Source organism: Pseudarthrobacter sp. NPDC092424 (genome assembly GCF_044754925.1).
Taxonomy (GTDB): Bacteria; Actinomycetota; Actinomycetes; order Actinomycetales; family Micrococcaceae; genus Arthrobacter.
Genome location: NZ_JBIVQC010000012.1, coordinates 1 through 55602 on the forward strand (window position 1 = coordinate 1; position 55602 = coordinate 55602).

At 65.6% G+C, this 55602-nt stretch carries 55 protein-coding genes and 1 pseudogene (1 of these 56 only partly in view); 22 read left to right on the top strand and 34 right to left on the bottom strand.

Translation table 11 applies throughout. The features are described 5' to 3' along the window. A partial coding sequence (locus tag ACIQCN_RS14185) for a rhodanese-like domain-containing protein (protein ID WP_400611457.1) occupies positions 1–212 on the top strand: 212 nt, incomplete at its 5' end. 107 nt (positions 213–319) lie between these two features. Here the strand turns inward: ACIQCN_RS14185 and ACIQCN_RS14190 are convergent. Further along, positions 320–523: a cold-shock protein gene (locus tag ACIQCN_RS14190; RefSeq protein ID WP_015936345.1), complete on the bottom strand. Its 204-nt coding sequence runs from the start codon at positions 521–523 to the stop codon at positions 320–322. 270 nt (positions 524–793) lie between these two features. Here ACIQCN_RS14190 and ACIQCN_RS14195 point away from each other — a divergent pair, with 270 nt between their 5' ends. Then, on the top strand, positions 794–1183 hold the full coding sequence (locus tag ACIQCN_RS14195) for a TfoX/Sxy family protein (protein ID WP_400611459.1): 390 nt from the start codon (positions 794–796) through the stop codon (positions 1181–1183). A 130-nt stretch (positions 1184–1313) separates the two neighbouring features. Here ACIQCN_RS14195 and ACIQCN_RS14200 read toward each other — a convergent pair whose 3' ends face one another. After that, the gene (locus tag ACIQCN_RS14200) at positions 1314–1997 is read right to left on the bottom strand and encodes a hypothetical protein (RefSeq protein ID WP_400611461.1); all 684 of its coding nucleotides are present in this window, start codon (positions 1995–1997) and stop codon (positions 1314–1316) included. A 186-nt stretch (positions 1998–2183) separates the two neighbouring features. Here ACIQCN_RS14200 and ACIQCN_RS14205 point away from each other — a divergent pair, with 186 nt between their 5' ends. Then, positions 2184–2633 carry a DUF4383 domain-containing protein gene (locus ACIQCN_RS14205; RefSeq protein ID WP_400611463.1) on the top strand — a complete coding sequence of 150 codons (450 nt, stop codon included), beginning with the start codon at positions 2184–2186 and terminating at the stop codon, positions 2631–2633. Between the two features lie 90 nt (positions 2634–2723). Here the strand turns inward: ACIQCN_RS14205 and ACIQCN_RS14210 are convergent, their stop codons facing one another. Beyond that, positions 2724–4319, bottom strand: a complete 1596-nt coding sequence (locus ACIQCN_RS14210; protein ID WP_400611465.1) for a bifunctional metallophosphatase/5'-nucleotidase — start codon at positions 4317–4319, stop codon at positions 2724–2726. 173 nt (positions 4320–4492) lie between these two features. Here ACIQCN_RS14210 and ACIQCN_RS14215 point away from each other — a divergent pair, with 173 nt between their 5' ends. Next, positions 4493–6082, top strand: coding sequence for an alkaline phosphatase D family protein (locus tag ACIQCN_RS14215; protein WP_400605672.1), 1590 nt, complete (start codon positions 4493–4495; stop codon positions 6080–6082). A 58-nt stretch (positions 6083–6140) separates the two neighbouring features. On the opposite strand, the gene ACIQCN_RS14220 is transcribed toward ACIQCN_RS14215, so the two are convergent. Further along, positions 6141–6503, bottom strand: a complete 363-nt coding sequence (locus ACIQCN_RS14220) for a cupin domain-containing protein (protein WP_400605670.1) — start codon at positions 6501–6503, stop codon at positions 6141–6143. Between the two features lie 197 nt (positions 6504–6700). On the opposite strand from ACIQCN_RS14220, the gene ACIQCN_RS14225 reads away from it, so the two are divergent. Next, complete coding sequence (locus ACIQCN_RS14225) at positions 6701–7477, top strand: alpha/beta fold hydrolase (RefSeq protein WP_400611467.1); 777 nt, start codon at positions 6701–6703, stop codon at positions 7475–7477. Here the strand turns inward: ACIQCN_RS14225 and ACIQCN_RS14230 are convergent. Then, a complete protein-coding gene (locus ACIQCN_RS14230; RefSeq protein WP_400611469.1) occupies positions 7453–8715 on the bottom strand; it encodes a S8 family serine peptidase in 1263 nt (420 codons plus the stop codon). The two genes, ACIQCN_RS14225 and ACIQCN_RS14230, sit on opposite strands and share 25 nt — an antisense overlap. 332 nt (positions 8716–9047) lie before the next feature. Between ACIQCN_RS14230 and ACIQCN_RS14235 the strand changes: the two genes are divergently transcribed. The 5 genes from ACIQCN_RS14235 to ACIQCN_RS14255 all read left to right on the top strand — a co-directional run bounded on the left by ACIQCN_RS14235 (position 9048) and on the right by ACIQCN_RS14255 (position 13136). Then, positions 9048–10589, top strand: coding sequence for an alanine/glycine:cation symporter family protein (locus ACIQCN_RS14235; RefSeq protein WP_400605663.1), 1542 nt, complete (start codon positions 9048–9050; stop codon positions 10587–10589). A 156-nt stretch (positions 10590–10745) separates the two neighbouring features. Beyond that, positions 10746–11105: a lipopolysaccharide assembly LapA domain-containing protein gene (locus ACIQCN_RS14240; protein WP_400611471.1), complete on the top strand. Its 360-nt coding sequence runs from the start codon at positions 10746–10748 to the stop codon at positions 11103–11105. Positions 11106–11167: 62 nt separating this feature from the next. After that, positions 11168–11485 carry a zf-TFIIB domain-containing protein gene (locus ACIQCN_RS14245; protein WP_400611473.1) on the top strand — a complete coding sequence of 106 codons (318 nt, stop codon included), beginning with the start codon at positions 11168–11170 and terminating at the stop codon, positions 11483–11485. A gap of 155 nt (positions 11486–11640) precedes the next feature. Beyond that, positions 11641–12666 carry a DUF808 domain-containing protein gene (locus ACIQCN_RS14250; protein ID WP_400611475.1) on the top strand — a complete coding sequence of 342 codons (1026 nt, stop codon included), beginning with the start codon at positions 11641–11643 and terminating at the stop codon, positions 12664–12666. Positions 12667–12818: 152 nt separating this feature from the next. Next, the gene (locus ACIQCN_RS14255) at positions 12819–13136 is read left to right on the top strand and encodes a putative quinol monooxygenase (protein ID WP_400605654.1); all 318 of its coding nucleotides are present in this window, start codon (positions 12819–12821) and stop codon (positions 13134–13136) included. Positions 13137–13239: 103 nt separating this feature from the next. Here the strand turns inward: ACIQCN_RS14255 and ACIQCN_RS14260 are convergent, their stop codons facing one another. The 5 genes and pseudogenes from ACIQCN_RS14260 to ACIQCN_RS14280 all read right to left on the bottom strand — a co-directional run bounded on the left by ACIQCN_RS14260 (position 13240) and on the right by ACIQCN_RS14280 (position 19179). Next, on the bottom strand, positions 13240–14712 hold the full coding sequence (locus ACIQCN_RS14260) for a mannitol dehydrogenase family protein (RefSeq protein ID WP_400605652.1): 1473 nt from the start codon (positions 14710–14712) through the stop codon (positions 13240–13242). A 17-nt stretch (positions 14713–14729) separates the two neighbouring features. Continuing rightward, complete coding sequence (locus ACIQCN_RS14265; protein WP_400611477.1) at positions 14730–15803, bottom strand: NAD(P)-dependent alcohol dehydrogenase; 1074 nt, start codon at positions 15801–15803, stop codon at positions 14730–14732. Between the two features lie 32 nt (positions 15804–15835). Further along, a pseudogene (locus ACIQCN_RS14270) lies at positions 15836–16783 on the bottom strand (carbohydrate ABC transporter permease). After that, a complete protein-coding gene (locus ACIQCN_RS14275) occupies positions 16780–17748 on the bottom strand; it encodes a carbohydrate ABC transporter permease (protein ID WP_400611479.1) in 969 nt (322 codons plus the stop codon). The pseudogene ACIQCN_RS14270 and the gene ACIQCN_RS14275 overlap by 4 nt, the downstream one beginning before the upstream one ends. A gap of 81 nt (positions 17749–17829) precedes the next feature. Continuing rightward, a complete protein-coding gene (locus ACIQCN_RS14280) occupies positions 17830–19179 on the bottom strand; it encodes an ABC transporter substrate-binding protein (RefSeq protein WP_400605642.1) in 1350 nt (449 codons plus the stop codon). Positions 19180–19398: 219 nt separating this feature from the next. Here ACIQCN_RS14280 and ACIQCN_RS14285 point away from each other — a divergent pair, with 219 nt between their 5' ends. Then, positions 19399–20343, top strand: a complete 945-nt coding sequence (locus ACIQCN_RS14285) for a sugar-binding transcriptional regulator (RefSeq protein WP_400605640.1) — start codon at positions 19399–19401, stop codon at positions 20341–20343. A gap of 3 nt (positions 20344–20346) precedes the next feature. Beyond that, entirely contained in the window at positions 20347–21747 is a 1401-nt protein-coding gene (gene xylB / locus ACIQCN_RS14290; protein ID WP_400605639.1) for a xylulokinase, read from the top strand. A gap of 18 nt (positions 21748–21765) precedes the next feature. Here xylB and ACIQCN_RS14295 read toward each other — a convergent pair whose 3' ends face one another. Then, entirely contained in the window at positions 21766–22785 is a 1020-nt protein-coding gene (locus ACIQCN_RS14295; RefSeq protein ID WP_400611481.1) for a LacI family DNA-binding transcriptional regulator, read from the bottom strand. Between the two features lie 167 nt (positions 22786–22952). Between ACIQCN_RS14295 and ACIQCN_RS14300 the strand changes: the two genes are divergently transcribed. Next, positions 22953–23888, top strand: a complete 936-nt coding sequence (locus tag ACIQCN_RS14300; RefSeq protein ID WP_400605634.1) for a dihydrodipicolinate synthase family protein — start codon at positions 22953–22955, stop codon at positions 23886–23888. Between the two features lie 128 nt (positions 23889–24016). Next, a complete protein-coding gene (locus tag ACIQCN_RS14305; protein ID WP_400605632.1) occupies positions 24017–25315 on the top strand; it encodes an Nramp family divalent metal transporter in 1299 nt (432 codons plus the stop codon). A gap of 153 nt (positions 25316–25468) precedes the next feature. Here the strand turns inward: ACIQCN_RS14305 and ACIQCN_RS14310 are convergent, their stop codons facing one another. The 12 genes from ACIQCN_RS14310 to ACIQCN_RS14365 form a co-directional block, all read right to left on the bottom strand. Further along, positions 25469–26035, bottom strand: a complete 567-nt coding sequence (locus tag ACIQCN_RS14310; RefSeq protein WP_400611483.1) for a dihydrofolate reductase family protein — start codon at positions 26033–26035, stop codon at positions 25469–25471. 72 nt (positions 26036–26107) lie between these two features. Then, positions 26108–26611 carry an SRPBCC family protein gene (locus ACIQCN_RS14315; RefSeq protein ID WP_400611485.1) on the bottom strand — a complete coding sequence of 168 codons (504 nt, stop codon included), beginning with the start codon at positions 26609–26611 and terminating at the stop codon, positions 26108–26110. Between the two features lie 20 nt (positions 26612–26631). Next, positions 26632–27366: a DsbA family protein gene (locus ACIQCN_RS14320; RefSeq protein ID WP_400611487.1), complete on the bottom strand. Its 735-nt coding sequence runs from the start codon at positions 27364–27366 to the stop codon at positions 26632–26634. A 123-nt stretch (positions 27367–27489) separates the two neighbouring features. Next, complete coding sequence (locus ACIQCN_RS14325) at positions 27490–27720, bottom strand: hypothetical protein (protein ID WP_400605622.1); 231 nt, start codon at positions 27718–27720, stop codon at positions 27490–27492. A gap of 89 nt (positions 27721–27809) precedes the next feature. Further along, the gene (locus ACIQCN_RS14330) at positions 27810–28148 is read right to left on the bottom strand and encodes a putative quinol monooxygenase (protein WP_400611489.1); all 339 of its coding nucleotides are present in this window, start codon (positions 28146–28148) and stop codon (positions 27810–27812) included. Positions 28149–28212: 64 nt separating this feature from the next. Beyond that, positions 28213–29385 carry a Gfo/Idh/MocA family protein gene (locus ACIQCN_RS14335; protein ID WP_400611491.1) on the bottom strand — a complete coding sequence of 391 codons (1173 nt, stop codon included), beginning with the start codon at positions 29383–29385 and terminating at the stop codon, positions 28213–28215. Positions 29386–29450: 65 nt separating this feature from the next. Then, positions 29451–30272: a sugar phosphate isomerase/epimerase family protein gene (locus ACIQCN_RS14340; RefSeq protein ID WP_400611493.1), complete on the bottom strand. Its 822-nt coding sequence runs from the start codon at positions 30270–30272 to the stop codon at positions 29451–29453. Then, positions 30269–31423, bottom strand: a complete 1155-nt coding sequence (locus ACIQCN_RS14345) for a Gfo/Idh/MocA family protein (protein ID WP_400611495.1) — start codon at positions 31421–31423, stop codon at positions 30269–30271. The genes ACIQCN_RS14340 and ACIQCN_RS14345 overlap by 4 nt, the downstream gene beginning before the upstream one ends. Before the next feature lie 5 nt (positions 31424–31428). Then, positions 31429–32412, bottom strand: a complete 984-nt coding sequence (locus ACIQCN_RS14350; RefSeq protein WP_377215184.1) for an ABC transporter permease — start codon at positions 32410–32412, stop codon at positions 31429–31431. Positions 32413–32415: 3 nt separating this feature from the next. Continuing rightward, positions 32416–33924 carry a sugar ABC transporter ATP-binding protein gene (locus ACIQCN_RS14355; protein WP_377215183.1) on the bottom strand — a complete coding sequence of 503 codons (1509 nt, stop codon included), beginning with the start codon at positions 33922–33924 and terminating at the stop codon, positions 32416–32418. A 55-nt stretch (positions 33925–33979) separates the two neighbouring features. Next, positions 33980–35137 carry a substrate-binding domain-containing protein gene (locus ACIQCN_RS14360; protein WP_400611497.1) on the bottom strand — a complete coding sequence of 386 codons (1158 nt, stop codon included), beginning with the start codon at positions 35135–35137 and terminating at the stop codon, positions 33980–33982. 55 nt (positions 35138–35192) lie between these two features. Further along, positions 35193–35675 (bottom strand): hypothetical protein, encoded by a 483-nt coding sequence (locus ACIQCN_RS14365; RefSeq protein ID WP_400605612.1) that lies wholly within the window; start codon positions 35673–35675, stop codon positions 35193–35195. Positions 35676–35890: 215 nt separating this feature from the next. Between ACIQCN_RS14365 and ACIQCN_RS14370 the strand changes: the two genes are divergently transcribed. After that, entirely contained in the window at positions 35891–36961 is a 1071-nt protein-coding gene (locus ACIQCN_RS14370; RefSeq protein ID WP_400605610.1) for a LacI family DNA-binding transcriptional regulator, read from the top strand. A gap of 68 nt (positions 36962–37029) precedes the next feature. On the opposite strand, the gene ACIQCN_RS14375 is transcribed toward ACIQCN_RS14370, so the two are convergent. Both ACIQCN_RS14375 and ACIQCN_RS14380 read right to left on the bottom strand, forming a co-directional pair. Next, positions 37030–37893 carry a class I SAM-dependent methyltransferase gene (locus tag ACIQCN_RS14375; protein ID WP_400611499.1) on the bottom strand — a complete coding sequence of 288 codons (864 nt, stop codon included), beginning with the start codon at positions 37891–37893 and terminating at the stop codon, positions 37030–37032. A 1-nt stretch (position 37894) separates the two neighbouring features. Beyond that, positions 37895–38929, bottom strand: a complete 1035-nt coding sequence (locus ACIQCN_RS14380; RefSeq protein WP_400611500.1) for an AAA family ATPase — start codon at positions 38927–38929, stop codon at positions 37895–37897. A gap of 155 nt (positions 38930–39084) precedes the next feature. Between ACIQCN_RS14380 and ACIQCN_RS14385 the strand changes: the two genes are divergently transcribed. Next, positions 39085–39897 (top strand): haloacid dehalogenase type II, encoded by an 813-nt coding sequence (locus ACIQCN_RS14385; protein WP_400611502.1) that lies wholly within the window; start codon positions 39085–39087, stop codon positions 39895–39897. Here ACIQCN_RS14385 and ACIQCN_RS14390 read toward each other — a convergent pair. From ACIQCN_RS14390 to ACIQCN_RS14415, 6 genes are all read right to left on the bottom strand, one after another. Continuing rightward, positions 39840–40169, bottom strand: coding sequence for a hypothetical protein (locus ACIQCN_RS14390; RefSeq protein WP_400611504.1), 330 nt, complete (start codon positions 40167–40169; stop codon positions 39840–39842). The genes ACIQCN_RS14385 and ACIQCN_RS14390 overlap by 58 nt on opposite strands. 33 nt (positions 40170–40202) lie before the next feature. Further along, positions 40203–40886, bottom strand: a complete 684-nt coding sequence (locus ACIQCN_RS14395) for a hypothetical protein (protein WP_400611506.1) — start codon at positions 40884–40886, stop codon at positions 40203–40205. A gap of 178 nt (positions 40887–41064) precedes the next feature. After that, the gene (locus ACIQCN_RS14400; protein WP_400605583.1) at positions 41065–41685 is read right to left on the bottom strand and encodes a flavin reductase family protein; all 621 of its coding nucleotides are present in this window, start codon (positions 41683–41685) and stop codon (positions 41065–41067) included. Positions 41686–41691: 6 nt separating this feature from the next. Beyond that, positions 41692–42609, bottom strand: a complete 918-nt coding sequence (locus ACIQCN_RS14405; protein WP_400611508.1) for a hydroxymethylglutaryl-CoA lyase — start codon at positions 42607–42609, stop codon at positions 41692–41694. After that, on the bottom strand, positions 42609–43862 hold the full coding sequence (locus tag ACIQCN_RS14410; protein WP_400611510.1) for a CaiB/BaiF CoA transferase family protein: 1254 nt from the start codon (positions 43860–43862) through the stop codon (positions 42609–42611). Before ACIQCN_RS14410 ends, ACIQCN_RS14405 begins: the two co-directional genes overlap by 1 nt. Before the next feature lie 109 nt (positions 43863–43971). Further along, positions 43972–44763 (bottom strand): IclR family transcriptional regulator, encoded by a 792-nt coding sequence (locus ACIQCN_RS14415; protein WP_400611512.1) that lies wholly within the window; start codon positions 44761–44763, stop codon positions 43972–43974. 133 nt (positions 44764–44896) lie between these two features. On the opposite strand from ACIQCN_RS14415, the gene ACIQCN_RS14420 reads away from it, so the two are divergent. From ACIQCN_RS14420 to ACIQCN_RS14440, 5 genes are all read left to right on the top strand, one after another. Continuing rightward, complete coding sequence (locus ACIQCN_RS14420; RefSeq protein ID WP_400605573.1) at positions 44897–45742, top strand: ABC transporter ATP-binding protein; 846 nt, start codon at positions 44897–44899, stop codon at positions 45740–45742. A gap of 116 nt (positions 45743–45858) precedes the next feature. Beyond that, complete coding sequence (locus tag ACIQCN_RS14425; RefSeq protein ID WP_400611514.1) at positions 45859–46605, top strand: ABC transporter permease; 747 nt, start codon at positions 45859–45861, stop codon at positions 46603–46605. Between the two features lie 35 nt (positions 46606–46640). Next, positions 46641–47717, top strand: a complete 1077-nt coding sequence (locus ACIQCN_RS14430) for an ABC transporter substrate-binding protein (protein ID WP_400611516.1) — start codon at positions 46641–46643, stop codon at positions 47715–47717. Positions 47718–47789: 72 nt separating this feature from the next. Continuing rightward, positions 47790–49787, top strand: coding sequence for an aconitate hydratase (locus tag ACIQCN_RS14435; RefSeq protein WP_400611518.1), 1998 nt, complete (start codon positions 47790–47792; stop codon positions 49785–49787). Further along, positions 49784–50998: an MFS transporter gene (locus tag ACIQCN_RS14440; protein ID WP_400611520.1), complete on the top strand. Its 1215-nt coding sequence runs from the start codon at positions 49784–49786 to the stop codon at positions 50996–50998. The genes ACIQCN_RS14435 and ACIQCN_RS14440 overlap by 4 nt, the downstream gene beginning before the upstream one ends. Here ACIQCN_RS14440 and ACIQCN_RS14445 read toward each other — a convergent pair. Next, positions 50995–51624 carry a class I SAM-dependent methyltransferase gene (locus tag ACIQCN_RS14445; protein WP_400611522.1) on the bottom strand — a complete coding sequence of 210 codons (630 nt, stop codon included), beginning with the start codon at positions 51622–51624 and terminating at the stop codon, positions 50995–50997. The genes ACIQCN_RS14440 and ACIQCN_RS14445 overlap by 4 nt on opposite strands. Positions 51625–51759: 135 nt before the next feature. Here ACIQCN_RS14445 and ACIQCN_RS14450 point away from each other — a divergent pair, with 135 nt between their 5' ends. Further along, positions 51760–52626 carry a ribokinase gene (locus tag ACIQCN_RS14450; RefSeq protein WP_400532360.1) on the top strand — a complete coding sequence of 289 codons (867 nt, stop codon included), beginning with the start codon at positions 51760–51762 and terminating at the stop codon, positions 52624–52626. Positions 52627–52825: 199 nt separating this feature from the next. Here ACIQCN_RS14450 and ACIQCN_RS14455 read toward each other — a convergent pair whose 3' ends face one another. Then, positions 52826–55093 (bottom strand): DUF262 domain-containing protein, encoded by a 2268-nt coding sequence (locus ACIQCN_RS14455; protein ID WP_400532362.1) that lies wholly within the window; start codon positions 55091–55093, stop codon positions 52826–52828. Continuing rightward, positions 55090–55602 carry the end of a DUF262 domain-containing protein gene (locus ACIQCN_RS14460; protein ID WP_400532363.1) on the bottom strand. The gene runs 1185 nt beyond the window's last position, so only the last 513 of its 1698 coding nucleotides appear in the window; its start codon lies beyond the right edge, outside the window; its stop codon occupies positions 55090–55092. The genes ACIQCN_RS14455 and ACIQCN_RS14460 overlap by 4 nt, the downstream gene beginning before the upstream one ends.

Sequence of the window (55602 nt, forward strand, 5' to 3'; positions counted from 1 at the left end):
GGCATATCCCCGGCTCTGCCCAGCTAGGCGCCGGCCGCATCATGTGGCACCTGGACAAGCTCCCGGGCGAAGGGACCATCGTGACGTACTGCCAGAGCGGGGCGCGCAATTCAGTAGCGGCCAGCGCCCTGCGCCGGGCCGGGTACGACGTGGTCGAGCTCGACGGCAGCTACGCCGCCTGGAGCGCCTCCCGGCTCAGCCCGCGGCAGTAGTAGCGCCGGGCCTGGCCCAAGCAGGCGCAAAAAAAGCAGGACCCGCCGTTCAAAACGGCGGGCCCTGCTCTTAAGTGGAAACCTAACGGTCCCGGAACTCTAGGGAATTAGAGAGCCTGGATGTTGGTGGCCTGGGGACCCTTGGGGCCCTGCTCGGTGTCGAAGGAAACCTTCTGGTTCTCTTCGAGGGAGCGGAAGCCGGAGGAGTTGATCGCGGAGTAGTGCGCGAAAACGTCCTGCGAGGAGTCGTCCGGGGAGATGAAGCCGAAGCCCTTTTCAGCGTTAAACCATTTGACGGTACCAGTAGCCATTATTTTTGTCCTTCGTGAAGGTGGAGGGAAAGTCCCGACTTTCGGGCCCTCCGGTGTGGGGTGTTCAAAACCGCTACTTCAGAAGAACGCGGACTTTCGACCGCGCGTACTGCCTGAACTACCAACTGCATAAACACAACAACAGGTTCGAGACTACAGGAGTTTCCTGCTGTGCCCTAAACGGCGGCCACCGCGGGCCTCGACCGACCCCGGGATTGGGCATATCCTGCATCCGGATCCGAAGAAACCCAGTCACCGGGAGATGACGCCATGGACATGCCGAAAGCCTCCGATGCCGACAAGGACCATTTCCGTGCGGTGGTCCCGGACCGGCCGGATGTGATGGTCAAGCCGATGTTCGGGAACATGGGGGCGTTCGTGAACGGCAACATGTTTGCGGGACTGTTCGGGTCCACCATCGGAGTGAAGCTGTCCGACGAGGACCGCGGGGTGCTCGAATCCACCGAACGGACGGTCCCCTTCGGCCCGGCGGAACGCCCCATGGGCGGGTACACCGGGCTGCCGGAGGTGTGGAACGAAGAGGGCGACGGCGACGACGCCCGGGTGCGCGCATGGGTGGAGAAGGCGCTGGGCTACGTGTCCACCCTCCCGCCGAAGGCGCCCAAGGCCGGCCCCCGGAAAACCCCGCCGCAGAAGTAGTAGACCCGCCCCCTCCGCGAGATGGCATTTCACCGCAGTGTTTGGGCCGCCAACTGCCGCGAAGTGCCATCTCGCGGTGAAGGTGGCAACGGCGCAGAAGTATGGGCGGCCATCGACGCTTCCGGACCGGTCAGCCCGGGAATCCGAAGCAGGGGAAGAACCCCTCCACCCCGGGGCGCGCGACTTCAATGCACCGTGACTTCACCTGCTCCAGCACAGCGTTGGGATCCGTGCCCGCGGCCGTCATGCCGTCAACCGTGACCGATACGTCGGCCGTGGCGGCGCGGCGCAGGTTGTTGTCCGTTGCGTTGACGGTGCCTTCATCCGGGTAGTTGCTGTGGGTATGGACGGTATCGTGCTCCAGCGGACCGGAGGCGGTCCAGGTTGCCGAGAGGCTGATGGTCACGGGATTGCCCTCGCCATCCATGCCGGCCATGTCGGTGCTGATGGAGGCCACGCCCAGCCGCGGGTCAACCACCAGCGGCGCCATATTTTGGCCTTCGGCCTGGAACAGGACCGTACCGCCGCCGCCCGCAGCCGCAGTGACCACACCCGCCGGGGCGGCGCAGATGTCCGTGACGCGCACGAACACGGCGCTCAGTCCCTGCTTGTTCACGGGGCCCGGCTGGCTGGCATACATCGCCACGCTGGAGGAGACGAACACTTCGGTTTGCTCGCAGCCTGCAGTGCTGGCCACGGTTGCGGAGCCATGCGTCGACGAGATGGTGTGGTAAATGTTCGGGGCCGCTCCGGCCGGGGCCGCGGCCAAGGCCATCGAGGCTGCAGTGCAGAGAAGAACGGGCAAGCGCTTCATAACGACTCCTTTGTATGAGGTGAAGCTACTCCCGGCCGCAACCGACCGGCAGGGCCGAACGGCCCAAAAGTTTTTCCAAGCCACCCATCCGGACTGCGGCAGCGCCCGAATAGCTTGCATAACCCAATGGTTTGGCAGCAAGCATTCTGCTGATCCATGAATCCATATCGCATTCAGGAGAACATCATGGCTACACACACCAGCACCGGCACCGCAGTCCGCACCAACGTCCAGAAAGCGTCCATGGCCGTAGGCGCCGTGTTCCTGCTGGTGGGCGTCCTGGGCTTCGTCCCGGGCATCACCGGCAACTTCGAGCAGCTGCACTTCGCAGGGGCGCACTCCGAGGCCATGCTGCTGGGCCTCTTCCAGGTGTCCGTGCTCCACAACGCGGTCCACCTGCTGTTCGGCGTTGCCGGCCTCGCCCTGGCCAAGACCGCCGGCGGCGCCCGTTCGTTCCTGCTCTACGGCGGCGTGATCTACCTGGTCCTGTTCGTCTACGGCCTGGTGGTTCCCCAGGATTCGGCCGGCAACTTCGTCCCGCTGAACCTGTTCGACAACATCCTTCACCTGCTCCTGGGGATCGGCATGGTCGCCCTGGCGCTGGTCCTCACCAAGGGCCACAAGGCACACGCCTAACCACAACTAACCACGCAAGGCACGACGCCGGGACCCGTCAAATATGGCGGGTCCCGGCGTCGTTTTCGTGGCTGGGCGGGTTGGGGCCGGCTACTGCACGGCCAGGCGCCCTTCGACCTGCGGATCAACCGGTGAGTGGTGCTCCAGGTAGTGCACCACGGTGTCCACCAGGTTGATGCCGGTGTCCACTGTGCCGGTGCCCTGGGTGAAGGTGGGGAACTGGTCGCCGCCGGTGGCCATGAAGTTGTTCGTGGCCACGCGGTAGGTGGCGGCAGGGTCCAGCGGGGTTCCGTCCGGGAGGGTGACGGAGGTGACCCGGGCGCCGAAGGGGGCGCCGGCGTCGTACGCCCATTTCAGTCCGGAGACCTGGACGGTGCCGTACTGGCTGAAGGCGCCTTCCTCCAGTACCTTGCGCACCTGGGCTCCGGTGAGGTCCATGGTGACCAGCGTGTTGTTGAACGGCAGGACGGCGTAGACCTCTTCGAGCGTGATGGGCCCTGCGTCGATGTCCGCGCGCAGGCCGCCGGCGTTGGTGAACGCGAAGTCCACCCCGTCAATGTAGGAGCGCATGCTGTCCGTGACGAAGTTGCCCATCTCGGACTCGACGCCGCGGGTGGATCCCCGCGTGATGGACGTGGCAGCCTCCCCCACGGCCTTGCCGAGTTCCGCACCGAGCTGAGCCTGGTAGCCATCCACGATCGCCTGAACTGCCGGGTCCGGGGCGATGGCGTCCGTCCAGGTGGCATCCAGCTCGATGCCTGTGCCCACTACGTCCTTCGTGGCGCGGTCCACGGTAAGAGTGACGTCCGCGTAGCCCCGGGTGTTGCCGTAGGGCTGGACCACGGGGATTCCGTTGATGACGGTGTTGTATTCGAGCGGAATGTGTCCGCCAAGGACCAGGTCCACCTCGCCGGAAAGCTGTCCCACCAGGTCCGCGAGCGCGCCGGTGGTGGCCGTTTCCAGGCCCTGGTGGGCGCTGACCACGATGGTTTCCACATGGCGTTCGCGGAGTTCCGCCACGGCGTCGTTGACCGCGGCGGCCGTCTGGTCCAGGTCCAGGAAGCTCAGGCCCTCGGTGGCGGCGGGGAGGGTGACGTTCTTGGTGTCAGGGTTTGCGACGCCGATGACGCCCACCTTGACCCCGTCCAGTTCCTCGATGACGTAGGGGCTGACGCCGGCTGGGGCGGCGCCGGTGGCGTCGTCGACGATGTTGGCGGCGATGAACGGGAAGTCGGCCTGCGCCACGCGTTCGGCGAAGGCGTCCTGGCCCCAGTCGAACTCGTGGTTGCCCACGGCGGCCGCATCCACGCCGATCGCGTTGAAGACGTCCACGGTGGAGGCGCCCTCGAAGTAGGAGGAGATGGCCGGGCCCTGCATGAAGTCGCCGGAGTCCAGGATCAGGGTGCGCGGGTTCTCCGCTTCCTCTGCCTTGAGATAGGCAGCGAGCGCGGGCGCTCCCCCGGCCAGGCGGCCCGAGCGCTTGAGCGGGGTGAGCTGGCCGTGGGTTTCATTCAGGCCGAGGATCTGGATGTCCACGGTGCGCTGGGACTGGGGTTCGGCCTGCGCCGGCGGCGTGCGGTCAGCGGCGTTGGCCGTGCCGGGGACGACGGCGGCCAGCAGCACCGCGGTCAGCGCGGCTGCGGTGCCCCTGCGGAGGGCAGGGGCCGGGTGGGTTCGAGGGGTCATGAGGGCATCTCCTGGTGCGTAGCAGTGGGATGCCGCGAACCTAGCAGAACCGGTATAACCGCTGGTGAACGGCAGGTTGCAGGCTTGGTACCGGGCGTCAGCGCACGGGACGTTCACGCATGGTTCACTCAGGCAACAGCCGCCGGCCAACCTGCCTGTTTAGGTTCAGATCCATGGACAACATCTCACGCAGATCCCTCATTTCCGCCGGCCTCGGAGCCGGGCTGGTCGCCGCCCTGCCGGGTGCCGCCGTCGCCGTTTCCACCGCGGACGACGCCGGCCTCCGCGCCGATCCGTTCATGCTCGGCATCGCCTCGGGCGAGCCGTGGCCGGACGGCTTCGTGATCTGGACGCGCCTGGCGCTGGACCCGCTGGCGGAGGACGGACTGGGCGGCATGCCGTCGCGGCAGGTCCCGGTGGCCTGGGAGGTGGCCGAGGATGCGGCCATGCGCACCGTGGTGGCACGGGGCGTCGAGCAGGCGCGGATTGAAGCCGCCCACTCCGTCCACGTCGAACTCCGCGGGCTGAAGCCCGGCCGCGAGTACTTCTACCGGTTCCGCAGCGGCCGGCACATCAGCGCCGTCGGCCGTACCCTGACCGCGCCGGCGCTGCACGAAACACCCGCCGCGCTGGCCATGGCGTTCGCCAGCTGCTCGCAGTACGAGCACGGCTACTTCACCGCCTACTCCCGCCTGGCGCAGGACCACCCGGACCTGGTGCTCCACCTGGGCGACTACCTTTACGAGTACAAGAAGGACAAATACGTGATCGGCGGCGGCAACCCCCGCGACCACGAAGGACCCGAGACGGTCACGCTCGAGGGCTACCGGCAGCGGCATGCCCAATACAAGTCCGACGCCGACCTGCAGGCGGCGCACGCCGTTGCACCGTGGCTGGTGGTGTGGGATGACCACGAGGTGGACAACAACTGGGCGGATGAGATCCCGGAGAACCGTGACGCCACGCAGATGAATGACACCACCGAGCGTTTCCGGCAGCGCCGCGCCGCCGCGTTCCAGGCGTACTACGAGAACATGCCGCTGCGCAGGTCTTCCGTTCCGGCCGGGTTCGACATGAAGATCTACCGGACCATCCAGTGGGGCCAGCTGGCCAACTTCCACATGATGGACACGCGGCAGTACCGTGACGACCAGCTCGCCGGCGACGGCTGGAAGAAGAACGTCGCGGAGCGCCTCGCCGAGGACCGCAGCATCACCGGTGCCGAGCAGGAAAAGTGGCTGCTGGACGCCTTCCGGAACTCCACGCAGCGCTGGGACATCCTCGGCCAGCAGGTGTTCTTCGCCGAACGCGACCGCAATGCCGCCCCGGAGATCGACGACGTGTCCATGGACGGCTGGGACGGCTATGCGGCCTCCCGCCGCCGCATCACCCAGGGCTGGGTGGACGCGAACGTGCGCAACGCCGTCGTCCTCACCGGCGACGTGCACCGCAACTGGGCCAGCGACCTCAAGGTGGACTACAAGGACCCGGCCTCCCCCGTGGTCGGCTCGGAGCTGGTCTGCACCTCCATCACCTCCACCGGCAACGGCACGGGCTCCACGACGGACCCCATGATGGCCTGGAACCCGCACCTGAAGTTCTTCAACGACAACCGCGGCTACGTGAACACCCGCATCACGCGCGAGTCGCTGACGGCGGACTTCCGCACCCTGGACTACGTCACGACGCCGGGCGCCCCCGTGTCCACCAAAGCCTCCTTCACGATCCGGGACGGCGTTCCGGGGCTGCAGGCGAGCGCCTAGATGAACGACCGGCGGGACGCACCGGAAAGGTGCGTCCCGCCGGTCGTGCGTGTCCGGGTCAGCGCTTGGCGTAGTCGGCTGAACCCTGCCAGTCGATCATCACGCATGGCTCTTCGCCCACTACCCATGCGTCATGGCCCGGTGCGATGGTGGCGAAATCGCCCGGCCCGTATTCCATCTCCTGGCCGTCGTCCATCACCACGTTCATACGGCCCGAGACGAAGTAGCCGGTGTGGCTGGCCTGGCAGCTGTCGGTCTTGGCGATCGGTTTGACGTGGTCGGACCAGCGCCAGCCTGGCTGGAACGTAGCGCGGCCAACAGCACCCCCGTCCAGGTTGACGAGTTCCAGCTGCCCCTTGCCGGCTTCGAAGGGGCGGGTCTCCTCCGGTGAATTTAGACTCTTACGCACTAAACCTGGCATTTTCTGCTCCTCCGAACGGGTGCTGCATTTTGCTGTGGACAGGACTACCGGTGAAGCCCCGATATCCACAGCGGAGGAGATATGGAACCCCGCCAGTGAGCACATTCTCCGCCTGCACCGCGGCAGCGGCAAGGGCCCCGGAAAAGCACTGTGGAAACCCCGTAGCCGGGCAACTGAAGGGGGCGTAGCATCCAACCATGGAACCCCTCCGGGTACTCCTCCTGCCTGGCAGCGTCCTCCCTGCCGGCCCCGCCTACGGAGCGCTGATCGAGGCGCTGGGACCGGACGTGCACGCCACCGCCAAGGACCTGGAACTGTACGCGGACGCCGCTCCCCCGCCCGGCTGGACCCTGGACACCGAGGCCGACGGCGTCCTCCGCGAAGCCGGCCGGCTCGGCTGGGACACCTTCCACCTTGTGGGCTATTCCGGCGGCGGTGCCGCGGCCCTGGCGCTCACCGCCAAGCAACCGGAGCGGCTACGGAGCCTCACACTCCTCGAAGCAGCGTGGGCCGGGAACTGGGACTGGAGCCCCGCCCACGCAGCGCTCTGGGAAGAGTACGCAAAGCTGGAGTCCCTGCCGCCGGAGCAGTTCATGCCTGCCTTCATGCGGCTGGGGGTGAAGTCCGACGTCGTCCTGCCGCCTCCGCCGCCGGGTCCCCCGCCACCGTGGATGGCCAAGCGGCCGGCGGGCATCAGCGCGTTCCTGGCGGACTTCAAGCGCTACGACCTGGACCGCACCCGCCTGGCTGCGTTCAACAAACCGGTGCTGTTCGTCCTGGGCGGGCAGAGCAACCCGGATGACTACGGGGAGGTGGCGGACCGGCTGGCCACCGTGTTTCCGGATTTCACGCTGGAGGTATTCGAGGAGCGGCACCACTTCGACCCGCCGCACCGGATCGAGCCTGAACGGCTGGCCGGACTGCTTCGGCAGCACTGGGAGCGCGCGGGTCAGGGTGCCCGCACGGCGTCGTAGGCGTTGACCCGGCCGTATTTCCAGTAACTGCCGGTGCCGGCAACGGTTCCGTCGGCCGTGGATTCGACGATGGCCCGGACACCGGCATTGGAAGCATTCGGGTGCGAGCTCAGCGCCAGCGCGGCCACGCCGGCAACCACCGGGGAGGCCATCGACGTGCCGCTGGCGATGTCATACCCCTCGGAACGGCCGTTTGACTGCAAAGCGAACGGGTGGTTGGGGAACGTCGAGTAGATGCTGACCCCCGGCGCTGCGACGTCCACCCATTTGGCACCGTAGCTCGAGAAGGAAGCCTTCGCGTCGTTGTTGTCCGTGGCCGCCACCGCAATGACGTCCGGGTAGGCGCCGGGGTAGATCTTGGCCTGGCTGCCGCCGTTGCCCGCGGCCGCCACGATGACCACGCCCGCCTTCCAGGCGTTCCGGACGGCCTCCTCCAAGGTGCGGGACGAGACCCGCTGGCCGAGGCTCATGTTGATGATGCGGGCGTTCCCTTCACCCTGTTTGGCGCTGGCGGCCCAGGCGATGCCTTTGACGATGTTCGACGTGGACCCTGATCCCGAATCGTTGAGCACCTTCACGTCGACGATGTCGCACTCCGGACACACCCCCGCCACGCCGGTGGAGTTGTGGGCCGCGGCCACGATTCCGGCCACGTGCGTGCCGTGTCCGTAGTTATCCTCGCCTGTTGCGGTGCCGCTGAAGTTCGCGCGTGCAACCACCTGGGTGCTGATGTCCGGGTTGTCCGATGCCACACCAGTATCGAGAATGGCGACCCTGATGCCCCTCCCCGTGGTCAGACCCCATGCTTCAACAGCGTCGACGTCGGCGTCGGGGGTGCCTGCGGGGACAGTGAATGTCTCCAACGTGTTCTGGAACGATCGCCCGTCATTGCGGAGGGCGTACTGGCGGTCGAAGTATGTGTCGTCCGTGACTGCGGTGACCACTGCGTCTGGTTCGGCGTACTCCACCGCGCGGTTCCGGCTCAACGCGTCAATCAGCCGCAACTCCCGGCCGGCCGGCACCTTGATGACCTGGGCCCCGGTAGTCCCCACAAAGGCGCCCTGACGCAGGCCGTGCTGGCGCAGCACGCCGTCGGCCGACGCCTGGTCCCGGAACTTAACCAGGATCTGCCCTGCGACGTGGGACGGGTCGGGGGCCGCATTTCCGGGAGCCGCCAGCGTGGTGGCGCCAAGGCCAACGAAGGCTGCAGTTAGGCCGGCGATCAGGAGCTTTTTCATAGCGCTTATAGTGCGCCCCGGACGGGCCCGCTGGATAGGGGTAATTCCCGCAGTATCGCAAAAGACGGGGCGATTGGGAGACACAGGCCGCGGGGTCCCGCGCCGCCCAAACCTCCGGCGGCTCCCTCAGTTGGGTAAAAGGCGCGCGAAAGTGCCACCCGAGCGGGCGGCAGGCCTGCGCGATATTCGGTCAATTGGACGCGCGGCCGAATCGCGTGAGAAACTTCACAGGTTTGTGTGGCGCCCACCACGGGTTTACCTGCCCGTCCGAATGCCCCGCCAAACCGCATCCGTTTCGCATCACCCACGCTCTTCATGGAGGGAACCCACTCATGAGCGATGTCTTATCCGCTGTCAATGGCGTTATCTGGAGCGACTGGCTCGTTTACCTGTGCCTGGCCACCGGCGTCTACTTCTCCGTCCGCTCCCGCTTCCTGCAGGTGCGCCACATGAAGGGAATGGTCCAGCAGCTGCTGAACGGCGAGAAGTCCGCCGACGGCGTCTCCTCGTTCCAGGCCCTCGCCATGTCCCTGTCCGGCCGCGTCGGCACCGGCAACGTCGCCGGTGTCGCCACTGCCATCGCCTTCGGCGGCCCGGGCGCACTTTTCTGGATGTGGGCTGTCGCCTTCCTCGGCGCCTCCACGTCCTTCATCGAGTGCACCCTCGGCCAGATCTACAAGGCCCGTGACCCGCAGACCGGTGAATACCGCGGCGGCCCGGCCTACTACTTCTCCCGCGCCTTCGCCCACACCAAGGCCGCCGGCTTCTTCAAGGTGTACGGCTACGTCTTCGCTGCCGTGACCGTCCTGGCGTGCGGTGTCCTCATGCCGGGCGTCCAGGCCAACTCCATGGCCACCGCCATCGAGGGTGCCTGGACCGTGCCGGCGTGGCTGGTCGCCATCGGTGCCGCCGTCGTCCTGGCCCTGGTGATCGTGGGCGGCGTCAAGCGCATCGCCAACGTCGCCTCGTTCGTCGTTCCGTTCATGGCCCTCGGCTACATCGTCCTGGCCCTCGTGGTCGTCTTCGTCAACGCCTCCGAGCTCCCCGCAATGTTCGCACTGGTGTTCCGCAGCGCCTTCGGCATGGACGCGGCGCTCGGCGCCATCATCGGCATGGCCGTGATGTGGGGCGTCAAGCGCGGCGTCTACTCCAACGAGGCCGGCCAGGGCACGGGCCCGCACGCCGCCGCCGCCGCCGAGGTTTCCCACCCGGCCAAGCAGGGCCTGGTCCAGGCGTTCGCCGTCTACATCGACACCCTGTTCGTCTGCTCCGCCACCGGCTTCCTGGTGCTCTCCACCGGCGCTTACCGTGTGTTCTCCGGCGGCAGCGAGGACGGCGAGGTGCTGGCTGAGGGCGGCCTGCTCTCCGCCACGGCCACGGTTGGTCCGCAGTACGTCCAGACCGGTTTCGACTCTGTCTTCCCGGGCTTCGGTGCCGCGTTCATCGCCGTCACGCTGATCTTCTTCTGCCTGACCACGATCATCGCGTACTACTACATGGCCGAGACCAACCTTCGCTTCCTCCTGGGCAAGTCCTCGAACACCATGATCCCCGGAATGCGTGCCAGCCTGGGCCGGGTGACCACCGTGGTCCTACAGGTTCTGGTCATCGTCGCTGTTGCCTACGGCTGCGTGAACACCGCTGCCGACGCCTGGACCATGGGCGACATCGGCGTGGGCCTCATGGCATGGCTGAACATCGTCGGCATCCTGGTCCTGCAGAAACCGGCGTTCAAGGCCCTCAAGGACTACGAGCGGCAGCAGAAGCTAGGGCTGGACCCGGTCTTCGACCCGCGGCCCCTGGGCATCACGGGCGCCACGTTCTGGGAGTCCTACAAGGCCGCCGAGCGCGAAAAGGAAGACGCACGCGTCTAAGCTGCTCAGAACTTAATGAAGTACGACGGCGGGGTGCCGGCTTTTCCGCCGGCACCCCGCCGTCGTCGTTCCCCGCCGCAGCGTGCGGTTCCGCCGCCACCGCCGCGGGCGTATCCTGAAAATCCAGCTGGTGGCGATCAAAGGAAAGTGATCAGGATGGCGTCCGAACCTGCCACACCCGGAGGCCTGCCGCCGCACCAGCCGCCGGGCGGATCGCCGGACACAGCGCCTCCGGCATCCTTTGATGGCAGGCCCAAACCGACCCGGTCCGGAGTGGTCTGGGTAGGGGTGGTGGTTGCGCTTCTCCTGCTGGTGCTGCTGATCATTTTCATCCTGCAGAACCAGGAGCCCGCCAGGGTGATGTTCCTGGGCTTGGAGGGTACGCTTCCGCTGGGGATGGCCATGTTCATCGCCAGCGTCGCAGGCGGAATAGTGGTAGCCATTGCCGGCGCCGCGCGCATCATCCAGCTCCGTTCCAACGCCCGCAGGGTGCGGATGCTCCGCAGGGAGGGCTGACGGCGAAGGCGTTCCGCCAAAGGGCGCGCGGAACTTTCGGGCCTGCCGAACGTTGTGCGGGTATGAAATGTCCTTTGGATTCAGTGGAACTTGTCATGACCGAACGCAGCGGCGTTGAAATCGACTATTGCCCGCAATGCCGGGGTGTGTGGCTTGACCGGGGGGAGCTGGACAAGATCCTGGACCGTGCCGCTGCCGCCACGGCACCCGCGCCGGCCCGTCCTGCCCCCACTCCCCCGCCCCTCTACACCAGCCACGACCCGCGGCGGGACGAGCGCAGCTACGACAGCCGCCGCAATGACAAACCAGGCTATGACCGCGACCACGACCGGCGGCACAAGAAGAAGGAAGGCTGGCTGGGCGACCTGTTCGACTTCTAGGCGGATTCCAGAGCCGTGTCTGTTCCGGGCCGCCCCGTCCGGAACAGACACCCCCGCGGCTGCCCTGTCCCATATACTCTCAGCATGCCGATCACGCTCCTGAACCGTGCCCTGGACGCCCAGCCGTCCGCCGTCGAACAGCCCGGAAGTGGCCTGTGAGCGGCGGCCTGGTCGCCCTGCTGGACGACGTCGCAGCCCTTGCCCGCATTGCCGCCGCCTCGGTGGACGACATTGCAGCCGGGGCCGCGAAAGCGGGCACCAAAGCCGCCGGCGTGGTGATTGATGACGCCGCCGTCACCCCGCAGTACGTGTCCGGCAAGGACCCGTCCCGCGAACTGCCGATGATCCGGAAGATCTTCTGGGGCTCGCTCCGGAACAAGCTGCTGGTCATCCTGCCGGCGCTGCTGCTTATCAGCGCCTTCGCCGCGTGGGCCATCCCGTTCATCCTCATGCTCGGCGGCACCTACCTCTGCTACGAGGGCGCCGAGAAAGTCTGGCACAAGATCCGCAGGGACCACGCGGATGAGCAGGCACCGGCGGTTGAGCGTGGCCCGGAGGCCGAGGACAAGGTGGTGAAGGGAGCCATCACCACCGACTTCATCCTGTCCTGCGAAATCATGGTCATCTCGATGAACGAGGTGGCCAGCGAATCGCTGCTGGCGCGGGCGCTGATCCTGGTGGTGGTGGCCCTCGCCATTACCGTGCTGGTGTACGGTGCCGTGGCGCTGATCGTGAAGATGGACGACATCGGCCTGCACCTGGCCGCCAAGGAGTCCGCCAGCTCACAGCGCATCGGCGGGCTGCTGGTCAGGGGGATGCCGAAAGTGCTGGCCGCGATCACCTTCATTGGCACTATCGCCATGCTGTGGGTGGGCGGCCACATCATGCTGCAGGGCACCCATGACCTCGGCTGGCACCTCCTCTACGACCTGGTCCACACGCTGGAAGAGCCGGTGGCGCATGTCGCCGTGGTGGGCGGCGCGCTGGCCTGGCTCGTGAACACGGCACTCTCCGCCGTCCTCGGGCTCGCCTGGGGCCTGCTGGTCCTCACCGTGGTCCACCCGCTGCTGCACGCGCTCCCCTTCGGCAAGGACAAGGGCAGCCACCAGGAGGGCGATGTCCGTGCCGAAATTGCCGGGTACCGTCCACAGAAGCACGACGACGGCGGAACGTCGCCTTAGCGGGCCCGCCGCCTCCGCGAGATGGCACTTAATAGCAATGTTGGGCCGCCGCATTGCCGTTAAGTGCCATCTCGCGGGGGCGGATGTTGGCTGCCGACCCGGGCACGGGGTAATTACGCAGTACAGATGACGCAGCGAAGAAAGGACGACCGTTGATTTTCATTACCGCCAAGTTCCCGGTCAAGCCGGAGCACGCCGATGCGTGGCCGGAGATCTCACGCGGGTTCACCGAAGGGACCAACGCCGAAGAGGGCTGCCTGTTCTTTGAGTGGTCCCGTTCCGTGGAGGATCCCAACACTTACGTCCTGATCGAAGCCTTCCGCGATGACGAGGCCGGCGGCGCGCACGTGAACTCGGAGCACTTCAAGAAGGCCACCGCCGAGCTGCCGGCATACCTGGCCCGGACCCCGGACATCATCAACGTGAAGGTGGACGGCTGGTCGAAGCTCGGGGAACTTGCCGTCGAGTAAGGCATAAAAGGGCACAGCGCCGGGGTTAGCCCTGCTGACGCGGCGGTCCCCGGGCCGGAGTTCCCGGGCCTAAGCTTTCACACCGTCCCGGGAACCCCTTCGTTCAGGACCGGAGTTTCCTGACGGTTTCCGTGGCGCCCTGGTGGTGCAGGCTGCCCAGCGCATCCAGGTACGCGCTGACGAACCGTTCGTCGTCGATGAGGTCACCAAAGACTTCGCGGTTTGAGAGGAAGGCTAGCGGTTCCCGCCGCTGGCGTGCGGCTGCCGCCGTGAGGGTGTCCCTCAGCCGGTCAACGACGTCGATCGGATTGCCCTGTTCGTCCAGGCCTTCGGCGTAGCGGGCCCAGCTGGCCACGATCGCCGCGGAGCGGTGGATCTCGCCGCCGCGTTCGAGGTTGATCCGGACGACAGGCAGCAGCCATTTGGGGATCCGGTCCGAGCTTTCGGCGCAGAGCCGGGCCAAGGTGTCACGGACGTGTTCGTTGGAGAAGCGTGCGATAAGGGTGTGCTTGTAGTCCGCCAAGTCGATGCCGGGCACCGGGTGCAGGGTCGGGGTGGCCTCATTGTCCATGTAGTCCAGCAGGAACTGCGCGAACAGCGGATCCTGGGCAACTTCGTGGGCGTAACGGTAGCCGGCGAGGTAGCCGAAATAGCACATGCCCTGGTGGCTGGCGTTCAGCAGGCGGAGCTTCATCAACTCATAGGGTTCCACGTCCTCCACCAGCTGTACCCCGGCTTTCTCGAAGGCCGGCCGGCCCAGGCTGAAGCGGTCTTCCAGGACCCACTGCTCGAACGGCTCGCAAACCACCGGCCAGGCGTCCTGCACCCCGAATTCCCGGGCGATCGCTTCCCGGTCGGCGTCGGTGGTGACGGGGGTGATCCGGTCCACCATGCTGTTGGGGAAGGGCACGTTCTCCGACACCCACTTCCCCAGGTCCGCATCCTTGAGGACGGCGAAAGCGGTGAACATTTTCCTGGCGACATCTCCGTTGCCCTGAATGTTGTCGCAGGACATCACGGTGAAGGGTGCCAGCCCGCGGGCACGCCGGCGGGCCAGGGCCTCGGTGACCAGCCCGAAGGTGGTCCGGGGTGCTGCCCCGGGGGCCAGGTCGTGGAGCACGTCGGGGTTCCCGGCGTCGAACTCTCCGGTGACGTGGTGGAAGTTGTACCCGCCCTCGGTGACGGTCAGCGATACGATCCGGACGGCGTCGGATGCCATCTTCTCGATGACGGCCTCTGGGTCATCGGGCGCAAAGAGGTACTCGATGATGGATCCGATGACCCGGCCTTCCCGCGTCCCGTCCGGGTTCTTCACCACCATGGTGTACAGGCAGTCCTGGCTGTCCATGACTTCCTTCATCCGGGCATCGCCGGGCAGGACGCCCACACCGCAGATGGCCCAATCGTAGGCCTGTCCGGCGTTCATCAGCCGGTCCAGGTACATGGCCTGGTGCGCGCGGTGGAAGCCGCCGACACCGAAATGCACGATGCCCGCCGTCAGGGCAGAACGGTCGTAATCCGGCCTGGCCAGGTCCGCCGGGAGGTCCTTCAGTGTTGCAGCGGTGAGCGGTTGCATGGGTTGTCCTTTCGGGTTCAGCGGCCGGGGTAGACGACGGCTTTGAGCTGGCCGGGGGTTTTGCCGGCTTTGAGCGCCGCTTCGGCTTGGGTGAGGGGGTATTTGCCGGTGACGAGGATGTCGAGGTCGACTTTCCGGTCGGCGATGAGTTGGATGGCCAGGGGCCAGGTGTTGGTGTAGCGGAAGACGCCGGAGAGCCAGATTTCGCGGTTTTGGATGTAGGAGACGGGGAGTTCGACGTCGTCGGCGCCGAGCCCCACCAGGATGACGCGCCCGGCCGGTGCCACGGCCTTGATGCCGGCGCGGACTGCCTGTGGTGCGCCGGAGGCGTCGATGAACGCGTCGACGTCGAGCCCTTCCACGGTGTCGGTCCTGGCGTTGAGGGCGTGGGTGGCGCCGTGTTCAAGGGCGAAAGCCAGGCGGTCTTCGGCGATGTCGCTGATGTAGATTTCGGTGGCGCCGTAGGCGCGGGCGGCCTGGGCGGCGATGATGCCGATCGGTCCGGCACCCGCGATCAGGACCCGGCTGCCCGGACGGATCTCCGCCCTCTCGCAGGCCCAGAGACCGACCGAGAGCGGTTCGATCAGGGCTGCGGCTTCGTCGCTGACGCTGTCGGGGATGTCGTAGGCGAAGTCGGACTGGATGGTGACGTATTCGGCGAAGGCGCCGTCGATCGGCGGGGTGGCGTAGAACTCGATGTCCGGGCAGAGGTTGTAGCGTCCGGCCTTGCACTGCTTGCAGGTGCGGCAGGGGCGCTGGGGTTCGACGGCGACGCGGCGGCCGATGCGGGCGGGATCCACGTTGGTTCCGACGGCGGTGATCCGGCCGGAGAGTTCGTGGCCGAGGATCAGGGGGTGGTCCACGACGTAGGGGCCGATCCGGCCGTGTTCGTAGTAGTGCACGTCGCTGCCGCAGACCCCGACGGCGGCGACCTGGACCAGGACCTGGTCGGCGTCCGGCTGCGGAAGGGGCAGGGTTTCCATGGCCATGTCGCCCTGGCGTTTGAGGATGTTGGCGCGCATGGTCGTGGGCTGTTCCGTGGACGCGGTGGAGTCGTTCCCGGCGGTCGCTTGGGTGGTGGGGGTGGTCATTGGTGGTGTGTCCTTCCGGAGGTTCCGCAGGTTTATTTGACGGCGCCGAGGGACAGGCCCTGGACGAGTTTGTCCTGGGCGGCGAATCCGGCGAAGAGCACGGGCAGGGAGATGACGACGGCGGCGGCGCAGACCTTGGCGAGGAAGAGGCCTTGGCTGGAGACGAAGCCGGTGAGGAAGACCGGTGCGGTTCCGGCCATGACACCGGTGAGGACGCGGGCGAGGAGCAGTTCGTTCCAGCTGAAGATGAAGCAGATCAGGGCGGTCGCTGCGATGCCGGGCATCGCGACAGGGGCGACAACGGCGCGGAGGGTCAGGAGGAGGCCGGCGCCGTCGATTTGGGACGCTTCGAGCATTTCGACGGGGACTTCGGCGAGGAAGGAGCGCATCATCCAGACTGCGATGGGCAGGTTCATGGACGTGTACATGAGGATCAGGAACCAGATGTTGTCCAGCCCGCCGATGGTCTTGGCGAACAGGAACAGCGGCAGGACAGCCGCCACGATCGGCAGCATCTTGGTGGAAAGGAAGAAGAACATCACGTCCGTCCACTTCTTCACCGGCCTGATCGAGAGGGCTTAGGCGGCCGGGATGGCCAGGATCAGCACCAGCACCGTGGAAAGGACCGATGCGGTGGCCGAATTAATCAGCGGCGGCCAGGGGCTGACCCCCGAGCTGGCCCCGAAGAACTCGGCATAGGCATCAAGCGTCAGCGGTGCGCCGACGGACGGCGGGTTGGTGGCGGCATCCGTTTCAGTGTGGAAGGAGGTCAGGATCATCCACAGCACCGGGGCGGCGAACAGCAGGGCCAGCAGCCACGCGGCGATGCCGGCGGCGGTGTTGTTCCGGGTCGGGTCCATCCGGGACTTGCCCCGGCCCGACATCCTGAACCACTCGAAGCCGCGGCGTCGGGATCCGGTGTTCAAAGCGGTAGGGCCGGGAGGTGTACTGCGGGGTGCGGCAGGAGTCGTTGTGCTCATCGTGCTGCCTCCTTCTTGAAGAGCGAGAAAACGGTGCGCAGGGCGAAGGTCGCCACGGTGATCGTGCCGATCACCACCACCACGCCGGTTGCTGAGGCCAGGCCGTACTCGTTGGCGAAGTAGAACGTCTGGTAGATCGAGTAGGGCAGGTTCGCGGTTCCCAGCCCGCCGGAGGTCAGGGTGAACACGGCGTCGAAGTTCTGCACGATATAGATCGCGCCGAGCAGGCCGCCAAGTTCCAGGTACTGGCGCAGGTGCGGCAGCGTCAGGTGGGTAAAGATCTCCCACGGGCTCGCCCCGTCCATCTGGGCCGCTTCCACGGTGTCCATGGGCCGGGACTGCAGCCCGGCGAGCAGGATCAGCATCATGAACGGGGTCCACTGCCACACCAGGGACAGGATCACCGCCATCAGCGGCGCCTGGGAGAGCAGATCCGGCTGCGGCGGGGAATCAGAGCCGAACAGGGACCAGATCCAGGTCAGGGTCCCGTTGATCAGCCCATAGGTCGGGTTCAGCAGGGCGTGCTTCCACACCAGCGCGGCAGCCACGGGAACCACCAGGAACGGTGCGATCAGCAGGGTGCGGGCCAGGCCGCGGCCGATGAACTTCTTATCCAGCAGCAATGCCAGACCGAGGCCGATGAGCAGGGACGCGAGCACCACGGACACCGTCAGGAGGATCGTGGTGAAGATCGCCTGGCGCAGGTCCGCGTTGGTGAGGACCTCCACGTAGTTGCTGAAACCCGCGAATCCCGTCTGGTCCGGGCGCAGGCTGTTCCAGTTCAGGAACGAAATGATCAACGTCGCGGCGAAAGGCAACTGGGTGACGATGATCAGGAAAACCAGGGCCGGCAGCAGCGGCGCGCGCCGCGCCCACGCCGTCGCGCGTTCACGCGCCCTGGCATCCTTCGGAAGTTTAGGGGCGCCGTGCCCTGGGCGGGCTGCGCGCGCTGGTGCGATAGTCATCATCTGTCTCCTGCGGTCCTGCGGCCCACCCCGCCCCGGATCAAAAAGAAGGGGCGGGCCGCAAAACCGATCGGTGGGTGGTTACTTCTTGTACTTGTCGCCGATTTTCTGGGCCGCTTCCTGACCCTTGGCCAGCGCGTCCTCAACGGTGCCCTGCCCGGCAATGGCCGAACTCACGCCCTGCGACACCGTGGTGCCAAGATCCGCGAACTCCGGAATACCCACGAACTGGATACCAACCACGGGACGTTCCTGCAGACCCGGGTTCTTCGGATCCGCGTTCTCAATCGCCGAACGCTCCGCTTCGAAGAACGGTGCGGCCTTCTGGAACTCAGCGTTCTCATACGTGGAAATCCGCTTCCCCGACGGAACCTTGGCCCAGCCAAGCTTCTCCGCAACCAGCTCCTCATACTCCTTCGAACTGGCCCACGCAATGAACTTCCCCGCAGCGTCCTGCTTCTTCGAGGCAGCCTGCACGCCCCAGGACCAGGTCCACAGCCAGCCCGAAGAATCCGTCTTCTTCACCGGCGCCTGGGCGTAACCGATCTTGCCCTTCACCGGCGAACCCTCAGCTTCAAGGGCACCGGCGGCGGAGGTAGCGTCGTACCACATCGCCACCTTGGACTGGGACATGTTGTTCAGGCACTCCGTGAACCCGGCCTGGGCAGCACCGGCCTCACCATGCTTCTTCACCAGATCCACATAAAACTGCGTGGCTTCCTTGAACTCCGGGGCATTGACCTGGGCATTCCAGTCCTTATCGAACCAGGTACCCCCGAACGTGTTCACCACCGTCGTCAACGGAGCGAAGACCTGGCCCCAGCCCGGCTGGCCGCGCAGGCAGATGCCCTTCATACCCGGAGCGGCACCATCAGCCTTCGCCGCCAGCTCCGCCACCTGGTCCCACGTGGGCTTCTCCGGCATCGTCAGGCCCTTGGCCTCCAAGACGTCCTTCCGGTACATCAGGAAAGACGACTCCCCATAGAAAGGTTCGCCATACAGCTTGCCGTCCTTGCCCGTCAGCGACGCGGTGTAGGCAGGCAGGATGTCGTCCTGATTAAACTCGGGGTCTTCCGCCACGGCATCAAGCGGGGCCAGCCAACCGTTCTCCGAATAGAACGGAATCTCGTAATTCGACAGCGAAGCCACATCGTACTGGCCCGCCTGGCTCGAGAACTCCTGACTGATCTTCGCCCGCACATCGTTCTCCGGCAGGATCGTGTAATTAACCTTGATCCCCGTCTCCTTCGTGAAGTTATCCGCAGTGAGCTTCTGCAGATCCTCCATCTGAGGATTGTTCACCATCAGGACATTAATGCTCTTCTGATCACCGTCAGCCGTACCGCCGCCGGCACCGGCACAAGCCGATGCGGAGAGGGCGATGCACAAGGCACCGGCAGCGAACGAGGCAGCGCGCATAGTGGGGCGCATAAGAACTCCTTTGTGCTTAAAGGTCTGGGAACCAGTCCGGACCGCTGTTCCCGGGCCTGCGGACTGGATGATCACTCGGGCCGAAGCGTACGACGGCCTCTCAACCGCCCTGCACTTTTGAGCAGACCCGATCCGCTCATCTGTCATGTGACTCTAGTCATATACACTCGATTGAGCAAGAGCAGATTTCTCAATTGATCGTCCAAAGGAGGTGAATCGGTGTCCGGGTCTTCGCATGACGAGCTTCTGGCACAGGTCAGCAGGGATTACTACCTGGAAAACCGGCCAAAGGTGGAGATTGCTGCCAGCCATGCAATTTCACGGTTCCAGGTAGCGCGGCTGCTCGCTGAGGCGCGTGAAAAGGGCATCGTGGAAATCAAGGTGCACTTCCCCTCCGCCTTCTCCGACTCGGACGTGCGGCGGCTCGAGTCATGGCTGGGTATCCGGCAGGTTGTGGTCGCAGACTCCAGCGGTGACGAAAACCAGGCCCGCAGGATTCTGGCCAAAGCTGCAGCTGCCGAAATTACCCGTCAAGCACCGGCCGGCGGAACGCTGGGCATTTCATGGTCCCGCACCCTGGATGTCGCCTCGCAGCTGGTCCGCGACCTTCCCCGTTGCGACATCGTACAGCTGGCGGGCGCCCTGCCGGCGGCGGCAGAAAGCAACCCGCTGGAGCTTATTCAGCGCCTTGGACATTTGAGCGACGGGATGACGTGGCCCCTGTGGGCGCCCCTCGTGGTTGAAGATCCCATCACTGCATCCGGACTTCGCCGGCAGCAGGAAATCGCCGGCGCCCTCACCAAAGCCGATTCATTGGACCTTGCGGTAGTGGCCATCGGCGCCTGGAAGGCCGGCAGCTCCACCGTCTGGGAGCGGGCCGACGAGTCAATCCGGCAACGGGCCTTGGAGGCCGGCGCCGTGGCGGAGTGCTCGGGCAGGCTGCTGGATGCGTCTGGCACTGCGGTCAAGTCGGGACTGGACGAGCACATCATCGCCGTCACCATCAAGCAGCTGCAGCGCACCCCCAACGTCATTGCCGTGGCACAGGGCAAGGCCCGGGCGGACGCAGTACGGGCCGTGGCCAGGGCCGGATTCATCACTACGCTGATCATGGATATCCCGCTGGCCAAGGCCCTTTACGAGCTAATGAATGAGGAGAAATAAGCTATGAGCGTTGTCGTCGGCGTGGACTCCTCCACGCAGTCCTGCAAGGTCCTCACCGTCGATGCGGCCAGTGGCGAGGTCATCACCGCGGGTGCCGCCGCCCATCCGGACCTCACCGCAGTGGATCCGCGGATCTGGACTGGGGCACTGAAGGACGCGTGGCGGAAGGCCGGCGCGGACAGCTTGGGGAGCTCAGTTGCCGGTGCCGGCATCGCGGCGCAGCAGCACGGCATGGTGGCCCTGGACAGTTCCAGGACACCCGTCCACGATGCGCTGCTGTGGAACGATACCGGCAGTGCGCCCGACGCGGCGCGGCTCCGGGATGAGTTGGGCTCCGAGGCCTGGGTTGACGCTGTAAACCTGGTGCCGGTGGCTTCCTTCACCATCTCCAAGCTGGCATGGCTCGCACGGAACAGGCCTGAAGCCGCCGCCCGCGTGGACCAGGTAGTCCTGCCGCACGACTGGCTGAACGGCGCCCTCGGCGGGGACTTTAGTACCGACCGGAGCGATGCCTCGGGCACGGGATACTTCTCCCCGGTGACGAACAGCTACCGGACGGACCTGCTGGAACGCTTTTTTGGGCGCGTACCCAACCTTCCGCGCGTCGTGGCCTCCCATGAGCAGGCGGGGACCGTCCGCGGCGGCTGGGGCATCGATGGCGCCGTCCTGGCAGCTGGCGCCGGCGACAATGCGGCAGCAGCACTGGGCCTTGGCCTGCGTCCCGGCGAGGTTGTCGTCTCGATCGGCACGTCCGGAACCGTTTTCACCAGCACCGAATCAGCAACCCGGGACCAAACCGGCAGCATCGCAGGATTCGCCGACGCCGCCGGCGGTCACCTTCCCCTCCTGGCCATGCTCAATTCGGCCCGCGTCATGGCCGCCACAGCAGCCATGCTCGACGTCGACCTCGCCCGGCTCGACGACCTGGCCCAACGCGCCGACAGGGACGCCGGCGGCCTGACCTTCATCCCCTATCTCGACGGCGAGCGCAGCCCTGACCTCCCCAATTCGAACGGCAGCCTCGCGGGCCTGACCAGGGCAAACATGACTCCGGAAAACCTTGCCCGCGCTTCCGTCCTCGGCGTCCTGAACTCGCTGGCCGACGCCGTCGACGTCCTGAAGCGCTCCGGCGGCGCCCCGGACAAGGTGCTCCTCATCGGCGGCGGCTCGAAGTCCCAGGCGCTGCGCCAGGCCGCCGCAAGCATCTTCAACCTGCCGGTCGAAGTACCCGCAACCCGGGAGTATGTGGCACTCGGCGCAGCCAGGCAGGCCGCATGGGCAGCCTCCGGGGAACTCCCTGACTGGAGCCGGAAGATAGACGCCGCCTACGAGCCCGACGGGGACTGGGGCCTGGCCGTTCGGGAACGTTACGCGGAAGCCCGCAAGGCCTTCTACGGGGTATAGCCCTGGTGGGCTGCCGGCCTACCTGTCCCCGACCTTACGCGGCGGCCCGCTGGATTCACGCGGAATGAGTGTGGGGATCGACTTCCTGATCCGGGGTTCCTGGCCCGGGTGCATGATGAGGTCGATGGCCGTCCTGGCGATCTGGTCCAGGGGAACGTGGACCGACGTCAGCGGGGTGGGAAGCCTGGCGGACAACGGCGTGTCGTTGTAGCCCACCAGTGCAAGGTCGGGGCCGATCCTCAGCTCATGGCGGTGGGCGGCCGCCATGATGCCCATGGCGGTGTTGTCGTTGGCGGCAAACACCGCAGTAGGCCGTTTTTTCGCGGCCAGAAGCGCCTCTCCTGCAGCGAAACCGTTTTCAATGCCGTAGCCGGCCGCCACGAGCCAGGACTCGGACGGGGTGATCCCCGCTTCGTCCATGGCCTTGCGGGCCCCGGCCAGGCGGGCTATGCCCGTGGACGTGAAGGTGGGGCCCGTGACGACCGCAATGTCGCGGTGCCCCAGGTCGATGAGGTGGCGCACGGCGAGGTAGCCGCCCACTTCGTCGTCACCCAGCGCGGACGGGCTGACGCCGTCAGTGCGCAGCACCAGGGCGTGCGGGACGCGGCGTTCGCGCAGGAAGAGCGGAAGGCCGTCGTCGAGCCTTGCCGTGGCCAGGATCAGCCCGTCTACGTTGCGGTCCAGCAGCGTCTCGGCGGCACGCCGTTCGTCGTCCGGATCATCACCGCTGGTGGCCACCATGGCGAAGTAGCCGCGCGAGGACGCCGCCCGCTCCAGCTCCTCGAACATCAGCGCCATGACGGTGTCACTGAGCCGCGGGACCAGCACGCCGAGCGTGCGGGTCTCCCCCCGCCGCAGGCTCGAGGCGAACGAGTTCCGCCGGTAGCCCAGTTCCTCGGCAACCTTCCGTACATGCGCGGCAGCGGCTGAGCGGGAGGTCGTGCGCTCATCCAGCGCGCGGCTGGCCGTGGAGATGCTGACGCCGCTCGCGGCGGCGACGTCCTTGAGCGTGACGATGGTGCCGGGGGCCGGTTCCATGGGCCGTTCTCCTCTTCAGCAGGGGTGTAACAGACACTCTATTCCCCTTTTTGCAAACGTTCTCTTGACAGTGAGCTGCGACACGTGCAAACTTGAAAACGTTCCCGCAAACGTTTTCACAGAGAAGCGGGACGGCCGACCATCAAAGAAGACATGAGGTAGTTCCAATGACCATCGATCTCCGTGGGCTGGTCCCCGCACCCGTCACCCCGTTCAACCGCGACGGCAGCGTCGACGTCGACGCGATCCACCGCCTGGGCGGCTGGCTGGCCAGCGTCGAGGGCGTCAAGGGCCTGGTGGTCCTGGGCCACGCCGGCGAAGGAACGTTCCTGACCCAGGACGAGCAGGCCCTGGTGATCCGCGAGTTCAAGAACGCCGTGAATGGCGAGCTTCCCATCATCGCCGGCATCACCGGCGAGGGAAACACCGTCGCAGCCCTCGAGGCCAAGCGCGCCGTCGAGGCAGGCGCCTCGGCAGGCCTGGTTTACCCGTCCCACGGCTGGCTCCGCTTCGGCTACCAGAAGGGCGCCCCGCAGACCCGCTACAAGGAAATCTACGAAACCTCCGGCCTGCCGCTGATCCTGTTCCAGTACCCGGACGCCACCAAGGCCACCTACGACCTGGAGACCCAGCTCGAGATTGCCGGCCAGGAGGGCGTGTTCGCCACCAAGAACGGTGTCCGGAACATGAAGCGCTGGGATACCGAGATCCCGGTCCTGCGCGCCACCTTCCCCGACCTGCAGATCCTCACCTGCCACGACGAATACCTGCTGCACACCATGTTCGACGTCGACGGCGCCCTGGTCGGCTACGGCGGACTGGCACCGGAGCCCCTGGTGGAGCTCATCGCCGCCGGCAAGGCCGGTGACTACAAGGCAGCGCGTGCCATCCATGACCGCCTCCTGCCGGTGACCAAGAACGTGTACCACCGCGGTTCCCACATGGAAGGCACCGTCGCCCTCAAGGAAGGCCTGGTGGCCCGCGGCATCCTCGAGCACGCCACCGTCCGCCCGCCGCTGCTTCCCCTGGCGGAGGGTGCGGACCAGGAGATCGCACTGGCCCTGAAGTCCGCCAACCTGGGCAGCGTCACCGCCCGCGTCTGATCCACCCCTTCACGGATCCTTCCGGGCGGCGGGTCCCGCTACCCGCCGCCCGGCCCCAAAGCTTCACACTCTCCATTCCGGTCAATGACGACCACCCAGCAACGCCGCTGAATAAGGAGGACTCGCCAATGCGCGAGCAGAATAGGACCATCACACACCCCGGCACCAGGGACGAGCAGATGGCAACGCAGCACGGAACCCCTAACCAGGGGACCACCAAGAAACAACGCACGTTCCTGGGCTACCTTGCCCTCATGGGCCCGGCCTTCGTGGTCGGGGCATGGCAGTTCGGTCCCGGCAACCTCACCACCGCCGTGCAGGCCGGCAGCCGGTTTGACTACTCCCTCGTGTGGGTCATCGCCGTCTCCACCGTCCTGATGATCTTCTTCACGGACATGAGCGTCCGGCTCGGGATCGTCACCCCCGTCTCCCTGATCAGCTCGATCAAGGAGCACCTGGGCAAATGGGTCGGGGTGCTGGCAGGCTTCGGCGTCTTCGGCATCACCCTGATGTTCTCCGTCGGCAACGCCGTGGGATCGGGCCTGGGCCTGTCCCTGGTCTTCGGAGGATCCCCGGTGCTGTGGACGGTCGTCTGCACGGCCGCCGTCGGCTTCGTCCTGGCCTTCCGCAACGTCTACGGGGTCGTCGAAAAGGTCCTCCTGGGCATCGTGGTCCTCATGGGCCTGGCCTTCATCGCCAGTACCATCGTGGCCCAGCCCGACTGGTACCGGTCCATGGCCGGAATGGTTCCCCAACTGCCGGCCGGCAGCGAAATCCTCATCGTGGCACTGGTGGGCACCAACTTCTCCATCAACGCCGCCTTCTACACCTCCTACGGTGTGAAGGAACACCGCCGCACCCGTGCCGACTACCGGGACATCACCCTCGTGGACACCATTCCCGGCATCGTGGCCCCCGGCATCATGACCGCCCTGGTGATCCTGGTCGCCGCTGCAGTACTCGGAAAGACCGGCGCCGAGGCCGGCACCATCAACGCCCTTGCCTCCGTCTTCACGCCGCTGGCAGGGCCGGTGGGCTCGATGGTGTTCGCCCTGGGCCTGTCCGGGGCAGCGTTCTCCTCCATGATCGCCAACGCCACCGCCGGAGGCACCATGCTCTCCGACGCGCTGGGCCGCGGCCCGAAAGCAGGGTCCCCCACCGCCCGCATCTGCACCGGACTGATCCTGGCCTTCGGCCTGATCATCACCCTGTCGTTCCAGTCCTCGCCGGTCGGGCTCATCGTCATCGCCCAGTCCCTGACCGTGCTCATCGCCCCACTGCTCGGAATTCTGATCGTGACCATGGCCAACAAGACCGCCGTCATGGGCGACCTCCGCAACAAGTGGTGGCACAACGTCTTCGCGGTCGTAGGCCTCATCGCCATCATCAGCTCCTCCATCAGGCTCATCACCATCCTTATCGGATAAGGGGACTGACGGCCCCGTCAACAGGCAGTGCCCCCGCCGGGCCGGCGGGGGCACTGCCGTGCGTGCGCTGTGGCGGCCGTCGCGAAAGGCGGGAACGCACGACGGCGGAACCGCCCGCCGTCGTACGCCCGCCCTAGGGCCGTGACGGGCCTGTCAGTCCCCGCCGCGCCGGTACTGGAGCAGGACCACCCCGTTGCCGAAGGCGCGGGTGCCGGCCAGCTCGAGGTCCGCGGTGAAGTCCGGCGACCGGAACAGCCGCTGCCCCTCCCCCACCACCACAGGGTGGATGTAGAGCCGGTATTCGTCCACCAGGCCCAGCCGCAGGAACGCCTGCGACAGGTTTGCGCCGCCGAGCACCAGGTCGCCGCCGGGCTGCGCCTTCAGCTCCGCAATCTGTTCAGGCACGACGGCGGGAATCACCGTGGTGTTCCAGCCCGCCGAGGTGAGGGTGCGGGAGAAGACGTACTTGGGCTTGTCCCGCCAGATGCCGGCGAACTCGGCCATGACAGGCGGGGCGTCCGGGGCCTGGTCGGCGGTTGGCCAGAAGTCCGCCATCAGTTCGTGGGTGACCCGGCCGCTGAGGAACGCGCCCATTGCCCGCAGTTCGTCATTGAAGTGCTGGTGCAGTTCCTCGTCCACGCGGTGCCAGCTGATGTCCCGGCCCGGCCGCTCGAAGAAGCCGTCCACGGACAGCGACATCATCAGGATGATTTTCCGCATGGGGTGCTCCTTGAGCGATGCGAGCGGGCCGGCGTGGCCGGTTCATGGGGTTCGGCGGTCACGGTGTCTTTGTTACACGCGGCTGTTTACCAACCGGGTGGATTTGGATTCTGCAATCCGCTTGATGGCGGCCAGTGTTACGGGAATGCCGTCGAGTGCCTGCTGGGTACGGTCGGCGATCTGGGCCTGGGCCCCGTCGCCGAACTTTTCCTCGAACATGGCTATCCCGTCCGGCAGGAATTCCCATGACTCGGTGAGCGTCGTCCCGGCATCCGCAGGGGTCATGGTGAAGCCCCAGCGGACAAACTTGCCTCCTACGACCCAGGCGAACTCGCGGCCGCGGTCGGCTGCCACCACCTGCGACCGGGTCTCCCACGTACGTTCCGGCAGTTCATTGCGCCCGGTGAACCAGGCCCCGGGCTGGCCGGCGGTGTCCTCGTCATCCCACCAGCACGACGTACAGACAGGGCTCCATTCGCCGGTGCGGCTGATGTCCGAGACCAGGTCGTAGAGGGTTTCGGCTGATGCCTGGACCGTAATGGACTCCTGGTATTGGCGGATGCCGGTCTGGTTCATGGGTCCATCCTTCCTGTCGTTCACTTTTTCTGCCTGCGGCTGCCGCCGTGCCAGTCCTCCTGCTGGCCGACCGTATCCGCGGCCACTCCGAAGGCAGGAAGCTGCGGCTGCTCGCGCAGGCTGCGCTTGAGTTCCGCGAAACCGGGGAAGCGTGCCAGCCCCACGACGTGGTCCCACAGTTCGGCGGCCGACTCCTCGTCCGGCAGGCGGCTGATCACGGGCCCGAAGAAGGCCACGCCCGCGGGCGGCTCAAAGTGGATGATGGGAGTGCCCACGTCCTTGCCTGTCAGGGCCAGCGCCTCATCCGTTTCCTGCCGGATTTCAAGGTCCCAGGATTCGTCGTCGAGAGCGTCCGCCAGCGCCAGGGGCAAGCGGGCCTCGGCGAGGATCGGCTCGACAAATTCCCGCGTCCCGCGCCGCTCACGTACCTCGCCCCCGGTGCGCTGGTCTGTGTCCGGCGCAGTTTCGAAGATGTGTGTTCCGAATGCTTCGTAGAGGCGGGCGATCGACTCGCGGCCGTGCTCGGCGCGCGCCCTGGCCGCCACCCGCAGCAGCCGGAACCCGGCGGTGTGTCCGGCCTCGTACTCAGGCGGGAAATGGGCGTCATAGTCAACGTCGGCGTTGATCTGGCGCAGGGAGATGAACCGCCAGTCCACGGTGTAGTCCCGCCGGGCCTGCACCAGCCGAACCCATTTGCTGGTCATCCACGCGAAAGGGCAAACCGGATCGAAGTAGAAGTTGATGTCGGCATTCATCCGTCAACCCTTACACCGGTTAGTGACGCACGTCTAATTCATGCGACGCCGTGCGCTATGGGATCGGCGTTCTGGACGCATTCGTTGTGCCCGTTAGCAATCGCTGCAGCGGGCAGCGGCTCCTCAGACGGGGTTCTCATCATTCGCCATCGCTTCGACCCAATCAATGGCTTCGTCCGGGAAATAGTGGCCCGGTTCTTCGCCCAGGCCGGCCCACCACGGATCGGTGCTGGCCGGTCCCCCGGCGCGGGCGATTTCAGCCACCACGCCTTCCGGTACCACGCCGCCGTTGTTATCAATCAGCCATTCCCGCGTGGATGGCTGCAGTCTTATCCACCATTGCCCGATGCCCATACGCGAAGTCTTCCACGAAGGGCCTTGGAGTTGGAGGCCAGTCCGTGTTCCCTACAGGATTCGGGATCAGTTCAGTTCCCACGAAGCGTTCAAAGAGCCTGACCGTAACAGGCAAGAGGCGTGATGGGAGTGACGGTGAACGGCATGGCCAGCAGTGGCTGCACCCTCGTCACGAAGTCCTTCACATGGTCTTCTTCGTTGTGGGCCTCAAGGTCCTCGTGCCGGGCCCAGCCTTCAAAGAGGACGAACGTACCTGGCCTCTGATCGTCAGCGAAGACCGTGTATTCGAGGCATCCGGCGTCTTTTCTGCTGGCTGACTGCAGCCCGGCGAGCGCTTCACGAAGCGCCGCTTCCTGCCCTGGTTTTGCGGTAAACACCGGCGTGAGCCAGACGTGCGCTTCTTCTTGGCTTGCTGTTGTATCTGGCAATTTGCGTCCTCCGCTGTTCCTGTGCCGGGCCGGGAGGGGCGGCACGGCCGCCCCTCCCGTTGGGTCATGCGTTGATCTGTGGGACCTCGACCCATGTTTCCTTGGCGGCGGATTCGACGATTGCGTCGTCGATCAGTGCCACCTGGTAGCCGTCGGCAAAACTGGGGCTGACGCTGCCGCCTTCTGCGATGGCCTTGAAGAAGTCGCAAGCCTCGATGATCTTCGTTTCGCCGTATCCGATGCCCAGGGCGGGGATGGGCCAGAGGCCTTCTCCGTAGGGGTGTGCCGGGCCGGTATACACGGTGCGGAAGCCACGGCGGTCGGCTTGGTCTGAAGCGAAGGCGACCTGCAGTTCGTCGCGGCGCTCGTAGTTGAACACGATGCTTCCTTCGGTTCCGTGGATCTCGAAGGTGATGTAGTTGTTCCTGCCGTGGGCGTTGCGCGTCGCTTCCACCGACCCGACGGCTCCGTTGGCGAACCGGATCATGGTCATCACTTCGTCGTCCACGTCAACCTGGCCTCGGGGGCCTTCTCCGCCGCGGACGGTGCCGAGTGCGTCGGCGCCGCCGGCCTGCAGCGGGCGCTCGGGGATCCAGGTGGACAGGACGGCGTTGACGGCGCTGAACTCACCGACGAGGTAGCGCGCCATGTCAATGACGTGGGTTGCGATGTCGCCGAGGGCGCCGGAACCTGCGATGGATTTCTGGAAGCGCCAGGAGAGCGGCGAGTTGGGGTCCGCGCTCCAGTCCTGCAGGTAGGTCCCGCGGAAGCTGAGGATGCGACCAATGGCGCCTTCCTCGATGTACTTCTTCGCCAACGCAACGGCAGGGGTCCGCCGGTAGTTGAAGGCCACCATGTGAACGATGTTCTTATCCTTGACCGCGTCGTACATGGCCTTGGACTCTTCGCCCGTACGGGCCAGGGGCTTCTCGCAGATGATGTGCTTGCCCGCTTCGGCCGCGGCAATGGCAATCTCGGCGTGGAGGTGGTTGGGCGTTGCAATGTCGACGACGTGAATGTCCGGGTCATCGATGATGCTGCGCCAGTCCGAGGTGGAGTTTTCGAAGCCGAAGCGGCGGGCCGCTTCCGCAGCGAGGTCTTCGTTGGCTTCCGCAATGACTTTGCGGACCGGCATTGCCGGAGCGGGCCAGAAGAACATGGGCATGGCGGCGTAGGCCAGCGAGTGGGCCTTGCCCATGAAGCCGCCTCCGATGAGGCCGACATTGAGGTTCTGCATGGAAATCTTGTTCCTTTCGGAAGGCGGGGCAGATGCCGGTGTGGCACTCCCCCGCGGTTGAAAAATTAGTTGGAGAGGAGCGTGTCCAGGTACTTCTTGCTCAGGGCTGCGGCTTCGCGGGGGTCGCCGTCGTAGTTGTCGAGTTCCACCATGAGCCAGCTGTCATACCCGCTTTCGCGGATCGCGGCGATGATGTCCGGGAAGTCCAGCTCGCCCTGCCCCAGCGGGAGGAAGTTGAAGGGGTCCTGCTGGAAGTCCTTGAGGTGGACGTGCTGGATACGGTCCGGGTATTTCCGGATGACTGCGGCCGGGTCCGCCCCGCCGGCAGCCAGGTGGGCGGTGTCCGGGCAGAAGCCGATCCGGGTGAGCGGCATCAGCTTGTCCAGCTCGTCCGGGCTCTCCACGATGGTGCTCAGATGCGGGTGGTAGCTTGCTGACAGCCCGAAGCTTTCCGCGATGTCCGTGACACTGTCCAGCGCCGAGCCAAGCCGGTGGTAGTCCTCTTCAGTGGTGCCGGCCGCGCGTCGCGCCCCGCCTCCCACTACCAGCCGTTCCGCTCCGAAGCTGGCAGCCAGTTCGGCGGCGCGGTGGATGCGGTGCAGCTCATCGGGCAGTATGTCCGCGTAGATGAAGTTCGCCCCGGTGTAGACGCTTGCCAGTTCGACGCCGGCAGTCCCCAGGATGTCCTTGAGTTCTTCGGGATTCTCCGCGTATTCGGCGAGGTTGCCGTCGAACATTTCAACACCTTGGTAGCCGACGGAGGCGATGTCCTGGACGGCGTCCCGCATGGACCCGTGGGTCATGTAGAAGAGGTCTTTCACGCTCGTCACGCCTTGCGGGTGGCCGACGACGCCGCCCCAGGTGATGGAACAGTATCCGAGTTTCATTGCTTCTGCCTTTCAGCTGCTGGGGAAGACTTGAGTGATCCGATGAGGTTGCCTGTCGGGGGGACGTCCACCCACCTCTGCTGCGCGGCAGAGGCGACGACCGCATCGGTGATGACGGCTGCCCGTAGCCCGTCCCGGAAGGTGGGCACGCCGTCGGGTTCCTGGCCCTGGACAGCCGCATATACGTCAGCGACGAAGGCGTTGAAGCTGTCCTGGTATCCCTGCGGGTGGCCCGGGGGAAGTTTGGCGTACCGCCGGCCGCCTGGAGTTGTGAGTGTTTCCGGGCCGACCGGAATCCGGGAGTTTGAGTCGGTGCGGCCAAGGTGCAGGGTGTCCGGCTGTTCCTGGTTGAAACTGAAGGACGCTTCGGTGCCGTCGAAAGAGAACCAGAGGCGGTTCTTCCGGCCGGGACTGACCTGGCTGACCACCAGGGATCCGGTGGCGCCCTTGTCCGTCTCGAACAGGAGGGCGGCCCCGTCCTCGGTGGCCACGGAGGACAGGTGTCCTCCGGACTCGCGCTGATCGTACGCACGGCTGGTCCTCGCCACGAGCCTTGTGATTCTGTGCCCGGTGGTGAATTCCATGAGGTCGCACCAGTGGACGCCGATATCACCGAAAGCCCTGGACGCACCGCCGATGGCTGAATCCACCCGCCAGTTGGTGGCTTCTGCACCGGCGAGCCAGTCCTGCAGGTACGAACCGTGCAGGAGCCAAAGCCTGCCTGCGTCGCCGCGCCCGATCCGGTCCCGGGCCTCGCGGACGGCCGGATAGAACCGGTACACGAACGGCACTCCGGTTACCACGCCCGCCTGCTCCGCAAGGGCTTCCAGTTCCAGGGCGTCATCAACGCTGGTGGCCAGCGGTTTTTCACAGATGACTGCTTTTCCTGCCGCAATGGCCTTGCCTGCGAGGTCGGCGTGGGTGGCGTTCGGGGTGCAGATGTGGACCACGTCCACGTCGTCCCGCGCTATCAGCGCTTCGGCGGTGCCGGCTGCAAAGCGGGCACCGAGTCCGGCTGCGGCCGATTCCGCTGCCGCCTGGGTGCGTCCGGCGACTGCAATCACGTCGCCGCCTGCCGCGCGTACCGCGTTGGCGTGGACGGAGCCCATGAATCCGGTTCCGATGATTCCGGCCCGTAGTGGGAAAGTCACGGGTGCTACTTCTTCCGGGCGAGGGCGACGGCCAGGATGATGATGGCGCCGCGGACCACCTGCTGCTGGCTGCTGTCGAGGCCGGCCAGGATCAGGCCGTTGTTGATCAGGCCAATCAGGAGGGCTCCGAAGAGCGTTCCGATGATGGAGCCGAAGCCGCCGAAGAGGCTTGTACCGCCAAGGATGACGGCAGCGATGGCGGAGAGTTCGTCTCCGGATCCCCACTGAAACCGCCCCGACTGGAGACGTCCGGCGTAGAGCATGCCGGCGACGCTTGCCGCCACGGCCGAGATAAGGAGCACCTGGAATTTGATGCGCTTGGTGTTGATGCCGGTAAACTCTGCGGCGTTGCGGTTGCCTCCAGTAGCCAGGACCTGACGGCCGAACTTGGTGCGGTTCAGCACGACGGCGCCAATGGCGACGAAGATGGCGCTCCACACCACCAGACCCGGAATCGGACCGAAATTGCCGGATCCAAACAGCATGTTGAACGTGTCGTTAAGGATGGGCTGAGGCGCCGAGGCCGTGATCCACTGGGCCACGCCGACGGCGATGCCCAGCATGCCGAGCGTCACCAGGAAGGAAGGGATGCCAAGGAGGCTGACCAGGGCACCGTTGACCGACCCGACGACGAGCCCGACAGCGAGGCCGGCCAGGATGCCGGGGATCAGGCCCCACTGGGAGAGTGCCATCGCGGTGCAGACACTGGAGAGACCGGCCACGGATCCGACGCTCAAGTCGATCTCTGCACACGCGATCACATAGGTCATGCCGACGGCGATGACGGTGATCGTGGCGGTCTGCCGGAAGATGTTCAGCAGATTGTTTGGCGACATGAAGCCCTGGTCGCGCAGCAAAACTGCGAAGAAAAGGAAGACCACGACGAAGCCGATGTAGATGACATAGCGACGCCAGTCGAGTTCTTTCAGGACGGTACCGAAATTGCGGGCCGCGTTGTCCCGCGGCGCTACGGAGTTTGCCTTGCTCACTGTTCAGACTCCTTGGACTGCGAGTTGGAGATATTCCTCGTCAGCGATTTCGCTGCGGGGAATGTCACGGATGATGGAACCGTCCTTGAGGACGAGGACGCGGTCGCTGACCGCAAGTAGTTCTGGATACTCGGAGGAGATGACGATGACGGCTTTTCCGGTACTGGCCAGTTCACGGATCATGTCCAGGATTTCGCTTTTGGTGCCGATGTCGACGCCGGCCGTGGGCTCGTCCAGGATCAGAATGTCCGGGTCGGTACCCAGCCACTTGGCGATGACCACCTTCTGCTGGTTTCCGCCCGAAAGGAGCCGCACCGGACGGTGGGGATGGGCGACTTTCACTGCGAACCTCTTAATCAAGGACGAAGACAGCTCCTTGGCCTTGGCCCCGTCCAGGAAGGGTCCCCGCTGGATCTGGCTGAGGAGGGGAAGCAGCAGGTTGTCCTGGACGGAGTGCTCCAGGACAAGCCCTTGGGCCCTGCGGTCCTCCGGGATGAGGGCGAGGCCGGCATTGATGGCCTGCTGCGGTGAGGTCAGGGTTACCTTCTTTCCCCGCAGGAGGACTTCGCCGCTTTCCGCCTTGTCAATTCCGAAGAGTGCACGCGCGAGTTCGGTTCGTCCGCTTCCCATCAGCCCTGCCAGGCCAAGGATTTCGCCGGGCCGGAGTGTAAAGGAAACGTCCCGGACGCGCGGCCCCGCATTGAGTCCGCGGACTTCCAGCAGCGGCGCCCCTTCGTGTGCCACGTGGTCCCGGGCACGATAGGAAAGCTGGCCCTCGATCTTCTTGCCCACGATGCCTTCCACGATCTGTTCGGGAGTGACGTCCGTCAGTGGCGCGGTGAGGAGGTGGCGGCCGTCGCGGAGGATAGTGATCCGGTCCGCAAGCCTGTACACCTCATCCATGCGGTGGGAGATATAGATGATTGAAATGCCGCGCTGCTTGAGCCGGTCAATCAGTTCGAAGAGGGCTTCGGATTCATGCCGGGCAAGGCTGGCTGTGGGTTCGTCCATGATCAGCACCTGGGCGTTCTGTGCGAGCGCCTTGGCGATCTCGGTCAGCTGCCAGTAGGCAGTGCCGAGCCGCGAGACCTCGGCGCGCGGGTCGACGTCGACCTCCATCTCAGTGAAGACTTCCCTGGCCCGGCGCACCGCGGCACGGTCGTCGATCATTCCCCCCACGCCGAGCGGTTCGGCGGCAAGGAAGATGTTTTTGGCTACGGTCAGGCTCGGTACCAGGCTGAATTCCTGGAAGACCATTCCGATTCCGGCGGCCTTCGCGTCCTGGATGGAGTTGATGGCTGTCGGTTTGCCTCCAACAAGGATCTCCCCGGCATCTGCCTGGTAAACGCCCTGGAGGATTTTCATCAGCGTGGACTTCCCTGCGCCGTTGCCGCCTGCGAGCGCGTGGACTTCGCCCTTGCGGACGTCGAAGCTCACGTCCTTCAGTACGGTAACGCCGTTGAAGCCCTTGGAGATCGATCGCATTTCGACGACATTGTCTGCGGTGTTCATCGTTGCCCTTTCGGCGCGGTGCGGAGGAAGGAACCCCCGCACCGCCGGTTCTTGGCTACTGCTTGTAGGAGTCCCGGATGTCCTTCGGAGCATCCTCGTGGTAGACCTGCTTCCAGGCTTCCAGAACGTTGGAGTGGTCAACCGGGAGGGCGCTCAGTGCCACGTAGGCCGGAGCTTCCTTGCCGATGAGCGCCCCTGCGGCCAGCCGCGCTTCCGTGACACCCTGGTCGAACGGGACCTGCGCTCCAAGGCCAACAATGAGTTCGTCTTTGGCCAGGGCAATCGCGACGTTCTTGCCCAGGTCCTCGGTGGCGATTTTCAGGTCCTGCCGGCCCGCGGCCCTCGCGGCTGCCATGACCCCTTCTGCGGGGACATCCCAGACAGCCCAGATGCCGGACAGGTCGGGGTACTTGCTCAACATGGCGTTGGCAGCAGCCTGTGCGTCTCCAGCGAAGTCGGGACCGGCGATCCCCTTTTCTTCGACGATCTGGATCTCCGGATATTCCTTCGTAATCGTTTCCTTGAACCCGTCGTAACGCTGCTTGGTTACGAAGAAGTCGGCCTGGTGGAAGACCACCCCGATCTTCCCCTTGCCCCCGAGTGCTTTAGCCATCTGGTGGGCAGAGACGACGCCGTTGCCGTAGTTGTCGGCGGAAACAACAGAAACGTAGTCCTTACCGGCGGTCAGTCCCTGGGGGATGTTGTCCATGAAGACGAGCTTTGTCCCGGCAGCTGCAGCCTTCTTATAGGCCGATGCCGTGGCGACGGGATCGGTGGGGATGGAGACGATGATGTCAGGGTCCTGGGTCATGACCGTCTCGATGTCCGAGACCTGCTTGTCCGGCTTGAAGTTCGCATCCGTTGTGGCGATGACCTTGATGCCGAGTTTTTCGAATTCACTCTTGAGCCCGTTGACCTGGGCCGTGGCCCAGTCGTTGCCGCCGTAGTGCATCACGATGGCGGCTTTGGCGTTGAGTCCCTTGACCTTCTCGATCTCTTCGGGCGTCAAATCTGCGACGGAGGCGGGCGAGGGGGTCTCGCCGTTGGGGCCCTTGCTCAGGACCTGTCCCTTGATCTTATCGAGGGCCTGCTGGGCCTTCTCTGACACGCCGGCGTCGGGAGCATTCGAGGTGTCTGCTGCCGGGCTGCTGCAGGAAGCGATGGATAGGGACAAGGCTGCGGCGAGGGCCACAATGGGAAGCCTGCGGATCATCATTGTTCTCCAGTGCTTTGAGTGGTGGATGGATGGGGTGGATGTTGAATGTGGGTCAGGCGAGGGCAATAGCCAGGGCTGGAGGAACCGGCGACAGGACAAGCCCGCCGGAGGCCGACGCTGCGCGGATGGCAGCGGCCTTGTCTGAAGCTCTCAGGAGCGCCTCTGCGTGCACTCTGTCGACGAACAAACCGAGGGAACATGGCCCGTGGTGGGCTTGAACCCACTTCACCGCCTCGTTAGCCGCCTTCCCCATGTCAGCGCCCGGTTCCGCGGCGGGGCCGGAGATGGTGGACACCGAGGCGGGTTTACCCGAGTTGTCGACGAAGAGGACCAGGCTTGCCCAAAGCAGGTTTTCATCGAAGATTCCGATGACCGCCGAGGAACCGGCAGGGACAAAGGTGCGGACAGCGGCTGCGAGATCGTTCGGCGGCGCGTCTTCCAGGATCAGTTCCAAATTTGCCCACTGGGACTCATCGACGTTTTGAAGCCCAGTGTTGGGATCGAGCGCGAGGGCGTCGGCGATCGTGTCAGCCATCCCGCTCCTTTCCTCCGTTGGTGGTTGGGGTCACTTCCGTAAGCGTTGATGGAATACCGTGAACGTTTACGGACACCATCGTAAACGTTTACGGAGAGAGGTGTCAACCATCACATTGCAATTCCTTTCCGGCGCGCGGGCCGGTGGCCCGGCGTAAGATCGAAAGGCATGGAACCCGAGGGTTTGTGCCATTGAGGTGCTAGACAGGAGAGAGTGTGGCAGGCACGACTGTTCCCCGCGAGGCGAACGAGAGGTTACCGGACGCCCCGTTGCGGCGGCGCAAGCCTACTATCAACGATGTCGCGAGCGCGGCCGGCGTGTCGTTCGGCACGGTTTCGCGGGTGCTCAATGACGCGCCGGATGTGAGCGCCGCGACACGGGAACGTGTCTTGCAGGTCATCAAAGACATCGGCTACCGGCGCAACCGGGCGGCCACTGCATTGGTTACCAGCCGATCGACGTCCATCGGCATACTTTCCGACGGTTCGCCGCGGTTTGGTCCTGTGGGTACGCTGATGGCTCTCGAAAACGTTGCCCGGAAGAAGGGCTATGCCACAACCGTCATCAGTGTCGAGAAGCCCTATGATGCGTCCGTCCAGGACGCCCTCGACACCCTGGACGATACCGGAGTGGGGGGAATCATCGTCATTGCCCCGGTGGTGGACATGGCAGCCGCCGTATGGAACGCCACGTGCCGCGTCCCTGTGGAGATGATTGCCGCCGGGGCATCCTCAACCCCCAACGTCTTCACGTACTCGGAAAACCAGGAACTGGGAGCGAGGCTGGCCACCCAGCACCTCATAGATCTGGGCCATAGGGACATCGCCCATATTGCAGGATCCATGGAATGGTTCGATGGCCGGGTGCGCAAACGCGGCTGGGAAGCGGCGCTGAGGGAGGCCGGACTCACGCCGGGGCTTTGCCTCGAGGGCGACTGGAGCCCCAGGTGGGCCTATGAGACGGGCATCCGGCTGGTGCGCGAGGGAAGAGTTCCCCAGGCCATCTTCGCAGCCAGTGACCACACTGCCCTCGGACTGATCCGGGCTTTCACCGAAAACGGCATCCGCGTTCCGGAGGACGTCAGCATCGTGGGATTCGACGACGTTGAAGGATCTGATTATTTCCTTCCTCCCCTGACCACCGTGCGCCAGGACTTCACCGCGCTGGCGCTGATGAGCACCGAGGTGCTTCTGGGTGCCATGGAGGGGCGGGACGTTGACCGCACGCCGATCCCGCCCACCCTTGTGGTGCGCGACAGTGCCCGCCAAGCCACCTCCCAAACGTAGAAACGGCAGGGAAGTGAGCGAGCGTTCGCGGAAAACCTGCATTAAGTGAGAGAGCGACGGCGGGACTACTAGCCGGGATCGCCTGCCGTGCCGTTCTCCCCGGCCTTCTGCAGTGTGAAGATCCCGTAGCGCATCGCGCCGGTGCGATAGGCGAGGATCAGGCGGGGAATGCTGAGAGCGAAGACGCGGTTCCGTGCGCGAAAGGCGAGGCGGCGCGTCTCCGGGTCGGTGAGGAAGGCCTTCAGGAGCCGGCCGGCACAGATCGTCCACGTGCGTGCCACCCGGCGGCTGACATCCTCAAAGCCGGTGACCGTAAAACCTGCTTCCGCAGCCATCGCCTCGTACTCCTCGCGCGTGCCCATCGAGGGCAGACGCCCTTCGCGGCAAATCGGCTCGAGCAGGTGGCGGACCTTCCAACCACTGGCGCCGGTCTCAGCGAGCCACGCACAGACAACGAAGCGGCCGCCCGGGGCCAGGACGCGGTGCGCCTCGGCAAAGAACCTGGGCTTATCGACCATGTGCTCGCTCGACTCGATAGCCCATGCGGCATCGGCGGAGGCATCGGCCAGGCCGTTGTCGAGCCAGTCGCGGACCCGGATCTCAACGTCCGGTACCGGGTGCGCGGCGGCATAGCGGGCCTGCTCGGCGGACAGCGTGAAACCGGTGACGCGGACCCCGCGCGTCACCGCGACCTGCCTGGCGGTGGCGCCGTAGCCGCAGCCAATGTCCACGCATGTTTGGCCGGGCGCGAGACGCAGCCGGTCGCCAACCGCGTCCACCAGCGCCTCGACCGCTTCACGAGGTGTCTCCCGGCCCGTCAACCAGAACCCGTGATGGACATGGTCACCCCACACCCGGCGGTACACGGGATCGAGGTCGTCGTAGTGGTCCGCCACCGCCACCGCGTTTTGGGAGATATCGGGAACGATCACGTCACACCAGCCAGCGCCACCAGCGTGGCTGCTCAGGTTCCGGCGTCGGTTCCGCCTCCGGCTCCTCGCCCAGGGCCAGCGCGGCCTGGACAATGTCGTCCGCGGTCAGCGTCATGACGGCCTCACGGTCCAGGGCGTCGAGGCTTTGTTCCTCGTCGAGCGACAGCCGCAGCGCCTGGCGGTTGAGCGCCTGTTCGAACAGCGTGCGGGCGAACCGCGCGTTGCCGGAATCCTCCCCTGCGTGGAGGCCGGTGAAGATATGCCGCAGCATCTGGTCCGCTCCCGGTTCGAGCATGTACTCGTGCTGGGCCAGCATCTGGTGGAAGATCGTCTGGAGCGCGTCGACGGAATAGTCGGGGAAGGTGATCTCGCGCGCAAACCGCGAGCGCAGCCCGGGGTTGGAAAGCAGGAAGGACTCCATGAGCCGCGGGTACCCGGCCACGATCACCACCAGCCGGTGGCGGTGGTCCTCCATCCGCTTGAGCAGGACCTCGATGGCCTCGGGGCCGAAGTCCATCCGGCCGTCCTCCGGGGCCAGCGCGTAGGCCTCGTCGATGAACAGGACGCCGTCCAGCGCGCGCCTAATCACGCGGTCGGTTTTGATGGCGGTCTGGCCGACGTACTGCCCCACCAGGCCGGAACGGTCCACCTCCACCAAGTGGCCCTTCTGCAGCAGGCCGACAGCGCGGTACATCTCGGCCAGGAGCCGCGCCACGGTGGTCTTGCCCGTGCCCGGGTTTCCCAGGAACACCAGGTGCTGCGACGTGGCCACCTCCGGCAGGCCGTGCGCCTTCCGGCGGGCCTGGACCTGGAGCAGTGCCACGAGGGCGCGGACCTGTTCCTTCACCGTCTCCAGTCCGACCAGCGCGTCCAGCTCCGCCTGCACCTCGGACAGCGGCCGTGCGGGCCCGGGCCTCGCACCCATGAGGTCGCCCACCAGGTCGTCAACGCGGTCCGACCCGGGCAGCTTGAGCTGATCGGCCAGGTGGCCGATGGTTTCGCGCAGGTCGTCGAGCGGGTTGCGGCCGTGAGCCATGCATCCACTGTAAACCTCGAAGCCCAGGTCCTGGATCCAGGCGCTACACGGAAAAGAAGCCGATAGAAATCGTGGGCAGACGCCGCCGGGTCGCTGAAATCAGTGCCCATGCTGCCAGACTATCGGTCAGGGCAGTCCACAGAAGGAGACAGGACATGGGGTTCCAGCCGTACCGTTCACCATCCACCGGGCGCGAGGTGCGCGCCGTCCTTTTCGACACCTTCGGGACCGTGGTGGACTGGCGCTCCGGTGTCGCACGGGAGGCAGCGGCCTTTGCCGCGGAGCGGGGGCACCACCTCGACGCCGAGGCCTTCGCGGACGACTGGCGCGCCCTGTACCAGCCGGCCATGGACGCCATCCGCAGCGGCGCCCGTGAGTTTGCCACGTTGGATACCTTGCACCGGGAAAACCTGGACCAGGTGCTCCGCCAACACGGCTTCGCCCCGGAGCGGCTCGATGCGGAAAGCCTGGAGAAGCTCAACAGGTCATGGCACCGGCTCCCGCCGTGGCCGGACAGCGTGGAAGGCCTGGCCGCCATCCGCCGCTGCTACATTGTGGGACCCCTGTCCAACGGCAACACCTCCCTGCTGCTGGACATGGCCAGGAACGCGGGCCTGCCGTGGGACGTGATCATCGGCTCGGACATGACCCGCACCTACAAACCGCTGCCGCAGGCCTATCTTCGGACCGCGGAGTTCCTGGACCTAGACCCCGGCGAAGTGATGCTCGCGGCGGCCCACAACGACGACCTGCAGGCCGCCCGGACAGCGGGACTGGCCACGGCCTTCATCGCCCGCCCCACCGAATACGGCCCGGCCCAGACGGCGGACCTTGCCCCGGAGGCCGACTGGGACCTCTCGGCCGCTAGCATTCCGGAACTGGCCGGCCTCCTCGGGACCCCGGGAAAGCTTCAGGCGGGGGTCCCATGGACCGGCTTCTCCGGTCGGCGCTTCCTGCGGATCAGGTAGCGCGCCACGAGTGCCGCAATGAGACCGGCAACGGTCACCAGCTGCACCTCGTCGAAAGACAGGCCGTCGATGTTCGGCTGGAGCTCCTCCTGCGTTGCCCAGCCGAAAAACACCTCGCTGACCAGAATCGCGGCACAGAAGTAGGCCACCGCAGAAAGCAGCCACACCCACTTGGGCAGGCCTTTGCCCACCATCAGACGGGCAATAAGGCCGAATGCCAGCGACATGGCCGCAAGCAGCGCCACGCCGCCGAATCCCAGGTCCCACTGCATGGACGTCTCCTTTCCCGGTGAACCAACCAGCCACTATTTGAGACTGAGCACCTCGTCGATGGGCCGCCCGTTGACGAACACCTGCGCGCTGGTGGCCCCCGACGCCGCCATGGCGGTGTACTCCAGCTGTGCCTTGGCACGCGGGACATCGCACACGCCGCCCAGCATGAACTGGCCGGTCAGCCAGATGGTGATGGTGCTGCCGCTCAGCTCGCCGCCGACGTACGCGAGGTTCGACTGGTACAGGGCATTCACCAGCCCGGACAGGCCCACGTCACGGCTCTTGTTCGCCAGCAGTGTCCTGATGCTGGGGCCCACCTGGTCCGTGAAGCGGACCGGCGCCGTGGTGGTGGCCACCGCACTGTCGCCGCAGCCGATGGCAGGCCCGGCCACGCCGTTATCCCCCACCGCGACGTAGTAGACCGTCAGCGGGGCCACCTGCTCCGACAGGCCTGTTGGCGCGGGCTCGGCAGTCGGCGGCGGGCTTGCCGGGGCGGACGACGGCGGCACGGACGTCGGGGCGACAGTCGCAGTCGGTGTGGCGGCAGGTGAGGTGGGGGACGCCGTCGTCGTTGACGTCGGGGAGGCGCTGGCCGTCGTCGTCGGGGCGGCGGAGGTGGCGGTCGGGGAAGGGGCCGGAGGCCCGAAGCATCCCGTGAGCATCATTAGGCCCGAGAGCCCCAGAACGCTGAATACCGGGATTTTGGGCCTGGCCATGATGCCCCCTTCGAGAGCGGGCCCGCGGGTGCCGGCCCTGTTCTCAAGCTACGCCCGGGGGTTTATCCGGAACAGGGACCTAAGTCCGTGCGGAAGCGTTCTCGGAAATCCTGCACTAAGTGAGAGAGCGTCGGAAGAAAACCTGCATCAAGTGAGAGAGCGTCGGTGGTGGGCGGGCCTAGAGTGCCGGGCGGAAGTGGCCGGGCCAGTCCTTCAGCCTGATCCGGCTCAGGTCCCGGATGTCGCCCAGGATTCCCCACTCGTCCAGCCCCAGCCGGGCCAGCGGTTCCAGCAGGTCGATCCGCGGGTGGCTGCCGTCCAGCACCGAATCACTCACGGCTGCGTGGGTCACTTCGCCGAACACCAGGGTGGAGTCCCCCATCGGCAGCACCGAGTGGAGCCGGCATTCGAGCACCGCGGGTGATTCCTTCACCCTCGGCGCGCGCACGGTGACGCTGGGCTCGCGGGCCACCCCGGCGGCGTCGAACTCGCTGACCTCCGGCGGGAAATTCGTGCCGGTCGCGTTGATCTCCTCGAGGAGGCTGGCCGGAGCGAGGTTGACGACAAACTCTCCGGACGCCGTGATGTTGCGGAGCGAATCCTTCTCCCCCACCGACGTGAACTGCACGATGGGCGGGCTTGTGGACGCGACGGTGAAGAACGAGTGCGGCGCAAGGTTGTCAATGCCGTCCGGCGAAACACTCGACACCCAGGCAATCGGCCGCGGCACCACCACCGCGGTCAGCAGCCGGTAGAAATCACGGGCGGACGCGGCCGAGGGGCTGAAGTCGGTGCGCATGCCGCCCTACGCCGCCGCGGGAAACGCCCCGGCCCCTGACAGCCCGGAACGCGGAGCCGTGCCCACCTTGCCGCAGATCCAGCGCCCCAGCTCCGTCGCCTTCTGCACATCGATGCCGGTGTGGAATCCAGCCCGCCCGAGCATCCACGCGAGGTCCTCCGTGGAGCTGTTTCCCGCCGCGCCGGGAGCGAACGGGCATCCGCCGAGGCCACCGACGCTGCTGTCGAAGACATCGACGCCCGCCGCCATCGCCGCATAGGTGTTGGCCAGCGCCGTGTGGCGGGTCTCGTGCAGGTGCGCCCTCAACTGCAGGTCAGTTTCCCCGCGCAGCCTGGCGAACGTCTCGCCCACCTGCCACGGCACCGCGCAACCGATCGTGTCCGCCAGCGCCACCTCCGCGAGGTCCGCGCGCGCCATGGCATTGCGTACGACGTCGAGGGTCTGCTCCGCGGGGACGTCACCCTGGTAGGGACATCCGAAAGCGACGGCGGCCGTGACGCTAAGCGGTATGGAGGCGGCCGCGGCAACCGCCGACACTTCCTCCAGGGCGGCGAGCGCGGCGGCAACGGTGGTGTTCTGGTTGGCGGCGGCGAAGGCGTCAGTCACCGGGAGCACATAGTTCATCTCGTCCACCCCGGCGTCGACAGCGCGGTGGGCACCCCGGGTGTTCAGGACCAGGCCGATATAGCTGGCGGCGCCGGTGCGTGGGACGGCCGCCATGACGGCGTCGGCGTCGGCCATCTGGGGAACTGCCTTGGGGTTCACAAAGCTGACGGCTTCGATCCTCTTGGCGCCCAGCCCGATCAGCTCTTGGATGAGCCGGACCTTGTCTTCGGTGCTGACGGGGGTCTTTTCGTTCTGCAGGCCGTCGCGCGGGCTGACGTCCACGATCGAGACGGGCCGGGTTTCATGGGCAAACGCCATCAGATTGCTCCTTCGCTGCGCGCGTTCTGCAGGTCTTCTTCGGTGAGGTTCAAGAGGCCCTGGTACACGTCCGCATTGTGGGAGCCGTGCACCAGGGGTCCGTTCCAGCCGATCCGGCCGGCGGAGCGGGTGAGCTTGGGGACGATTCCCGGCTGGACCACGGTGCCGAGTTCGTCGTCGGCCACTTCCACGAGCATGTCCCGGGCCTTGAGCTGCGGGTCCTCGAAGATGTCTTCCACGGTGCTCACCGTGCTGTTGGGAACACCGTGCTGATCGAGGAGACTGACCAGCTCGCCCGCGGTGTAGTTCACGGCCCAGTCGGCGATGACGCCTTCCAGCTCCTCCTGGTTGTGGCCCCGCTGCGCGTGGTCGCGGTATTTCGGGTCCTCCGCCAGGCCGGGCATCCCCATCGCCGCGGCCAGGCGCACGAAGACCGAGTCCTGGTTGGCTGCGATGACCACCCACTTGCCGTCGCTGGAGCGGAAGATGTTCGACGGCGCGATCCCCTTAAGTCCCGAACCGCTGGGTCCCGGGACAATACCGGTGGCGGCATAGTCCGGCACGGCGCTTTCCAGCAGTGAGAAGCAGGCTTCGACGAGGGAGACATCGACTACCTGGCCGGTTCCGCCGCGCGCGTCCCGCCAGTACAGGGCCAGCAGGATCCCCTGCAGGGCGTACAGCGAGCCGAGGCTGTCCCCCAGGGAAATGCCGGTGCGGGGCGGCGGCTGATCCGGGTAGCCGTTGAGGTGCCGCAGTCCACTGCGTGCCTCGGCGACGGAGGCATACCCGGGTTTTGACGCTTCGGGGCCAGTCTGTCCGTAGCCGGAGACGCGGGCAATGATGAGGCCGGGATTGACCTTCCACAGCTCTTCCGGACCGAGGCCAAGCTTTTCCATGGTGCCCGGGCGGAAGTTCTCCAGGATGACGTCGGTTTCCTTGCAGAGCTCCAGGAAGAGCTCCCGGCCGCGCGGGGCCTTCAAGTCCATGGTGACGCACTTCTTGCCGCGGGACTGGACAGACCACCACAGGGGATGGTCGTTCACCCGTGCCCGGCCCCATTCGCGCATGGGGTCGGGACGGTTGGGGGATTCGACCTTGATGACCTCGGCACCGAAGTCCGCCATCTGCCGTCCCGCGAACGGTCCGGCAATCAGTGATCCCAGTTCGAGGACGCGGACACCGGAGAGGGGACCGGCGCCATTGCCGGGGGCTTCAGCGGCAGTCGCCGCTGTGCCGGTTTCGAAAACCTTCATCAATTTTCAACTCCTGATTCCTGATGCGGACCGCGCTCGCCCGGAGGTCCAGGGGCGCCGTCGTACAGAAACCAGTATGCACCGAGCTCCTCATATTGTGAACAGAAAATCACGATATGGGCACGACCTCCGGTGGAAGGCTTCCCCCGATGAGCCGGGTTCCTTCAGCTGCGGCGGCGATGACCGGCTCCACCCAAGAGGCGCACACGTCGTAGGGCATCCTCATGGTGGGGCCCATGACGGTGAGTGCGCCGTAGAGTTCGGCCTGCGGCCCGAAGATCGGCACCGACAGGCCGCTGGCCCCGGAAACCCGCTCCCCGGTGGTGATGGCAAAACCGTCCGCACGGGTCTTGGCGACGGCAGCATCAAGGCTTGCCGCGTCGGTGATGGTCCGGTCAGTCATGGACTGGAGGCCCGAGCCGTAGACCCGCTCCGCAAGGTCGGTATTCCAGGCGAGCAAGACACGGCCCGCGGAGCCGGCGTGGAGCGGCATGATGTCGCCAACCTCCACCGCCCGACGGAGCACGCGCCGGGTTTCCGCCACGGCAATACACACCCTGCTGCCCTGCGACTCGCGGAAGATACACACCGTCTCACCCAGTTCGTCCCGCAGCCGGCGGATCACGGGCGTCAGCAGTTCCAGGAAGTCAAGGCCCTGGCGAGCGGGGGCGGCCCAGTGGGCCATGCGGATTCCGATCCGGAACTGGTCACCCCGGCGGTCGAGCATTCCCTCGTGCAGCATGTTGGTGACCAGGCGCTGCACGGTGGAGTGCGGCAGTCCGGTCTCCGCACGGATTTCGGCGAGGCTCATTTCCGGCCGCACCAACGAGAAGGCATCCAGGATGGCGGTGATCTTCTTCAGCACCAGCAACGGGGCGGCTGCGTTTTCGGTTGCGCTCATAGCTCGGATCCAGGTCCCTCTCAGTGGCTCTACGGCGGTTTTTGTAACCCCTTGTAGTGTGACAGACGTTACTGTTAGCCTTGTGCCCACTATATGGCCAACAACCCACAATGTGGTTAGCGGGAGAACAGCAATGACGCAGCCCTTTCAGCCTAGGTCTTCGAAGTACGCGGTCGAGCTCAACGGATGCACCAAGGAGTTCGCAACGCCCGGCGGCGGGTCGTACTTCGCTGTCCGGGACATCGACCTCAAGGTGGAGCCCGGACGCTTTGTCTCCATCGTTGGACCGACGGGGTCCGGCAAGTCCACCATCCTCAACATGGCAGCCGGCCTCCTGAACCCTTCCTCCGGCACGGTCCACAGCTTCGGCGAGCCCGTCCACGGCGTGAACCGCCGGGCCTCCTACATGTTCCAGCAGGACGCCCTGCTGCCGTGGAAGTCGGTCATCGACAATGTCAGCCTGGGCCTCACCATGGCGGGGGTATCCAAGGCCGAGGCCTATGACGAGTCACGCCGCTGGCTTGAACGGGTGGGATTGAAGAACTTCGCCGACCGGTACCCCCACCAGCTTTCCGGCGGCATGCGCAAGCGGACCGCAGTTGCCCAGGCCTGGATCGTCAACCCGGACATCCTGCTGATGGACGAACCCTTCTCCGCACTCGACGTACAGACCCGCCAGATCATGGAGAACGAACTCCTCCAGCTCTGGCAGGAATCCGACAAAGCCGTCGTGTTTATCACCCACGACCTGGACGAGGCCATTGCCCTGTCCGACGAGGTGGTCATCCTCGGAGCGGGGCCGGGCAGCACCGTCGTCGGAAGCTACGAGATCGACATCCCCCGCCCCCGGGACCTCCTTGAAATCCGTGACGATCCCAAGTTCGTCGAACTCCACAGGGAAATCTGGGGCCGCCTCAAGGTTGAGGTATCCAAGACGTACGAATCCGCACGTGAAGAAGAAGAGAGCGACGCAGCATGACCGTGGCACCAGCTCCGAAGAACATACAGCGTTTTCCCCTCCGGAAGGAGCAGAGTCCGGCGGCGGTCCGGCGTCCCAAGCGGAAGCGGCCTGAAGCATCCAACTTTTCCATCCGGATGGGGCAGCTCGGCCTGGCTGTCGCCGTCCTGGGCGCGTGGGAACTGCTGGGACGCGCCGGCATCATCGACCCGTTCTTCTTCCCCCTCCCCTCCGACATCCTGGCGACGGTATGGGTCTGGATCTCCACGGGCTTCGTCTTTCCGCACCTGTGGATCACCCTGCAGGAAGCGGTCCTCGCATTCATCACGGGTGCCACGGCCGGCCTGGTCCTCGGCTTCCTGCTGGCCCGCGTGCGGCTCCTCGAACGGCTGTTCGACCCGTTCCTGCAGATGTTCAACGCACTCCCCCGCGTTGTCCTGGCCCCGATCTTCCTGCTCTGGTTCGGCCTGGGTATCTGGTCCAAGGTTGCCTTCGGCTTCACCCTGGTGTTCTTCATCGTTTTCTTCAACACCCTGGAAGGCGTCAAGAGCGTGGACCGGGTCCTGGTGGACAACGCCAAGATGCTGGGAGCCAGTGAAAAGCAGCTCCTCCGCCACGTCTTCATTCCAAGCGCCCTGACCTGGATCTTCTCCAGCCTCCATATCAGCGTCGGCTTCGCCATTACCGGCGCGGTGGTCGGTGAATACCTTGGCGCCTCGGCAGGTGTCGGCTACGCCATCGCCCAGGCCCAGGGTGTGTTCGATACCGAGGGCGTGTTCGCCGGCATGTTCATCCTGATGGTCGTGGTCCTCATCATCGACCTCGGGGTCAACCGGGTGGAACGTCATCTCCTGCGCTGGCGTCCGCCGCAGCAGGCTTCCTAACCAGTCCAAAGCCCATCCGTCCGAAAGGGATTCCCATGTTCAGCTCCGCAAACCGGCAACGACGCCGCGTTTTCCCCGCCAAGCCACTCGCCGTCATCGCCGGCCTGGCCCTTGCCCTGTCCGCCTGCGGCGCCCCGCAGTCAGCACCTCCAGGCCAGGGAGGCACCGCCGGCGGAGGCGACGGCGACAAGGTGATTATCGGCGTCGGCGGCCAGACTCTGCTGACCTACCTGCCCACTACGCTGGCCCAGGAACTCGGTTACTACGAGGAGGAGGGCCTGAACGTCGAGCTCCAGGACCTGCAGGGCGGCTCGAAGGCGCTGACGGCGATGGTCGGCGGCAGCACCCACGTCACCAGCGGCTACTATGAGCACGCCATCCAGATGCAGGCCAAGAAGCAGTCCATCAAGGCGTTCGTGAACATGAACCTGTCCTCCGGCCTTGCGCTGGTGGTCGCGGAGAAGAACAAGGACTCCATCAAGTCCGTCGCCGACCTCAAGGGCAAGAACGTGGGCGTCACGTCGCCGGGGTCCTCCACCGACATGTTCGTGAAGTACCTGCTTTCCAAGAACGGCATGAAGCTCGACGCCGCGGCCGTATCGGCGATCGGTGCCGGGTCCTCGGCGGTTGCCGCCGTCGAGCAGGGCCAGGTGGACGCCGCCGTCATGCTCGAGCCGGACGTCACGGTCCTGGCCAAGCGGCTCGGAACCGAGCCGACGATCATCCAGGACGTCCGCACGCCGGAGGGCCTGAAGGAGGTCTTCGGCACCGATGCGTGGCCGTCGTCGAGCCTGTACGCCACGACCGCCTGGCTGGACAAGAACCCGGAGTCGGCCAAGAAGCTGGCCTCAGCCATCAAGAAGACCCTGCAGTTCATCGCGGACCACTCCGGCGAGGAGATCGCCGCGGAAATGCCGGAGAAGTTCGCCGGCGGGGACAAGGAGCAGTACGCCAAGGTCATCGAGGAGATGAAGGCGGCCCTGAGCAAGGACGGCGCCTTCACCGAGGAGGGCGTCGAGGCCGTCCTTGAGACGCAGCGGGTGGCCAACCCGGAGGTCGGCGAAACCGAGATCAAGCTCGAGGAAACCTACACCAACGAGTTCGTCAAGTAGTACCGCTTCCCTGCGGCCCGCCGGTCCACGGCGGGCCGCAGTTGTCTGTACGCCCAGCGCTAAGGAATCCCAGTGGCCCAGAACCTGACCCAGAAGCTCCTCGCCAGCCACCTCGCGTCCGGCGAGCTGACTCCCGGCAGCGACATCACCATCGCCGTTGACCAGATCCTCATCGAGGACGCCACCGGAACCATGACCGCCATGCAGTTCGAAATGCTCGGTGTGGATTCCATCGCGGTGCCGCTGGCGGTCATGTACGTCGACCACAACGTCCTGCAGATCGACGACAAGAACATGCAGGACCACCACTACCTCCGCACCTTCTCCGCCCGCTACGGGCTGCGCTACTCCCCCGCCGGGCACGGCATCTCGCACTACATCCACCTGGAGCACTTCTCCAGGCCCGGCGGTGTCCTGGTGGGTGCGGACTCCCACACCTCCACGGCGGGCGCCCTCGGCATGTTCGCCGTCGGCGCGGGCGGGCTGGAGGTGGCCGTGGCGATGGCGGGCTACGGGTTCGACTTCGTGTGCCCCGCCGTCGTGGGCGTGGAACTGACGGGCACGCTCGGACCCAACGCCGAAGCGAAGGACGTGGTGCTGGAGCTGCTGCGCCGCCACGGCGTGCGCGGCGGCCGCGGGAAGGTGTTCGAGTTCTACGGCGAAGGGGTGGCTTCGCTGTCCGTCTCGGCGCGGGCCACCATCTGCAACATGATCATCGAAACAGGTGCCGCCACCGCCGTCTTCCCCTCCGATGACCAGACCCTCGCGTGGCTGCGCGCCCAGCGCCGCGAGGACCAGTTTGTTGCGCTGGCGGCGGACGCAGGGGCAACGTACGACGACGATGAGCGGCTTGATCTCTCGGCCCTCGTTCCGCTCGTGGCACTTCCGCATTCCCCGGGCAATGTCCGTCCGGTGTCCGAACTGCCGCGCACCGAGGTGGTCCAGGTCTGCGTCGGCTCCTCGGTGAACAGCTCCTACGAGGACTTGGCGACGGTGGCGGCGATCCTCAAGGGGCACACCGTCCATCCGTCCGTCCAGCTCACCGTGACCCCGGGCTCGCGGCAGATCCTGCAGACGATCATCGCTTCCGGGGTCTATGAGGACCTGATGCAGGCCGGGGCGCGGATGCTCGAGCCGGTGTGCGGCCCCTGTGTCGGCATCGGGCAGGCGCCCACGGAGGGGGCGCCGTCGTTGCGCACGTTCAACCGCAACTTCCCCGGCCGCAGCGGTACCGCGGAGGACAGCGTGTACCTGTGTTCGCCGTCGACCGCTGCCGCGAGCGCGCTGGAAGGCGCGATTGTCGACGCGTCCACCGTCAGCCGCGGCGAGATCCGCCCCGCGACGCCGCCGCGCCCGGAGGTCCACGACCTGCATATCGCCGGAGTCCTGCCGTTGGAGACCCGGCGTGACATCGAGATCGAGCGCGGCAGCAACCTGGTCCCGCCGCCGCAGCCGGAACCGCTCCAGGCGGACCTCGACGCCCGGGTGCTTATCGTCGTCGGGGATGACATCTCGACCGGCGACATGGCTCCCGACGGCGCCATCGCCATGTCGGTGTGGTCCAACATCGCCGTGTGCGCGCGCTTCATGTTCCGCCGCCTGGACCCGGAATTCCACGACCGGGCGCTGGAATGGGGCGGCGGGATCATTGTGGGCGGGGAAAACTACGGGCAGGGTTCGTCGCGGGAGCATGCCGCCCTGATCCCCCTGTACCTGGGGGTCAGGGTGGTCGCTGCCCGGAGCTACGCCCGGATCCACCGCCGCAACCTGATCGCGGCCGGGATCGTGCCGCTGGTCCTCCCGCCGGACGCGCACAGCTCAACGGGGCAGCGCTGGGTGATCGACGGGCTTGCCGACGCCCTGGCCAGCGGTGCCCGCTCCGTCACCGCCCGGGTGGACGGGGATGCTGAGCTGGAGCTCGGGCTGGATTTCTCCCCGGCCGAACGTGCTGTCCTCCTTGCCGGGGGCCTGCTGGCCCAGGTGCGGACCGGCGGGCGCTCCGTGCTGGCTGGCGATGCCGTCGTGCAGGACGACGCCGCAGGCATCGCGCCGGTCCGGTCCGTACGGTGAGGCAGGCAGCCATCGAACCGGTCCGGGATCCAGCGCGCCGGCCGGGACAGCGGGCCACGGCCATCGCGGCGATGACCACGGTGGTGGCGGTGCTGCCGGTCTTCCTGGTCGGCGGGCTGGCGGTCCAGCTCGAGCAGGACCTGGGCATGACGGCGTCGGCACTGGGTGTCGCGGTGGCCACCTTCTGGGCCGTGTCAGCACTGCTCTCCGCCCCGGCCGGGTATGTGGCGAGCGGGCTGGGACTCCGCCGCGGGATCCCGCTCGCGGTCGGACTGGGGTTTGTTGCGCTGGCGGGCATCGCGTTTGTCACCCCGCACTGGGCGTGGCTGATCGTCTGGCTGAGTTTCGCCGGGGCGGCGAACGCCCTGAGCCATCCGCTGTCCAACGGCCTGATCGTGGACCAGGTGGCGGTGCGCAACCGCGCCTTCTCGTTTGGCCTCAAGCAGGCGGCCATTCCGACGGCGACGCTCACCGCCGGCCTGTCGGTTCCGGTGTTCGCCCTGACCGTGGGGTGGAACTGGACCTTTGCGCTGGCGGCACTGCTGGCGGCGTCGCTGGTCCCGGTGCTCCTCCGCACCCTCCCACGCGGCGCCCCTGTCCCCCAGCTCTCGGGTAAAGCTGCCCGGGAGCCGCTGCCGCGGAAGCTGAAGCAGTTCCTGTTCGCGACGGCGGTGGCCAGCGCCTTGGGAGCCGGGCAGGCCAACGTGGTGGGTGCCTTCACCGTCACCATGGCCGTGCAGGTGGGCTTCGATGCCGCCGGCGCAGGCCTGTTGCTGGGTGCCGCCAGCGTGGCCGGGATCCTGGCCCGCCCGCTGGTGGGTATCGCCGCGGACCGGGGCATCGGCGGTTCGATGGCCACGGTGGCTCTGATGATGGCGGCCGGGAGCCTGGGGCTGCTCGGCATGGCGTCCGGCTTCCCGATCGCCTATGCCGCCGGAGCCGTGGTCGCGTTCGGCCTGGGCTGGGGCTGGAACGGCCTGGCCCATTACGTGGTCGCACGAACGGCGCATCCGTTCACCGCCCAAGCTACGGGCATCACCCAGAGCGGAACCTATATCGGCGGAACCCTGGGGCCGCTGCTGTTCGGGATCGTGTTCTCGCAGTTCAGTCCGGCTGTTGGGTGGACGCTTGCCGCGGTGGTCGCAGCAGCCGGGGCGGGGGCGTCGCTGGTGGCGTTCCGACTGGAGAAGGGGTTGCGGAGCGGTTCTTAGTCGCCGCGTGTCGCGGTGCCGAGGATGTGGAAGGAGACCGGTGTGCGGGTCTCGGGAAACAGGTACCGGTCCAGGCTCTGGATGGTAAATCCGGCATCCTCAATCGCCGCAGCGGTGTCGCGGCCGGTGTGGCATCCCCCGGCCACGCGCGGCCAGAGGGTGGCATCGAGCACCCGCTGGACCCGTACGAGGCCGGGTGTGTCCGCCCGGACATGTTCGAGGAAACGCAATTGCCCGCCAGGTTTGAGCACCCGGCGGATTTCCTTCAGCGCCGACGCCTGGTTGGCCACGGAGCACAGGACCAGCGACACCACCACAGCGTCGGCGCTGGCGTCGGCGAAGGGAAGCCTCTCCGCGAGGCCATCGACCACCTCCACCGGTACCGGAGCCTGCTTGGCCGCTTCGCCGGCGAGCCGCCGCAGGCTCGGTTCCGGCTCCACGGCCAGGACATGGGTGACGCTGGGCGGGTAGTGCGGAAAGTTAAGCCCGTCGCCGGCGCCTACCTCGACCACCTCGCCGGATAGGCCGGTGACCAACGCGCGGCGCCGCTGGTCCATGCCGCCGCGCTCCATCGCCTTACCCATCACGGGGTAGAGCCGCGCGAAAACCGGATGATGGACTGCCATGCTCGCCACTGTACCGGGCCGCTGTACCGGGACTCGGGGGTACGACGGCGGTTCCTCCTTCTACGGGCAGCCCGGCTGCGGTGGTGGCTGGGTGTTGTATCAACGCTCCCGGCCCTCCCCTGAGAGAGTTTTCCCATGAACACAACACGTCCTGCCGTCACCGTGGTCGGCAGCATCAACTTGGACCTGATCGCCACCGCGGAGCGGCTCCCGGCGGCGGGCGAAACCATCGGCGGCGCCGTGCTGTCTGAGCAGCCCGGCGGCAAGGGCGCCAACCAGGCCGCGGCGGCCGCCTGGCTGGGCGGTCGTGCCCGGATGGTCGGGGCGGTGGGCAGTGACGCCCAGGGGCAGCGGATGCTGGACGCCCTGGCGGGTGCCGGCGTCGACACCACTGACGTGGCAGTGCTGCCGGGCGCGACCGGAACGGCGCTGATTGTCGTGGACCGCGACGGCGAGAACCAGATCGTGGTGTGCCCGGGGGCCAACTCGCACCTGTCGCTGGACGGGGTGGAGTTCGGCCCGGAGGAGACGGTGCTGTGCCAGCTGGAGGTGGGCCTGGACGTGGTGCTGGAGGCGGCCCGGAGGGCGCAGGGCTTCTTTGTGCTGAACGCTGCGCCCGCCATGGACCTGCCGGCGGAGCTGCTGGAGCGGTGCGACCGGGTGATCGTCAACGAGAGCGAATACGCCCTGATCCCCGCCCTCGCGGAGGCAAAGCTCGTGGCGGTGACGTACGGCAAGGACGGCTCGGCAATGTTCGAGCACGGCCGAAAGGTGGCGGAGGCGCCGCCCACTGCCGTTGAGGTAGTGAACACGGTGGGCGCCGGGGACGCGTTCTGCGCGGCCCTGATCCTGGCGCTGCGGAGCGGGCTGGACAATGCGCGTGCATTGGCTGTGGCGAATGCCGTGGGAGCCGACGCCGTGGGTGATCCGTCATCGCAGCCCGATTTGGCACAACTGGGCCACTACGTGGAGCGAACCGCTCCGGCATCGGACGCCCGATGAGCTTCGCACTGTCAGCGACTGTCACGATGCTGCTGGGGGTGTTCCGGATGGAGCTCTGACGTGCGGCGCGGGTTGCTGCTCCATGAGCAAGCTCCATGGATGACGGTGCCCAGCCCAGGCAGGTGAACAAATTTCGGTACGGAAGCTGGTTCAGCTCCAGAACATTGAGTTGCGACTCAAATATGCATGAACGCGCCGGTCACAGTCCAGCGTCAAGAAGTCGCCGCAGAACGTCCGCTCCGAGCAGGATCCGGTCAACCGCGTCGATGCCGTCCACCTGTTTGATCTCAATGAAGCCGTTCTCGGAAGCGCCGAGCTCACGTCGAAGCGAGGTGTAGAGTTCCGCAAACTCCTCTACCGCAGGTCCGGACAGCTCCAATCCTTGCGAAACTGAGCGGATACCGACACCGCTCCGCGTGAGCTTCAACCGCCGAGGAGTAGCTTCATGCCCAGTGAACCAAGGGTCTTCCACGTCCTCGGGGCTCCCGGAACTACGCCAAATTGCAAGAAGATATGGATCCCGGTACCGACTATTGAGCGTGGTTGTACCGCCTCGGAGCATGCACATCGAGTAGCCCAGCGCCCCACCTTCTGAGTAGTAGATTCCCGAGCCGCCCTCACGCATGTCCGAGTATTTCACCATGTAGTATCGCCAATCGAAGGAGAGCTCCGCTTCACGCTGAGCGAGCCATTCCGACTGCAGGGCCCCCAGTGTCGGCTCTAATTCTTGGCAACAGCTGATGGCGTCCAAGAGCTTGGCCAAAGCGGATCGCGTCTCCGAAAGTGCCTCTCGATCTGCCCCCGTCAATAGTTCCCGCCAGGCATTCTCGTACCGCTTGAACCCGGTTCCGAATTGAAACCTTCTGTTGTTGGTTGTTCGTTGATACTCGCCCGTTGCTAGCAGCGCCCCCGTGACCTCGGGCCAGATTTCGGGCTCTGACGCCAAGCGAAGGAAGGTGTCAGTTCGAGCAGCGAACTTATTCGGTTCTAAGCAGAAGGCGCCTATAGATCCGCGCAGGAGGTGACTGTCTTCCAAACGATGAAGCGACTGGGTGAGCTCAGGGTTTGCGACCAGGAACTCTCGTTTCAGCAATTCCTCCCCGATCTGCTGCTTGTTGAAGCTCTCGAGTTCGCTGAGAGCGCCGTAACGCACAAGTCGTTCGATGTCTCGGAGCAACCTGGGCATCCGGTCCAGACGCAGTTCATTCGTGGAAGCTTCTATGAGATTACGCAGGGAACGGATCCGGGCCTGAGGTGCGTCTGTCTCATGCATAAGGTGGAGAAGCACGGCGAATAGCAGGAGGCTCTGCCCGAACGTGAAGATTCGTGTTCTCCCGCTCGTTTCACCAAACGTTCGACAGCAAACGTCGAACAGGTTGATCCGCTGGTCCCGGAAGAACAATGCGATTCGGTCGGCTTCATCCGCTGTCTGCTCCACCGTGCCCCTGAAAAGCCCTGCAAACAGGCCGGCGATGTCTCGGCCTTCCCATATGTCGAATGCGTTAAACAGGAAGTCCAATGACTCAGACCGTCTGACATTCGCCTCCCCAAAGACGCGCTCGGTGCGACGGCTGAGAAGTTCTCGACGCTCACGAACGTCAGCTTCTGGATCGCCCCACTCACACAACTCAGTGATGAAGCCGATGTAGCGAACGAACTCGTCGTCGATCAAGTCATCTTCGCCGCGGAATCCCCAGAGTAGGTCCGACCACACCCCGTCTACCCGTTCGGCAAACTCCATAGCCCTCTCGGTTGATTCAATAGACTTCTCAAAATGCGCCTTGAAATTTTCGAATTCCGTCAGCGGCTTACCCCGTGAGTTCATCTTGATGTAAAGGTCCGCAGCCGAGCCCATATCAGACGGAGCGAGCACGAGGAAGGAAACCGCCGGCTTGATCGGATCAACGAGTCGCACCCAAGCGGTCTTGGCATCCTCGGTCCGGAATCGCGTGTGAATTGCGTCCAGCATCACAAGCATGGACTGGATTGTGGGATCATGGCGCCAAACGAAGAGGTACCACGGCTGGTCGATGATCCATGCCGACGGCTTATCAATGGAGGCTGGCAGCGGGGACACTACAAGGCGTTCGCAGAATAAGCGTGCGCTCGGTCGAGTGGCGTATGTGAACTGGGCCCATGGCTGACGAGAGTCAAGCTCTCCCGCTCGCGATGCTAGATACCAGTGCAATAGGAATAACGTCGTAAGCCGCTGCTGACCATCAAGTGGCTCCAGCACACCAGACTTCACTTCACCGTAAACAAAGTCGAGGTGGACCGGATCCGGATTTTCTCCGGAGACGGCCGAGTGAAGAACGTCAAGGAAGTTGTTGCGAATCTGTTCGATTTTGCCATCTTCCCGACCCTGCGCGTAATCCCTCTGGATTAGAGGGACTTGGATCGCCCTAACTTGTGCCTCATCATCGGCAAAAAGGCCGATGAACGTCGTCAAGCGGCTTGGCGTATTCATGCTTGGCTCACTTCTTCCATTAAGTAACCGCCGATTTCACTGCGAAATGCGTCCAAGTACGCACGGCGATCCGCTGCGCCCCAAAAGTGGACTTGCTGCGCACCCTCCTCCGTGTAGTACTTCAAAAACACATTTCGTGTACATACCGGTATGTAGGAACCCATGCGGTCCCTTCGGAGTATCTCAAGCCTTTTCACTTCAAAAACCGCGTTGCTCAATGCGCTGTTGTCTCTGCCGCCGAGAAGCGCAAGGTTGTCAATGACATGCACGTCACCCTCTGCACCCTCATCACCGGAAGAAAAGATCGCATTGACCTCGCGCTGCAACTCAGGGAACGTATGCCGGTTGATCGTAGGGATCGCATCGTCAATGCGGCGGATCAGGTCATGACGACGGTCCTGGTCGATCGGCAGGTTGACTAACGCGTCACGATGTAGGCGGAGCCAGCTCGCCCACTGCTCGGCCGTATTGAGAGCTTCGGCATTCTGTGCGTGGATGTGCTCCAGTGA

What these genes read in the sequence shown, in the direction of transcription:
- ACIQCN_RS14415 (WP_400611512.1), bottom strand. Translation starts at nt 44,763, where the DNA reads ATGAGCGCAACCGAAAACGCAGCCGCCCCGTTGCTGGTGCTGAAGAAG.
- ACIQCN_RS14280 (WP_400605642.1), bottom strand. Translation starts at nt 19,179, where the DNA reads ATGCGCCCCACTATGCGCGCTGCCTCGTTCGCTGCCGGTGCCTTGTGC.
- ACIQCN_RS14275 (WP_400611479.1), bottom strand. Translation starts at nt 17,748, where the DNA reads ATGACTATCGCACCAGCGCGCGCAGCCCGCCCAGGGCACGGCGCCCCT.
- ACIQCN_RS14235 (WP_400605663.1), top strand. Translation starts at nt 9,048, where the DNA reads ATGAGCGATGTCTTATCCGCTGTCAATGGCGTTATCTGGAGCGACTGG.
- ACIQCN_RS14295 (WP_400611481.1), bottom strand. Translation starts at nt 22,785, where the DNA reads ATGGAACCGGCCCCCGGCACCATCGTCACGCTCAAGGACGTCGCCGCC.
- ACIQCN_RS14195 (WP_400611459.1), top strand. Translation starts at nt 794, where the DNA reads ATGGACATGCCGAAAGCCTCCGATGCCGACAAGGACCATTTCCGTGCG.
- ACIQCN_RS14450 (WP_400532360.1), top strand. Translation starts at nt 51,760, where the DNA reads ATGAACACAACACGTCCTGCCGTCACCGTGGTCGGCAGCATCAACTTG.
- ACIQCN_RS14360 (WP_400611497.1), bottom strand. Translation starts at nt 35,137, where the DNA reads ATGATCCGCAGGCTTCCCATTGTGGCCCTCGCCGCAGCCTTGTCCCTA.
- ACIQCN_RS14365 (WP_400605612.1), bottom strand. Translation starts at nt 35,675, where the DNA reads ATGGCTGACACGATCGCCGACGCCCTCGCGCTCGATCCCAACACTGGG.
- ACIQCN_RS14320 (WP_400611487.1), bottom strand. Translation starts at nt 27,366, where the DNA reads ATGAATGCCGACATCAACTTCTACTTCGATCCGGTTTGCCCTTTCGCG.
- ACIQCN_RS14245 (WP_400611473.1), top strand. Translation starts at nt 11,168, where the DNA reads ATGAAATGTCCTTTGGATTCAGTGGAACTTGTCATGACCGAACGCAGC.
- ACIQCN_RS14300 (WP_400605634.1), top strand. Translation starts at nt 22,953, where the DNA reads ATGACCATCGATCTCCGTGGGCTGGTCCCCGCACCCGTCACCCCGTTC.
- ACIQCN_RS14420 (WP_400605573.1), top strand. Translation starts at nt 44,897, where the DNA reads ATGACGCAGCCCTTTCAGCCTAGGTCTTCGAAGTACGCGGTCGAGCTC.
- ACIQCN_RS14410 (WP_400611510.1), bottom strand. Translation starts at nt 43,862, where the DNA reads ATGAAGGTTTTCGAAACCGGCACAGCGGCGACTGCCGCTGAAGCCCCC.
- ACIQCN_RS14405 (WP_400611508.1), bottom strand. Translation starts at nt 42,609, where the DNA reads ATGGCGTTTGCCCATGAAACCCGGCCCGTCTCGATCGTGGACGTCAGC.
- ACIQCN_RS14325 (WP_400605622.1), bottom strand. Translation starts at nt 27,720, where the DNA reads ATGGGCATCGGGCAATGGTGGATAAGACTGCAGCCATCCACGCGGGAA.
- ACIQCN_RS14240 (WP_400611471.1), top strand. Translation starts at nt 10,746, where the DNA reads ATGGCGTCCGAACCTGCCACACCCGGAGGCCTGCCGCCGCACCAGCCG.
- ACIQCN_RS14225 (WP_400611467.1), top strand. Translation starts at nt 6,701, where the DNA reads ATGGAACCCCTCCGGGTACTCCTCCTGCCTGGCAGCGTCCTCCCTGCC.
- ACIQCN_RS14390 (WP_400611504.1), bottom strand. Translation starts at nt 40,169, where the DNA reads ATGCAGTGGGACCTGGGATTCGGCGGCGTGGCGCTGCTTGCGGCCATG.
- ACIQCN_RS14305 (WP_400605632.1), top strand. Translation starts at nt 24,017, where the DNA reads ATGCGCGAGCAGAATAGGACCATCACACACCCCGGCACCAGGGACGAG.
- ACIQCN_RS14265 (WP_400611477.1), bottom strand. Translation starts at nt 15,803, where the DNA reads ATGACCACCCCCACCACCCAAGCGACCGCCGGGAACGACTCCACCGCG.
- ACIQCN_RS14215 (WP_400605672.1), top strand. Translation starts at nt 4,493, where the DNA reads ATGGACAACATCTCACGCAGATCCCTCATTTCCGCCGGCCTCGGAGCC.
- ACIQCN_RS14430 (WP_400611516.1), top strand. Translation starts at nt 46,641, where the DNA reads ATGTTCAGCTCCGCAAACCGGCAACGACGCCGCGTTTTCCCCGCCAAG.
- xylB (WP_400605639.1), top strand. Translation starts at nt 20,347, where the DNA reads ATGAGCGTTGTCGTCGGCGTGGACTCCTCCACGCAGTCCTGCAAGGTC.
- ACIQCN_RS14200 (WP_400611461.1), bottom strand. Translation starts at nt 1,997, where the DNA reads ATGAAGCGCTTGCCCGTTCTTCTCTGCACTGCAGCCTCGATGGCCTTG.
- ACIQCN_RS14340 (WP_400611493.1), bottom strand. Translation starts at nt 30,272, where the DNA reads ATGAAACTCGGATACTGTTCCATCACCTGGGGCGGCGTCGTCGGCCAC.
- ACIQCN_RS14335 (WP_400611491.1), bottom strand. Translation starts at nt 29,385, where the DNA reads ATGCAGAACCTCAATGTCGGCCTCATCGGAGGCGGCTTCATGGGCAAG.
- ACIQCN_RS14260 (WP_400605652.1), bottom strand. Translation starts at nt 14,712, where the DNA reads ATGCAACCGCTCACCGCTGCAACACTGAAGGACCTCCCGGCGGACCTG.
- ACIQCN_RS14310 (WP_400611483.1), bottom strand. Translation starts at nt 26,035, where the DNA reads ATGCGGAAAATCATCCTGATGATGTCGCTGTCCGTGGACGGCTTCTTC.
- ACIQCN_RS14205 (WP_400611463.1), top strand. Translation starts at nt 2,184, where the DNA reads ATGGCTACACACACCAGCACCGGCACCGCAGTCCGCACCAACGTCCAG.
- ACIQCN_RS14230 (WP_400611469.1), bottom strand. Translation starts at nt 8,715, where the DNA reads ATGAAAAAGCTCCTGATCGCCGGCCTAACTGCAGCCTTCGTTGGCCTT.
- ACIQCN_RS14445 (WP_400611522.1), bottom strand. Translation starts at nt 51,624, where the DNA reads ATGGCAGTCCATCATCCGGTTTTCGCGCGGCTCTACCCCGTGATGGGT.
- ACIQCN_RS14395 (WP_400611506.1), bottom strand. Translation starts at nt 40,886, where the DNA reads ATGGCCAGGCCCAAAATCCCGGTATTCAGCGTTCTGGGGCTCTCGGGC.
- ACIQCN_RS14315 (WP_400611485.1), bottom strand. Translation starts at nt 26,611, where the DNA reads ATGAACCAGACCGGCATCCGCCAATACCAGGAGTCCATTACGGTCCAG.
- ACIQCN_RS14425 (WP_400611514.1), top strand. Translation starts at nt 45,859, where the DNA reads ATGGGGCAGCTCGGCCTGGCTGTCGCCGTCCTGGGCGCGTGGGAACTG.
- ACIQCN_RS14385 (WP_400611502.1), top strand. Translation starts at nt 39,085, where the DNA reads ATGGGGTTCCAGCCGTACCGTTCACCATCCACCGGGCGCGAGGTGCGC.
- ACIQCN_RS14210 (WP_400611465.1), bottom strand. Translation starts at nt 4,319, where the DNA reads ATGACCCCTCGAACCCACCCGGCCCCTGCCCTCCGCAGGGGCACCGCA.
- ACIQCN_RS14380 (WP_400611500.1), bottom strand. Translation starts at nt 38,929, where the DNA reads ATGGCTCACGGCCGCAACCCGCTCGACGACCTGCGCGAAACCATCGGC.
- ACIQCN_RS14220 (WP_400605670.1), bottom strand. Translation starts at nt 6,503, where the DNA reads ATGCCAGGTTTAGTGCGTAAGAGTCTAAATTCACCGGAGGAGACCCGC.
- ACIQCN_RS14355 (WP_377215183.1), bottom strand. Translation starts at nt 33,924, where the DNA reads ATGAACACCGCAGACAATGTCGTCGAAATGCGATCGATCTCCAAGGGC.
- ACIQCN_RS14400 (WP_400605583.1), bottom strand. Translation starts at nt 41,685, where the DNA reads ATGCGCACCGACTTCAGCCCCTCGGCCGCGTCCGCCCGTGATTTCTAC.
- ACIQCN_RS14455 (WP_400532362.1), bottom strand. Translation starts at nt 55,093, where the DNA reads ATGAATACGCCAAGCCGCTTGACGACGTTCATCGGCCTTTTTGCCGAT.
- ACIQCN_RS14190 (WP_015936345.1), bottom strand. Translation starts at nt 523, where the DNA reads ATGGCTACTGGTACCGTCAAATGGTTTAACGCTGAAAAGGGCTTCGGC.